Genomic DNA, 57,032 nt, shown 5'->3' on the forward strand with positions numbered 1-57,032 from the left:
CTCGCCGAAAAGTTCGGCGTCACCAAAATGACCATCCGTCGCGATCTCTCTTTCTTTGAAAAACAAGGCATTGTAAAAACAACCTACGGTGGAGCCTACTTAACCCACGGCGCCAGCGTCGAGCCCGGCTTTCAGCTGCAATCGATACAAATGGCCAATGATAAGCACCTGATTGGCCAGAAAGCCGCCGAGCAGGTTGAAGATGGCGACACGATTATTATCGACTGCGGCACCACGCCGCTGGCGCTCGCTAATTTTGTTTTCGATAAGAAAATCATGGTGATAACCAACTCTATTCCGGTGGTTAATCTCCTGAAAGGAAGAAAAAATATCAAGTTGATCGTCGCGCCCGGTGAATATGAAGACGCCAGCCAGGGAATGGTCTCTTTCAGTACCGCCGACTTCTTTCGTCACATCCACGCCGACAAAGTCTTCATCAGCACTCAGGGCGTCAACGATCTTGGAGAGCTGACGGTTCCTGAAATGACCGATGCCCACGTCAAACAAGCGCTGATGCGCGCCGGGCGGCAAAAAATCCTGCTGGCGGACAGCAGTAAATTTGGTCAAACGTTCCTTGCAGGCCATGCCCGCCTGGCAGACCTTGACCTCGTTATCAGCCAGACCGGCCTCTCCCCCGATATCCTCTCTCTGATGCAAACGCAAAACGTACCGCTGCTGCTGGCGGATAGTCACCTCTGATGGCGCAGGCGCCCCGTTTTACCGCCCGTAAAGATGTATTAAGGAAATAACCAGAACAAGCGGCGCCGAAGCTGCTTTGACGCCGCAGAGAGAAGAGAAGGACGGGGAAATCTGAAGCCTGCTTACGCCGGGCGCACGCCTAAAGTGTGGCAAATCGCGTAGCTCATTTCCGCGCGGTTCAGGGTATAGAAATGGAAATCCTTCACCCCTTCACGGCTCAAAATCTTCACCATATCCATGGCGATATTCGCCCCCACCAGCTGGCGGGTTTCGGCGTCATTGTCCAGACCTTCGAACATTTTCGCCATCCACGTCGGGATACGCACGTTGGTCATATCGGCAAATTTTTTCGCCTGCCTGAAGTTAGAGACCGGCAGAATGCCCGGAATAATTTCGACATCGATACCCGCCGAGACGCAGCGGTCGCGAAAACGCAGGTAGCTTTCAACATCAAAGAAAAACTGGGTAATCGCGCGATTTGCTCCGGCTTCGACCTTACGTTTCAGGTTAAGCAGATCGGCCTGCGCGCTTTTGGCTTCCGGATGGACTTCCGGATAAGCCGCAACGGAAATATCAAAGTCCCCGACCTCTTTCAGCAGAGTCACCAGGTCGGCCGCGTACATATCCGGCTTACCGCTGCCAGGCGGCAGGTCGCCACGCAGCGCAACGATATGGCGAATCCCGCTATCCCAGTAATCTTTAGCAATGGTACACAGCTCATCGCGGCTGGCATCGATACAGGTCAGATGCGGGGCGGCTTCCAGACCGGTACGCTCTTTAATACCTTTGATAATGCTATGGGTGCGGTCACGTTCACCGGAGTTGGCGCCGTAGGTCACGGAGACAAACTTCGGCTTCAGGCTGCTCAGGCGATCGATGGATTTCCAGAGGGTTTGCTCCATTTCACTGGTGCGCGGCGGAAAGAATTCAAAGGAGACGTTAATCTGGCCCTGCACTTCCGCCAGGCTCTGATTCAGGGCTTCCCGCTGATTGGCGTGAAAAAAGCTCATACCTTACCTCATCAATCGCATTTTATTGTTTGTTGTGTCGCGAACTTCTATACGTTTAGACGTCCAGATGTAAAAATGACGGAAAAGGGCATCCGCGTCAATAGAAAAATCAGCGTAAACAGTGAGGAATATTCAGCCAGGATGAAATTAATTCATCTCTTTTTCGCTAAAGCAATGATTTTTCAACGACTGCTGTTACCCTTTCCCGGACCCTCTCATTTGCGGGCAGCGTCACCATTCCCAGCCTAAGCGGAAGCTGCTGGCTGGCATCCTGCAAAGGACAAAAGACCACCCCCTGTCGCTGAATCGCGGAAAAAGAGGCCGGCAGGAGGATCAGGCCTTCTCCGCGCGCAATGCGCGCCAGCAGAACATCATGCTCGGCAGGCTCCTCCACGTAGGTGGGCACATAGCCTGCCCGGTCAAAAATACGCCGAGTATAGTCAAAAAAATCGGGATTACGCTCGCGTTTAAACCAGAACAGCGGCCGATGATTGAGCGCGCTTAACGTCAGCTCCGCCCTGGCGGCCTCCGGCCAGGATGCGGGTAGCGCCGCGATAAGCGGCTCGCCATACGGCAACGGATGCAGGTGAAGCCCCTCGGTATTCAGCGGCAGCGCCACCAGCGCCGCATCGAGCTTGCCCTTTCGCACCAGTTGGGCCAACGCCGGTGATGACTGACGAGTGATGTGCAACGCGCCGGTGTACTCACCCAGAGCGGATTCCGCGGCGGCGAAAATGCCTTGCTCAAAGGCGGTGGTCAATCCCAGACGCAGAGGCTGCTGCGCGGGCGCAGAGAGCTGGCTCAACGCCGTCAGGGTGCGATCCTGAAGTGCCAGCAGAGGCCGAATGATATCCAGCACCCGTCTTCCCTCGTCGGTAAGGATCAGACCTTTGGTATGCCGCAAGAATAGCGTTACCCCCAGCTGCGTTTCCAGATGGCGAATATGACGGCTCAGCGGCGGCTGCGAAATAAATAGCCGCTGCGCGGCCCGGCTGATGTTATTTTCCTCCGCCACCACCGCAAAGTAGCGCAGCAGGCGAATATCCAGAGTGTGTAAACGTGAATTTGTCATACTGAAAAGGTATCACGAAAAGGGTATTACTCAAGTCAGGAAAACTTCCCTAACCTTCCTCATTACGCATCATCACACTGAGGAAAAGCCATGACCAGCGAACGTTATACCATCGGACGAGAAATGCTACAGCGCGTGGACGGCAAAGGCGGCGACGCCGTCGTCAACAGCCTGAAGGATATCGCCCCCGATTTTGCCCGCTATCTGATTGAGTTCCCCTTCGGCGATATTTACGCCAGGCCAGGGCTCGATTTACGCAGCCGTGAAATTGCCACTATCGCCGCGCTCACGGCGCTCGGCAACGCCGCGCCGCAGCTAAAAGTGCATATTGCCGCCGGGTTAAATGTCGGGCTGACGCAGGAAGAGATTACGGAAGTTATCATGCAGATGGCGGTCTATGCCGGATTCCCGGCGGCCCTGAATGGCCTGTTTGCCGCCAAAGAAGTCTTCGCGGCGCACTAAGGTGAAAAGACCAGGCGTTGCCTGGTCTTTGATTTATGGCTACAGCAGCTGCGCCAGACGGTTGATATCCGACTGAATCGCCCCGGCGGTCACATCACGACCGGCGCCCGGACCGCGGATCACCAGCGGGTTATCGCGATACCAGCGGCTCTCGATAGCAAAGACGTTATCACACGGCAGCAGCGCCGCCAGCGGATGCTCTTCGCGCACCGCTTCAACGCCGACGCGGGCTTTACCGTTAGCGTCAAATCGCGCGACGTAGCGCAGCACCAGGCCCATTTCGCGCGCCGCTTCCAGACGCTGCAGCATCTGCTCGTTCAGCGCTTCGCCGTTCTCAAAGAAGTGATCGACAGACCCCTCTTCGCAGTGGGCGGGCACCAGCGACTCAACGCGCACCTGATCCGGCTCGATGTTGTAACCCGCCTCACGGGCCAGGATCACCAGCTTGCGCATGACGTCTTTCCCGGAGAGATCGACGCGCGGGTCCGGTTCCGTCAGCCCCTGCTGCCAGGCCTGATCGACGAGGTCTGTAAACGGCACGGTGCCGTCAAACTGCAGGAACAGCCATGAGAGGGTGCCGGAGAAAATACCGCTCAGCGCCAGAATGGTATCGCCGCTATCAATCAAATCGCGCACCGTATGGTTGACCGGTAAACCGGCGCCGACGGTGGCGTTGTACAGCCAGTGGCGCCCGGTCTTCTCGAACGCGTCGTGGATCTGGCGATACTTACTGCTGCTGCTGGCGCCAGCCAGCTTATTCGCGCTGATAACGTGGAAACCATGGCTGGCGAAATCGAGGTACTGGTCGGCCAGCTGCGCGCTGGCGGTTACGTCCAGCACCACTAAATCATCGTACGGATGCGCGCGCATCCACAGGAATAGCGACTCTTCATCCTGCTCAACCGCCTCATCATTAAAGAAAGCCAGCGCGCGACTGGCGTCAAGGCCTTCGTAATTAAGCAGGCTACGGCGACTATCCACAACCCCGGCAAGGATGAATTCAAACCCGGTGCGGGCGGAAAGCGTGGTCTGCTCGCGAGCGAACAGCTCCAGCCAGCGGGACCCGATATTACCTTTGCCAAACAGCACCAGGCCAATGCGTTTTTCCGCGCGGAACAACGACTGATGCAGCCCCTGAATAAGGCTTTCCGTCGGCCCGGCGCGCAGCACCGCGACCAGGCTAATGCCCTCCTCTGATTGCCAGGTAAACTCTACCGGCTGACCTTTCAGCTGTTGCCAGAAACGGTGGCAGTGCAGCGGATTGCGGGTCACGCCAGCGCCAACCATCGCCACCAGCGCAAGCTTCTGACGCAGGCGCAGCTCGCCCGGCAGCCCCGCTTCGTCCAGCAGCTTCAGCGCGCTGTCGGCCACTTCAGAGGTGTAACAGAACTGCAGCAGCTTACGGTCGGCGTGTACGCCAACCGCCAGCGGACGCAGCTGGGCGCGTTTTAAAATAGCGTCCAGCTCCTTATGCGCCAGTTTGAAATCCTGGCCGCCGGGTACCTGGAACTCAATCAGGCAGACATCATCATGGCTGGTCACGATACGCGCCCCGGTACCGGAAGCCAGCACGCGTTCGATGCGCGTTGAGCCCTGATCCGGGGTGTAGCTACAGCGTAATTGTAAATCGATATCGCTGCCGGAGACCGGCTGCAGCGTACGGGCATGCAGCACCGGCGCCGCCAGGCGGGCCAGTTCGCTGGCTTCATCCAGGCGCAGCAGCGGCAGCAGGCAGGCGTCTTTCACTTTACGCGGATCGGCGCTGTAGACCCCGGCCACGTCGCTCCAGATAGTGACGCGAGACGCCCCGGCCAGGGCGCCGATTTGGGTGGCGGAATAGTCGGAACCGTTACGCCCCAGCAGGACGGTTTCCCCGGCGTTGTTACGCGAAATAAAGCCGGTCACCACCAGACGCTTGTTCGGGTGCTGCGCTATCAGCTGCTGCAAAAGCGGATAGGATAAGCCTTCATCCACCTGCGGCTGCGCGGAGCGCTCGGCGCGCAGGAAGCTACGCGCATCCAGCCAGGCGGCTTCTACGCCAAGATGGTTCAGCACCGCCGCCATCAGGCGGGCCGACCAGACTTCGCCGTGACCGACGACTTCGGCGTATACCGCGTCGGTGATGCTGCCGTCAAGCAGCCCGGCAAGGCGCTCAAGATCCTGAATAAAGATAGCAATCAGCGTGTCGGCAGCGTCTGGTGACAGCAGTCCGGAGATGAGCTCCATCTGATAACGACGGAGCGATTGTTGCACCTGATGCGCAGAAAGGCGATCGGTCTGGCTGAGCTTCAGCCAGCTGATCAACTGGTTGGTGGTACTGCCGGCGGCAGAGACGACCATCATATCGCCCGCCTGCGAATACTCCGTCATGATACCCGCGACGCGCAGGTAACATTTCGCATCCGCTAAACTACTCCCACCAAATTTGTGCAGCTGACGACCCTTCGCCCCTGCCTGCGCAATCACACTCATGTTTATTCCTCGTTTGCTGCCCGGAAGCCATTTTCCAGGTCGGCAATTAAATCTTCACCATCTTCAATACCGGTCGAAATCCGCAGAAGCGTTTCTGAGATCCCGGCGGCCGCACGCGCTTCAGGCGCCATACCCGCATGGGTCATCGTCGCGGCGTGGGAAATCAGACTTTCCACGCCGCCCAGCGATTCCGCCAGCGTAAACAGCGATAGCCCGCTCAGGAAACGACGCAGCGTCTGCTCATCGCCATCCAGTTCGAAGCTTAACATCGCCCCAAAACCTTTTTGCTGACGCGCCGCAATCTCATGGCCCTGGTTTTCCGGCAGGGACGGATGGTACAGTTTTTTCACTAGCGGCTGGGTTTTCAGATAGTCGACAATCGCCAGCGCGTTGCGCTGCGCCACTTCCATACGCGGAGAGAGCGTACGTAAGCCGCGCAGCAGCAGATAGCTATCAAACGCTCCGCCGGTGACGCCGATATTATTCGCCCACCATGCCAGTTCGGTGACGGTCGCCGGATCTTTAGCGATCACCACCCCGGCCACCACGTCAGAGTGGCCGTTCAAATATTTAGTGCACGAATGCAACACCAGATCGGCGCCCAGCGCCAGCGGATTCTGCAAAGCCGGGCTCAGGAAGGTGTTATCCACCACGCTGACCGCTCCGGCCTCACGCGCCAGACCGCAGATTTTCGCAATATCCACAACTCTCAGCAATGGATTACTTGGGCTTTCGACCAGAACCAGCTTCGGTTTTTCCCCCAGCGCGGCGCTCAACGCCTGCTCGTCGTTTTGATCGACAAACAGCACGCGATAGCAGCCGCGCTTCGCCAGGCTGTCAAACAGGCGGTAGCTGCCGCCGTAGCAGTCGTGCGGTGCCACCAGCAGATCGCCCGGTTTCAGAAATACGGTGGTGACCAGCAAAATGGCCGACATGCCGGTATTGGTCAGAACCGCCCCCGCGCCGCCCTCCAGCTCCGCCAGCGCACGCTGCACCACATCCCGGGTCGGGTTACCGCGACGAGAGTAGTCGTGGGCGCGAGGTTCGTTAAATCCGGTGAAGTTATAGGTGCTGGAGAGATGAATGGGCGGGACAACGCAACCGTACTGCTCGTCGTCATTTAAACCGCTACGCACTGCGATGGTGGCCTGTTTACGCGTCATGTTGGGGAGTTCCTGGGCTGAGTCGGTGAAAAGTCAGGCTCCAGAGTAATCATTGTTATAATAGACGTCAATACATCTGGACATCTAAACTTCTTTGCGTATAGATTGAGCAAACTGGAAATAGCCGTTAAAATTATATGCATTAGCGCACATCCGTAGCGGCTTGTTTGGTGTCAGACGCGCCCCTCTACGGTAAACTACGCGCAATTATGGCCAGGACTCGCGTTCAGGCCCTTAACTAATGAATAGAGGATTAAAGGTAACTCATGGCTGAATGGAGCGGCGAATATATCAGCCCATACGCTGAGCACGGTAAGAAGAGTGAGCAAGTAAAAAAAATTACGGTTTCCATTCCTCTGAAGGTGTTAAAAATCCTCACCGATGAACGCACGCGTCGTCAGGTGAATAACCTGCGGCACGCGACTAACAGCGAACTGCTGTGCGAAGCGTTCCTGCATGCCTTTACTGGTCAACCGTTGCCTAACGATGAAGACCTGCGTAAAGAGCGCAGCGATGAAATCCCGGAAGCGGCGAAAGAGATTATGCGCGAACTGGGCATCGACCCGGATACGTGGGAATACTAAAACCATAAAAAAGGGCAGAAGAAATCTTCTGCCCTTTTTTCTCGCGTTTAGCGCAAGAGAAACAAAAAAGCCGCCCTGAGGCGGCTTCTTCAGCAAATTACTTGCTGGTACCCGGTACGCTGAAGCGCTTGTTGAAGCGGTCAACACGGCCACCGGTAGCAACATCACGCTGTTTGCCAGTGTAGAACGGGTGGCATTTACCGCACACGTCGAGGTTCAGGTCGTGACCTACGGTAGAACGGATTTTCATGACGTTACCGCAAGAGCAGGAAGCAGTAACTTCTTCGTATTTCGGATGAATATCTTTTTTCATGGGAGAACCTCAGTTAAGGCCGCGTCGCTCTTCCAGCCCTAACGCCAGACACCACGCGATGTTAATAATTTCCCGGTGCGATTGCGCGAAGCGAAATTCCCGGGTAATAGATTTTGATGGCGCACAAAGCGCATCAAAGGCGGCGAATCATACAGAATTTGACCAGCATATGCAAACTGATCCGCGAGCCCTTATCACAATGTGTATACTAACCCGCCAGATTTCAAGTCAGGAAGATTAAATGCCCGTCGCTCACGTTGCCCTGCCCGTTCCGCTGCCCCGCACTTTTGACTATTTGCTGCCTGACGGTATGCCGGTCAAAGCGGGCTGTCGCGTACGCGTCCCGTTCGGCAAGCAGGAGCGGATAGGTATCGTAACGGCGGTCAGTGAGCGCAGCGAACTGCCGCTCGACGAACTCAAGCCGGTGGCCGAAGCCCTCGACGCCCAGCCGGTCTTCTCCGCTTCGGTCTGGCGGCTGCTGCTGTGGGCGGCGGACTACTACCATCATCCCATCGGCGATGTGCTGTTTCACGCGCTACCGATCGTGCTGCGCCAGGGGAAGCCCGCCAGCGCGACGCCAATGTGGTACTGGTTTGCCACCGAACAGGGGCAAGCGGTTGATATCAACAGCCTTAAGCGCTCACCGAAACAGCAGCAGGCGCTGGCGGCGCTGCGTCAGGGCAAGATCTGGCGCCATCAGGTTGCCGAACTCGAATTTAACGACGCCGCCCTGCAGGCGCTGCGGGGTAAAGGCCTGGCCGAACTCGCCAGCGAAGCGCCCGCTATCGCCGACTGGCGCACGGGCTTCTCGGTACCCGGCGAGCGCCTGCGGCTCAATACCGAACAGGCCACCGCCGTGGGCGCGATTCACAGCGCCTCGGACAGCTTTTCCGCCTGGCTACTGGCCGGGATCACCGGCTCGGGCAAAACGGAAGTGTATCTGAGCGTCCTTGAAAACGTGCTGGCGCAGGGGCGCCAGGCGCTGGTGATGGTACCGGAAATCGGCCTGACGCCGCAGACTATCGCCCGTTTCCGCCACCGCTTTAGCGCCCCGGTGGAAGTGCTGCACTCCGGACTGAACGACAGCGAACGCCTCTCCGCGTGGCTAAAAGCCAAAAACGGCGAAGCGGCGATTGTGATCGGTACCCGCTCGTCGCTATTTACCCCTTTTAAAGACCTCGGGGTCATCGTCATCGATGAAGAGCACGACAGCTCTTACAAACAGCAGGAAGGCTGGCGCTATCACGCCCGCGATCTGGCGGTCTGGCGCGCCCACAGCGAACAGATTCCGATTATCCTCGGCTCAGCGACCCCGGCGCTGGAGACGCTTCATAACGTCCGCCAGGGCAAGTATCGCCAGCTGAAACTCACCAAACGAGCGGGCAATGCGCGCCCGGCTCAGCAGCACGTTCTGGATTTAAAGGGCCAGCAGCTGCAGGCCGGACTGTCTCCGGCGCTCATTGGCCGCATGCGCCAGCATCTGCAGGCCGATAACCAGGTGATTCTGTTTTTGAACCGCCGCGGTTTCGCGCCGGCGCTGCTGTGCCACGACTGCGGCTGGATAGCGGAGTGTCCGCGCTGCGACAGCTACTACACGCTGCACCAGGCTCAGCATCATCTGCGCTGCCACCACTGCGACAGCCAGCGCCCGATCCCGCGCCAGTGCCCCTCTTGCGGCTCTACGCATCTGGTGCCGGTAGGTTTGGGGACCGAACAGCTTGAGCAGGCGCTGGGACCGCTGTTCCCCGATATCCCGATTTCCCGTATTGACCGCGATACCACCAGCCGCAAAGGCGCGCTTGAGCAATATCTTGCCGACGTTAATCGCGGCGGCGCGCGCATTCTTATCGGCACCCAAATGCTGGCGAAGGGTCACCACTTCCCGGATGTCACCCTGGTTTCCCTGCTGGACGTTGACGGCGCGCTGTTTTCCGCCGATTTCCGCTCGGCGGAGCGCTTCGCTCAGCTCTACACGCAGGTTTCAGGCCGCGCAGGCCGGGCGGGCAAACAGGGCGAGGTGATCCTGCAGACCCACCACCCGGAGCACCCGCTGCTGCAAACGCTGCTTTATAAAGGATACGACGCGTTTGCCGAGCAGGCGCTGGCGGAACGGCAAAGCATGCAGCTGCCGCCGTGGACCAGCCACGTGCTGATTCGCGCCGAAGATCATAACAACCAGCAGGCGCCGCTTTTTTTACAACAGCTACGCAACCTGCTGCAGGCCAGCCCGCTGGCCGATAAGAAACTGTGGGTGCTCGGGCCGGTTCCGGCGCTGGCGCCAAAGCGTGGCGGCCGCTGGCGCTGGCAAATTCTCCTCCAGCATCCGTCGCGCGTTCAGCTACAGCATATCGTCAGCGGAACGCTGGCGTTGATTAACACGCTGCCGGAAGCGCGAAAAGTGAAATGGGTTCTGGATGTCGATCCTATTGAAGGTTAAGGCTTCTCTTGCGAGGCGGATCGAAAAATTCAACCATCGTCACGTTTTTCATGAAAATTCTGTAACTCTCTGGATGTACTATCTGTTAAAAATGTTGCTGATGTCAGAACGCCAGGGATGTGTCTGCGCCAGTCAGCGAGGAGAAATCAGGTGAAGCCCAAAAAACAGGTCGTTGCCGCCACTATGAAAGACGTTGCCCAAAAGGCAAACGTTTCCACGGCAACCGTATCCCGAGCGTTAATGAATCCCGATAAGGTTTCGCAGAGCACCCGTAACCGGGTCGAGCAGGCCGCGCTGGAAGTCGGCTATTTACCGCAATCGCTCGGGCGCAATATGAAGCGCAACGAGTCACGCACCATTCTGGTGATTGTGCCGGATATCTGCGACCCCTTTTTCAGCGAGATCATTCGCGGTATTGAAGTCACCGCGGCGGAACAAGAGTACCTGGTGCTGATTGGCGATTGCGCCCACCAAAACCGTCAGGAAAAGACCTTTATCGACCTGATCATTACCAAGCAGATCGACGGGATGCTGCTGCTTGGCTCCCGTTTGCCCTTCGATGCGGGCGTAGAGGAGCAGCGCAATCTGCCGCCGATGGTCATGGCCAATGAATTCGCTCCCGAGCTTGAGCTGCCGACGGTGCATATCGATAACCTCACCGCCGCCTTTAACGCCGTTAACTATCTGCATGAACTGGGGCATCGCCGCATCGGCTGTATCGCCGGCCCGGAAGAGATGCCGCTGTGCCATTATCGCCTGCAGGGCTATGTCCAGGCGCTGCGTCGTAGCGGGATAACCGTCGATCCGCACTATATCGCCCGCGGCAATTTTACCTATGAAGCCGGCGCCAACGCCCTGGAACAGCTGCTGGCGCTGCCGGTACCGCCGACGGCTGTTTTCTGCCATAGCGATATTATGGCGCTGGGGGCATTATCGCTGGCGAAACGTCGCGGCCTGAAAGTTCCTGAAGATCTGTCTATTATTGGTTTCGATAACATCTCTTTGTCTGAATTTTGCGATCCGCCATTGACGACCGTCGCGCAACCACGTTTTGATATTGGCCGCGAAGCAATGCTGCTTTTATTGGATCAACTGCACGGTCACAGCGTCAGCAGCGGTTCACGATTACTCGACTGCGAGCTTATCGTTCGCGGCAGTACGCGAAAAATCCGAACATAACCTTCAGGCTTTCGGGCCTGCCCTTCTGGTCAAAGGCCCGCCGCTTAAGTAACATGGCGGGCTGAAAAACGAATAAGACAGCGAAACGATAGTGGCACAACGAGATTATGTACGCCGCAGCCAACCGGCTTCTTCGCGGCGCAAAAAGAGCAACTCCCGAAGCTCAAGGAACAAGCAAGGCGGCCTTTCGGCGGTTTCACCGACTATGGTGGCGATCGCTGCGGCAGTGCTGGTGGCCTTTATCGGTGGACTGTACTTCATCACGCACCACAAGAAAGAAGAGGCTGAAGCGCTGCAAAACCGCCAGGCCGCTGGCAACGGTCTCCCGCCGAAACCGGAAGAGCGTTGGCGCTATATTAAAGAGCTGGAGAGCCGTCAGCCCGGCGTACGTGCGCCTACGGAACCCACGGCAGGCGGCGAAGTCATGAAGCCGGAGCAGCTGACGGACGAGCAGCGCCAGCTGTTGGCGCAGATGCAGGCCGATATGCGTCAGCAGCCTACGCAGCTGACCGAAGTGCCGTGGAATGAACAAACCCCGGCGCAGCGCCAGCAGACCCTGCAGCGTCAGCGTTTAGTTCAGCAGCAGCAGCTCGCACAGGTGCAGCAGCAGACACAGACGCAAGTACAGCAACCACGAACCCAGCCGCGGGTCGTCGAGCAGCCAAAGCCGGTACAGCAGCCGCCGAAGCAAACGGCGTCGAATCAGCAGCCGTATCAGGATCTGCTGCAAACGCCGGCGCATACCAGTACCGCGCAGCCTAAAGCCCAGGCCGCCGCGCCGGTAACCCGCGTAGAAGAAGCGCCGAAAACCGCCGCGACGGAGAAAAAAGACGATCGCAGCTGGATGATCCAGTGCGGGTCCTTTAAAGGCGCTGAGCAGGCGGAAACCGTGCGCGCGCAGCTGGCGTTTGAAGGCTTCGCCTCGCACATCACCACCAATAACGGCTGGAACCGCGTGGTGATTGGGCCGCTGAAAGGCAAAGAAAACGCCAGCAATATGATTGAACGGCTGAAAATGGCCGGACACGCAAACTGTATTCGTCTCGCCGCCAGGGGTTGAAACCCTCAAAATCCCCCCCATCTATAATTGCATTCTGCCCCGCGTAACCGCGGGGCCCCTATTCCGCTTTTGCAACCAAGGGGTCTGCTCGTGACTACAATTGTAAGTGTTCGCCGTAACGGCCATGTCGTTATTGCCGGTGATGGCCAGGCCACGCTGGGCAACACCGTAATGAAAGGCAACGTCAAAAAAGTGCGCCGCCTGTACAACGACAAAGTGATCGCCGGCTTTGCGGGCGGCACCGCTGACGCCTTCACGCTGTTCGAACTGTTTGAACGTAAGCTGGAAATGCATCAGGGCCACCTGGTGAAGGCCGCCGTTGAGCTGGCGAAAGACTGGCGTACCGACCGCATGCTGCGCAAGCTGGAAGCGCTGCTGGCCGTGGCTGACGAAAACGCATCGCTTATCATCACCGGTAACGGTGACGTGGTGCAGCCAGAAAACGATTTGATTGCTATCGGCTCCGGCGGTCCTTACGCCCAGGCCGCGGCTCGCGCCCTGCTGGAAAATACCGATATGGGCGCACGCGATATCGCAGAGAAAGCGTTGAATATTGCAGGTGATATCTGCATTTATACCAACCACTTCCATACCATCGAAGAATTACCGTCTAAAGCGTAAGGATCTCCCATGTCTGAAATGACCCCACGCGAAATTGTCAGCGAACTGGACAAACACATTATCGGCCAGGACGCAGCCAAGCGCTCCGTCGCCATCGCTCTGCGTAACCGCTGGCGTCGTATGCAGCTTAATGAAGAGCTGCGTCATGAAGTCACGCCGAAAAACATTCTGATGATCGGCCCGACCGGCGTCGGTAAAACGGAAATCGCCCGTCGTCTGGCAAAGCTTGCCAACGCGCCGTTCATCAAAGTTGAAGCGACGAAATTCACCGAAGTAGGCTATGTTGGTAAAGAAGTGGACTCCATCATCCGCGATCTGACCGATGCGGCGATCAAAATGGTGCGCATGCAGTCCATCGACAAAAACCGCTATCGTGCGGAAGAGCTGGCGGAAGAGCGCATCCTTGACGTGCTGATCCCGCCGGCGAAAAACAACTGGGGCCAGGCTGAACAGCCTCAGGAACCGTCCGCCGCGCGTCAGTCTTTCCGTAAAAAACTGCGCGAAGGGCAGCTTGATGATAAAGAGATTGAGATCGATCTCGCTGCTGCGCCGATGGGCGTTGAAATCATGTCCCCTCCGGGCATGGAAGAGATGACCAGCCAGCTACAGTCCATGTTCCAGAACCTGGGCGGCCAGAAGCAAAAACCGCGTAAGCTGAAAATTAAAGACGCGATGAAGCTGCTGATTGAAGAAGAAGCGGCGAAGCTGGTCAACCCGGAAGAGCTGAAGCAGGATGCCATCGACGCCGTTGAGCAGCACGGTATCGTGTTTATCGACGAAATCGACAAAATCTGTAAGCGCGGCGGCAACTCCTCCGGCCCGGACGTATCCCGTGAAGGCGTACAGCGCGATCTGCTGCCGCTGGTTGAAGGCTGCACCGTCTCCACCAAGCACGGCATGGTGAAAACCGATCATATTCTGTTTATCGCTTCCGGCGCGTTCCAGGTGGCCAGCCCGTCTGACTTAATTCCGGAGCTGCAGGGTCGTCTGCCGATTCGCGTTGAGCTGAAAGCGCTGACCACCCATGACTTCGAGCGCATCCTGACCGAGCCGAACGCGTCCATCACCGTGCAGTATAAAGCGCTGATGGCCACCGAAGGCGTCAATATCGAATTCACGGAAGATGGCATCAAGCGTATCGCTCAGGCCGCGTGGCAGGTCAACGAAACCACCGAGAATATCGGTGCGCGCCGTCTGCATACCGTACTGGAGCGTCTGATCGAAGATATCTCCTACGATGCCAGCGAAATGAATGGCCAAACCGTCACCATCGATGCGGAATATGTCGGTAAGCATCTGGATGTTCTGGTGGCAGATGAAGATCTGAGCCGTTTTATCTTATAATCCGGTTCAATATATTTTCATCACTATAGATGGGGCTATAGATACCCTAAATAATTCGAGTTGTGGGAAGGCAGCCGTTGGCTGATAGCCCTCATTTATCCCGGCAGAGCCTGGGGTGAATGCGCGTCGCCAACGCATCTGCAGCTTGAAGTATGAAGGGTAGAGCCCCATTTTTTATTGGCCGGGACTTATGACCGAACACGCTATCACTCGCACCCAGGCCTGGCTGGAAAGCCTGCGCCCCAAAACGTTACCTCTGGCCTTTGCCGCCATTATTGTCGGCTCCGCGCTTGCCTGGCATCAGGGCAGCTTCGATCCCTGGGTTGCCCTGCTGGCCATCATCACCGCCGGTTTATTACAAATCCTCTCCAATCTGGCCAACGATTATGGCGACGCGGTAAAAGGCAGCGATAAACCTGACCGTATCGGCCCCCTGCGCGGGATGCAGAAAGGGGCAATCACCCAGGCGCAGATGAAACGCGCGTTGATTCTCACCGTGGGGCTGATTTGTCTCTCTGGCCTGTCGCTGCTGTTCCTGGCCTGGCAAACCATGGCCGATTTTATCGGTTTTATGGTGTTTGGCGGGCTATCGATCGTGGCCGCCATTACCTACACCGTCGGCACTCGTCCTTACGGCTACATCGGCCTTGGCGATATCTCAGTGCTGGTGTTCTTCGGCTGGCTTAGCGTCGTCGGGAGCTGGTACCTCCAGGCGCACAGCGTTGAAGCGGCCATTTTCTTACCCGCCACCGCCTGCGGCCTGCTGGCAACGGCGGTGCTGAACATTAACAATCTGCGTGATATCGACAGCGATCGTGAAAACGGTAAAAACACCCTCGCCGTACGCCTGGGGCCGGTTAACGCTCGCCGCTACCACGCCTGCCTGCTGTTTGGCGCGCCGCTGTGCCTGGCGCTGTTTAACCTTCTCTCGCTGCATAATCCGTGGGGTTGGCTGTTCCTGCTGGCAACGCCGCTGCTGGTCAAACAGGCGCGTTATGTGATGCGCGAACGCGACCCTGTCGCCATACGTCCAATGCTCGAAAGAACGGTTAAAGGGGCGCTGCTGACCAACCTGCTGTTTGTTATCGGAATTATTTGCAGCCGGCTTGTGGGTTAACTGACAAATATCAATTAACAATTGATGATTTTGCCAACAGTACGATTCACGCGATATACTGAAAATTCTCGCAGCAACTGAACGTTAAGCCTATGAAATACGATACTTCCGAGCTTTGTGACATCTACCAGGAGGATGTCAACGTCGTGGAACCTCTGTTCTCCAACTTTGGGGGACGCTCGTCGTTTGGTGGACAAATCATCACGGTAAAATGTTTCGAGGATAACGGGTTGCTCTACGATATGCTCGAACAGAACGGCCGTGGCCATGTCCTGTTGGTTGACGGCGGTGGTTCCGTTCGACGCGCATTGATTGACGCTGACCTGGCGCGTCTGGCCGTACAAAACGAGTGGGAAGGACTGGTCGTCTATGGCGCGGTGCGTCAGGTTGACGATCTGGAAGAGCTGGATATCGGCATCCAGGCGCTGGCGGCCATCCCCGTCGGGGCCGCAGGTGAAGGTATCGGCGAAAGCGACGTGCGCGTCAACTTCGGCGGCGTCACCTTCTTTTCCGGCGACCATCTCTACGCCGATAATACCGGGATTATCCTTTCCGAGGATGCCCTGGATATCGAGTAGCATCCCGCCCATAAAAAAGGCCTTCTCTCTGAGAAGGCCTTTTTATTTCCGCCGGAGGCTTAGTACAGCTTCTTAGCGCAATCCAGCCAGTCGCTTTTGAACGGACGCTTCATGTTTTCGATAGCGTCGATAATGTCGTGGTGAACCAGCTTCTCGTTCTGAATACCGACGCAGCGGCCGCCGAAGCCCTGCAGCAGCAGGTCAATCGCGTACGCGCCCATGCGGGATGCCAGAATACGGTCATAAGGAACCGGAGAGCCGCCGCGCTGAATGTGGCCCAGTACGGTGGCACGAGTTTCACGGCCGGTCTCTTTCTCGATGTAGTGAGCCAGCTCGTCGACGTCGCACATATGCTCGGTGATCGCCACAATCGCGTGTTTTTTGCCTTTCGCGATACCCGCCTTAATTTCTGAAACCAGGTCGTCGCGCGTGTATTCAACCTCAGGCACCATGATGAACTCACAGCCGCCGGAGATAGCTGCCGCCAGGGTCAGATCGCCGCAGTAGCGACCCATCACTTCAACAACGGAAATACGCTGGTGGGAGGAAGAGGTGTCACGCAGGCGGTCAATGGCCTCTACCACGGTGCTCAATGCGGTAAAGAAGCCGATGGTATAGTCGGTGCCTTTAATATCGTTGTCGATGGTGCCCGGCAGACCGATGCAGGGGAAGCCCATCTCAGTCAGACGCACGGCACCCATGTAGGAACCGTCACCACCGATAACCACCAGCGCATCCAGGCCGCGCTTTCTCATATTTTCAATCGCGACGGCGCGAATATGTTCTTCGCGGAATTCTGGAAAACGCGCCGACCCCAGGAAGGTGCCGCCGCGGTTGATCATGTCGGAAACGCTGTAGCGGTCGAGCTGAACCATACGATCTTCATACAGGCCGAGGTAACCGTCATAGATTCCAAAAACTTCCAGACCTTCCGTTAATGCCGCACGCACAACGCCACGAATAGCTGCGTTCATGCCCGGGGCATCACCGCCACTTGTCAACACACCGATTTTCTTAATCATGACTACCTCTGAACTTAGGAAGCAAAAAATAATCCTGTTGCCTGAAGCGCCCCTCACCAGGAGTGCACAACGATAATTGCAATAGTATATCAAACGCTTCTGGCTGAATTGATTCAGGTCAGACCAAATGGCGGTAATTTATACAAAAAATGCCGATCCGCCCCACACTTTTACATCGAGTTTACAGACTATAACCTAAAGATCATAAAACACCCTGCTGCCCTAACGGCACCACAGAGCAGGGGTCCTGGTGGATAATGACATCGGACCCGGGAAAACGGAGCAACAGCGCCTGCTCCACCTGGTCGGCAATCACGTGTGCCTGAACCAGCGGGAGGTTATCTTCCATTTCCAAATGAATCTGAATAAAGCGAGTCGGCCCTGACTGCCGCGTTCGTAGATCGTGCGCCCCGCTGACGCCTGGCCACGCGGTCACGATATTGATAATTTCCTGGCGTTCCTCATCAGGAAGCGCGCGGTCTAACAACGACTGAACGGCGTCATAAGCCATGCGCAGCGCGCTATATAAAATATAGACGCCTATACCTAATGCAAACAGCGCATCAGCACGGTGCCAGCCGTACCAGGAGAGGGCCAGCGCCACCAGAATTGCGCCGTTCATCATAACATCAGACTGATAATGAAGCATATCCGCCCGTACCGCCTGACTTTGTGTTTTTCTTACGACCCAGCGCTGGAACGTGACCAGCAGCAGCGTGCTGACCAGCGCAATCAGCGTCACCACCATCCCTACGCCCGCCGCATTCATCGGCTCAGGACGAACGAGATGATCAATACCGGTCAAGAACAGAAACAGCGCCGAGCCGGAGACAAACATACTTTGCGCCAGCGCGGCCAGCGATTCCGCTTTACCATGGCCAAAGGTATGTTCTTCATCGGCAGGCTGCAGCGAATAACGCACCACCAGCAGGTTGGTCAACGAGGCAGCGATATCCACCAGTGAATCAACCAGCGCCGCCAGAATACTCACAGACCCGGTATACCACCATGCAAAAATCTTGATCAAAAGTAACGCAGAGGCCATCACCGTCGCCGCAATCGCCGCGCGGCTCACCAGCTGCCCATAAGATTGATTCATAAACGCTCCTTACTTCGCGATGCGCTTAGTATAACCCGATCTTTTACCGGGACGGGGAGCCAGGAGGGCGCTGAATAACGGGCAAAAAAAACCCCCACATCATGTGGGGGAAGACAGGGATGGTGTCTATGGCAAGGAAAACAGGGTTGTTACTGGGGTTGCAGGGTATTGCTACTACTCGAAAGCATCATCGCTGAGCCTTTTTGCATCCGTGCAACCTCACGCAACTGATCCATTCGTTGCTGGTGCTTAGCGTTTAAAACCGCTTGCTGCTCTGGCGTTAGCAGGTGATACATCTGGTTGCGAACTTTTGCCATTTCAACCTGGCGGGCAACCTGTTCCTGCGCCATCTTATCTGCCTGAGCGCGTACAGCGTTTTCATCAAAATTTTCTGCGGTGACAAGGCGATGCATTGTCTCCATTTCGCTAACATTAACGGGTGGCCTGTCGTGGCGTGCCCGCTGCATAAGATCTCGTAACTGTTGCCGTTGGTGTTCAGTTAAACTTATGCCGTCAAACATATGGCTCTGGCTGCTGCGCTGGACCCCTTCGTCTCCGGGAAGCCAGTTAACGCTGGTGACGACTTCAGCGGCTTGGCTATATGCACTTAGCGCCAGCGTTGAGGCCATGACGGCAGCGATAACATTGCGCATCACATACTCCCAAAACGTTTGTGTCGCGATTCAACGAGAGAGAGTTTACGATGCAGGCTGCAAACATGCGTCAGGGGGTGTAAAACAACGTAAAGTCATGGATTAGCGAGCCTTGATGACGTAATTTCTGCCTCGGAGGTATTTAAACAATGAATAAAATCCTGTTAGTAGATGATGACCGGGAGCTCACCTCCCTGTTAAAAGAGCTGCTCGATATGGAAGGTTTTAATGTGCTCGTCGCCCATGATGGGGAACAGGCGCTGGCCCTTCTGGACGACAGCATCGATTTACTTTTGCTTGATGTGATGATGCCGAAGAAAAACGGTATCGACACGCTCAAAGAGTTGCGTCAGACACACCAGACCCCGGTTATCATGCTAACGGCCCGCGGGAGCGAGCTGGATCGCGTTCTCGGCCTCGAGCTGGGCGCGGACGATTATTTGCCTAAGCCGTTCAACGATCGTGAGCTGGTGGCGCGTATACGCGCGATTCTGCGCCGGTCGCACTGGAGCGAGCAGCAGCAGACAACCGAAGCCGGTTCACCGACGCTGGAAGTGGATGCGCTAAGCCTTAACCCCGGTCGCCAGGAAGCCAGCTTCGATGGTCTGACCCTGGAACTGACCGGCACCGAGTTCACCCTGCTCTATCTTCTGGCGCAGCATCTTGGCCAGGTGGTATCGCGTGAGCATCTTAGCCAGGAGGTGCTGGGTAAACGCCTGACGCCGTTCGATCGCGCGATCGATATGCACATCTCCAACCTGCGGCGCAAGCTGCCGGAGCGCAAAGACGGCCATCCGTGGTTTAAAACCCTGCGCGGACGCGGCTATCTGATGGTATCGGCTTCATGATTGGAAGTTTAACCGCACGCATCTTCGCTATTTTCTGGCTCACGCTGGCGCTGGTGTTGATGCTGGTTCTGATGCTGCCTAAGCTGGACTCGCGCCAGATGACCGAGCTGCTGGAGAGCGAGCAACGTCAGGGCATCATGATTGAACAGCACGTCGAGGCCGAACTGGCGAACGATCCGCCAAACGACCTGATGTGGTGGCGTCGTCTGTTTCGCGCCATCGATAAGTGGGCTCCGCCGGGCCAGCGTTTGCTGCTGGTCACCAGCGAAGGTCGCGTTATCGGTGCCGAACGCAACGAAATGCAGATTATCCGCAACTTTATCGGCCAGGCGGATAACGCCGACCATCCGCAGAAAAAGCGCTATGGTCGTCTGGAAATGGTCGGACCTTTTTCCGTCAGGGATGGAGAAGATAACTACCAGCTCTATCTGATTCGTCCTGCCAATACGTCACAATCAGACTTCATCAATCTGCTGTTCGACCGGCCGCTACTGCTGCTGATCGTCACGATGTTAGTCAGCGCCCCGCTGCTGCTATGGCTGGCGTGGAGCCTGGCGAAACCCGCACGTAAGCTGAAAAATGCCGCCGATGAAGTCGCCCAGGGCAACCTGCGTCAGCATCCGGAGCTGGAAGCCGGTCCGCAGGAGTTTTTAGCCGCCGGGACCAGTTTTAACCAGATGGTGACCGCGCTGGAGCGCATGATGTCCAGCCAGCATCGTCTGCTGTCCGATATCTCGCACGAACTGCGCACGCCGCTGACCCGCCTGCAGTTAGGCACCGCATTGCTGCGCCGCCGCAGCGGGGAAAGCAAAGAGCTGGAGCGTATTGAGATGGAAGCGCACCGGCTGGATAGCATGATCAACGACCTGCTGGTGATGTCGCGCAATCAGGCGAAAACCGCGCTGGTCAGCGAAACGGTGAAAGCCAACCAGCTGTGGGGCGAGGTGCTGGATAACGCCGCCTTTGAAGCCGAACAGATGGGGAAATCGTTCACCGTCGAGTATCCGCCGGGGCCGTGGCCGCTGTATGGTAACCCCAATGCGCTGGAAAGCGCGCTGGAGAATATCGTGCGTAACGCGCTGCGCTACTCGCATACTAAAATTTCGGTAAGCTTCTCAGTGGATAAAGACGGCATCACGGTGAACGTCGATGATGACGGCCCGGGCGTGAGTCCGGAGGATCGCGAGCAGATTTTCCGTCCGTTCTACCGTACCGATGAGGCGCGCGACCGCGAGTCTGGCGGTACCGGGCTGGGGCTGGCGATTGTCGAGGCGGCGATTCAACAGCATCGCGGTTGGGTGAAGGCCGACGACAGCCCGCTGGGCGGTCTGCGCTTAACCCTCTGGCTGCCGCTGTACAAGCGTACCTGATCCCCCCGGCCTGGCTTCACCGGGCCGGGTTCGAAACGGGTAGCCCGAATAAGGCGCAACGCGCCGCCATCCGGGAACGCGCACGGAAGCGCTATTTCCCCCACAATCTCCGCGAATTATTTTCGATCTTCCCGCTCAGGCGCCGTTTCTGCATGGTACGGCTCCAGCTTACCGACAGCCCCGCCGCGGAGAGCAGACGGTGGTACTGGTCATCATCAAACGGCATCTGCCAGGCGATGGCGCCCGCTTCGTGAACGCTCACGTCGCTGAGCCGGGAAACCAGCGTGAGCGGCGCATCGCTGGAGACCCGCCCGCCCGCCACCACCCGATACAGCCAGCCGGTTTTGCCGCTGTTTTGCATAAGCTGCGCCATATCGCTGACGGCAAAGTGATAGTTGAGTTTGAAGCACGGCGATCGCGGCTGCGTGACCTGAATCAGCGCTTCTCCCCAGCGGAAGATATCGCCAATGTAGACGTTTTTTTCGGTCAGCCCTTCGGTCGAGAGATTTTCGCCAAACGCCGGGGCGCAGAAAAGATCTGCCTGCTGCGGAAGCTCACGGGCCCAGTGGGCGTAGTGTTCACGGGGATAGTGGCACAGCGCGCGGTCCGGCCCGCCGTGAATTTTCTTCTCCGCCTGCTCATCGCCCTCCAGCCCCAAATCGCCGAGGGTCAGTTCACCATCGACCTGAATTTTACCGATGGCGCTTGGACGGCTGCCGTCATAATCCCTTACCTTGCCCACAAAGACATTCACCGGATAGTGCATCGCTGCTCCTTTGCTGCGGATATAAAAAAAGCGAGTCATCAGACTCGCTTCTCGCTCAGCACAATGCAACCTTATTTTTTGGCGGCAAAACGCGCTGCGGCTTCGTCCCAGTTCACCACGTCCCAGAACGCTTTGATGTAGTCCGGGCGGCGGTTCTGGAATTTCAGGTAGTAAGCGTGTTCCCACACGTCCAGGCCGATAATCGGGAAGCCGGAAGCGCCGGAGATCGCTTCACCCATCAGCGGGGAGTCCTGGTTAGCGGTAGAAACCACCGCCAGCTTGTCGCCTTTCAGCACCAGCCACGCCCAGCCGGAGCCGAAACGGGTCGCCGCCGCTTTTTCAAATTCCGCTTTGAAGTTGTCAACGGAATCGAAATCACGCTCGATAGCCGCTTTCAGGTCGCCCTGCAGGGTGGTACCGGTTTTCAGGCCTTTCCAGAACAGGCTGTGGTTAGCGTGGCCGCCTGCGTTGTTACGCAGCACGGTTTTTTTGTCTGCCGGCAGCTGATCCAGTTTGGTAATCAGCTCTTCTGCAGACAGGCTCGCGAATTCAGGCAGGCTTTCCAGCGCTGCGTTAGCGTTATTTACGTAGGTCTGGTGGTGTTTAGTGTGATGGATTTCCATCGTCTGCTTGTCAAAATGCGGTTCCAGGGCGTCATAAGCGTACGGCAGGGCAGGCAGTGTATAACTCATAATCATCTCCATTATTGTCGAGCGGCGGAAAGTGTTAATGCCGCGTAAGCAGTTGGTTCATTATAGTTAATTAAATGATATTGAAAACGCTTATCAATGCCGTATTTTTAATAAGGTTATAACAACGGGTAATAGATGTCGTTTTGTGATACAGAACAACTAATTAAGTTTTTGGTTGCCAGGTTCAGGCTTCGGGTGGCAACAGCTTAAAGGCGGAAAAACTGACCGATTTTTACACTCATCGGGTCGGAAGAAGATTTATCCGATAAAAAATAGATGAGGATAAAATCAATGAATCACGCGATTACGATGGGTATTTTTTGGCATTTGATAGGTGCGGCCAGTGCAGCCTGTTTCTATGCCCCGTTCAAGAAAGTTAAACATTGGTCCTGGGAAACCATGTGGTCTATCGGCGGTATTGTCTCCTGGCTGATCCTCCCGTGGGCCATCAGCGCCATGCTGCTGCCCGATTTCTGGGCCTATTACGGTTCTTTTAACGCCTCCACTCTGCTGCCCGTTTTCCTGTTCGGCGCCATGTGGGGTATCGGTAATATCAACTACGGCCTGACAATGCGTTACCTGGGGATGTCGATGGGGATCGGCATCGCCATTGGTATCACGCTGATTGTCGGCACGTTAATGACGCCGATTCTTAACGGTCAGTTTGATGTTCTCATTAACACTAAAGGCGGCCAGATGACGCTGCTCGGCGTGCTGGTCGCGGTGATTGGCGTGGGTATCGTCACCCGCGCAGGCCAGCTGAAAGAGCGCAAAATGGGCATCAAAGCCGAAGACTTCAACCTGAAAAAGGGGCTGCTGCTGGCGGTGATGTGTGGCATCTTCTCGGCCGGTATGTCATTCGCCATGAACGCCGCCAAGCCGATGCATGAAGCCGCCGCCGCGCTCGGCGTTGATCCGCTCTACACCGCGCTGCCAAGCTATGTGGTGATCATGGGCGGCGGCGCGCTGGTCAACCTCGGCTTCTGCTTTATCCGTCTGGCAAAAGTAAAAAACCTGTCGATAAAAGCCGACTTCTCGCTGGCAAAACCGCTTATCATCAGCAATATCCTGCTTTCGGCGTTAGGCGGCCTGATGTGGTATCTGCAGTTCTTTTTCTACGCCTGGGGCCACGCCAGCATTCCGCCGCAGTACGACTACATGAGCTGGATGCTGCATATGAGCTTCTACGTGCTGTGCGGCGGCCTGGTGGGTCTGATACTGAAAGAGTGGAACAACGCCGGTCGTCGTCCGGTGGGCGTCCTCAGCCTCGGCTGCGTGGTGATTATTATCGCCGCCAATATCGTTGGTCTGGGAATGGCGAACTAGCGTCGTCAGGCGGCGGTGCGACTGCGCTGCCGCCACTGCCCCGGCGTCATGCCTATCTCGCGGTTAAACACCACCGAAAAGTAGTTGCTGTCTTCAAATCCGCACTGCATCGCCACTTCGCCAATCAGCCGTTCGGTATGCTGCAGCAGATACTGCGCGTGACAGATGCGCAGCTGGCGCAGGTAGTGGTTGATGGTCATCCCCGTCTGCTGACGAAACTGCTGGCGCAGCGCGCGTTCGCTGCACCCTTCGCGCTCGCAAAAACGGTCAAGAAAGAAGGGACGATTGAGGCTGCCCGCCAGCTCGGTGAGTAGCTTATCGAGCAGCGCTTCGCTTTGGGTTGCCGCCAGATTATCGGTGGCGTAGCGATAGCGCTGAAGAATAAGCGCCAGCTGAGCAAACAGCAGCTCGGCCATATTATTGGCCTGCGCGTCGCTGCGGCTGCTTTCATGCTCCAGTTGGGTAATCACCTGCCTGACCTGGGCCATGCCGCTGCTGCCAATCCGCCAGTGCGGAACCCACGGTGTACCGAACAGGCCGGGAATGTGCGCCGCCCAGTCAAAGTTAAGCCGCAGCCGGTCCGGGCAGTAAATGACGTTTTGCAGGACGAGATCGTTCACCGAGGCGTAGGAGTGTTTGTCTTCCGCGCGGATATAGAACAGATCGCCGCGGGTAATCCGCCACGGGCGATCGTTCAGGACGTGCAGGCCGTTACCCCGCCACACCAGCACCAGTTCGCAGAACTCATGGGTGTGCTCGGCGAAAACGTTTTGCGGATAGCGATCCGCCACCGCCACCGCCTGAGCGGGAGAGGCAAAAAATTCATCTTTGCGAAGAATCAGCTGACCTGCCACGACATCAACTCCGGACGTAAATAACGTTTCATTATTCGCGTTTATGTCTGTCAAAACGTTGACTGCTCTCCCGTTACTGAAGAATGGCGTCGCGCCCCTGACGAATATCGCGCGGAGACCAGTCAAACTCACGGCGGAAAAGCGTCGAAAAGTGGTTACTGTCGCCGAATCCGCAGCGATAGGCGATATCGGTCACGCTGTCATCGCTATGGCGCAGTAAATGGCGCGCTTTCATCAACCGCACCCGATTCAGATAGCGCTGCGGCGTCAGCCCGGTTTGCTGTTTTAACTGACGGTGCAGGGTTCGCAAGGAGAGCGAAAAGCGCGCCGCCACCTCTTCCCAGCAGATATCTTCGGCAAAATGGTCTTCCAGCCAGGCCATCAAATGGTTGAGCCGCGCGTCGTTGTTGGCGGCCCCTTCGGCGAGGCTGCTTTTACGCAGGTGCACCAGCAGCTGCATAAATAAAATCTCGCGGCTGGCGATGGCGTGCATATCCGCATCCGCGCCAACGTTCTCCATCTGCTCCACAATCTGGCGCACCTGCTGCAACGCATTCTGATTCACCCGCCAGTGCGAGAGGTAGTTCCCCTCCTGCTCCTGCGGCAACAGCGCGTTCAGGCCGGACAAAAAGCGAAACGCATCCGGCGCGCGATAGAGCACATTAGTCAGGCATAAATTATCCGTGTGCTCGTAGAGATGGCGATCGTGATCGCGGATAAAGCAGACCGAGCCGCCGCTGATGGTGTAGGGCTGGCCGTTGAAAACGTGAATCCCGGTGCCGTGCTCCACAATAACAATCTCATGAAAATCATGGTGATGCTCAGGAAAAGCGGATTGCGGGAGCCGCGGCTCAATGGCGACAGCTGAAACGCCGGACTTAAAGAAATCCACACTGTGCAACATAGTCATAGCCGCTCCTCGAGATGAGAAAAGTTATCAATCAGTGGAGCAAATAGTAATTAAGGGCCGACGATCCGGCCTTCAATTTTTGACCGCAAAATTCGTAAAGCCTGCCGCTTTTTCAAGAAATGACGGGAAAGATCGGGAACTGCGGACAACATCACATCCCTCACCCCAGCGCGGAGAAAACGAAACTGTGACCTCCCTCACGGTCACCTTTGCTTTCTTGCCAGCGGCCAATTTTCCCTGTCAGTAACAAGAAGGTGAGCCCGACGCGACTTTTTTAGACTGCATGCAATGATTTTCACAAGGATCTTCCCATGAATTTTCGTCATTGTGTCGCCGTCGATTTAGGCGCCTCCAGCGGGCGGGTGATGCTCGCCGGTTATCAGCCCGGTCAGCAAACGCTGGCGCTGCGTGAAATTCACCGTTTTACCAATAACCTGCAAAAGGTGGATGGCTTCGACTGCTGGGATCTCGATAGCCTGGAAGGGGAAATTCGCCGCGGTCTGGAGAAGGTCTGCGAACAGGGCATCCTGATCGACAGCATCGGCATCGATACCTGGGGCGTGGATTATGTCCTGCTGGATAAAGCGGGTCAGCGCGTCGGCCTGCCGGTTTCCTATCGCGACTCCCGCACCCAGGGCCTGATGCGCCATGCCGAAGAGCAGCTGGGCCGGGCGGAGATCTACCGCCGCAGCGGTATTCAGTTTCTGCCGTTTAATACCCTTTATCAGCTGCGCGCGCTGGTTGAACAGCAGCCGGAGCTGGTCAGCAAGGCCGCACACGCGCTGCTCATCCCGGACTACTTTAGCTTCCGCCTGACCGGCAACATGAACTGGGAATACACCAACGCCACCACCACGCAACTGGTTAACATCAACAGCGATAGCTGGGATGAAGATCTGCTGAACTGGAGCGGCGCACCGCGCGAATGGTTCGGTACGCCGACTCATCCCGGCAACGTTATTGGCCACTGGATTTGCCCGCAGGGCAATAACATCCCGGTGGTCGCCGTCGCCAGCCACGATACCGCCAGCGCGGTTATCGCCTCGCCGCTGGCCAGCAAAAACGCCGCGTATCTCTCTTCCGGCACCTGGTCGCTGATGGGCTTTGAAAGCAAAACCCCCTGCACCAGCGATGCGGCGCTAAGGGCCAATATCACCAACGAAGGCGGTGCCGAAGGCCGCTATCGGGTGCTGAAAAATATTATGGGCCTGTGGCTGCTTCAGCGGGTGCTCAAGGAGCAAAACGTCGGCGACCTGCCGGCGCTGATCGCGCGTACCGCTGCGCTTCCGGCCTGCCGCTTCGTCATCGACTGCAACGATGACCGCTTTATCAACCCGGACAACATGAGCGCGGAAATCCAGGCCGCCTGTCGCGAAGCCGGGCAGCCGGTTCCCGATACCGACGCCGAGCTGGCGCGCTGTATTTTTGACAGCCTGGCGCTGCTCTACGCCCGGGTGCTCAACGAGCTGGCGGCGCTGCGCGGTCAGCCGTTCAGCCAGCTGCATATTGTCGGCGGCGGCTGCCAGAACGAACTGCTCAACCAGCTGTGTGCCGACGCCTGCGGCATCACCGTGATCGCCGGCCCGATTGAGGCCTCCACCCTGGGCAATATCGGCATTCAGCTGATGACCCTGGACGAGCTGCACAACGTCGATGAATTCCGTCAGGTGGTGCGGCAAAACTACGCCCTCACCACCTTTACCCCCAATCCTGATAGTGAAATTGCCCGCTTCGTCGCGCAGTTTCAGCCACAACAGACCAAGGAGCTTTGCGCATGACCACTCAACTTGAACAAGCCTGGGAAATTGCCAAACAGCGCTACGCCAGCGTCGGCGTGGACGTCGAGGAGGCCTTGCGCCAGCTGGATCGCCTGCCCGTTTCCATGCACTGCTGGCAGGGCGATGACGTCGTCGGTTTCGAAAACCCGGAAGGAAGCCTGACCGGCGGCATTCAGGCTACCGGCAACTACCCGGGTAAAGCGCGTAACGCCAGCGAGCTGCGCGCCGACCTTGAGCAGGCGCTGAGCCTGATCCCCGGGCCAAAACGCCTGAACCTGCACGCGCTCTATCTCGAATCCGACACGCCGGTGCCGCGCAATGAAATTAAGCCGGAGCACTTTAAAAACTGGGTTGAGTGGGCGAAAGCCAACAAGCTGGGGCTCGATTTTAACCCCTCCTGCTTCTCGCATCCGCTAAGCGCCGACGGCTTTACGCTGTCGCACGCCAACGATGAAATCCGCCAGTTCTGGATCGATCACTGCAAGGCCAGCCGCCGTATTTCCGCTTACTTCGGCGAGCAGCTGGGCACGCCGTCGGTAATGAATATCTGGATCCCGGACGGCATGAAGGATATTACCGTTGACCGCTTCGCGCCGCGCCAGCGCCTGCTGAACGCGCTCGATGAAGTGATCAGCGAGAAGCTGGACCCGGCGCACCACATTGATGCCGTCGAGAGCAAACTGTTCGGTATCGGCGCGGAAAGCTACACCGTCGGCTCCAATGAGTTCTATATGGGCTACGCCACCAGCCGCCAGACCGCCCTGTGCCTGGATGCCGGCCACTTCCACCCGACGGAGGTCATCTCCGACAAAATCTCCGCCGCCATGCTCTATATCCCGCGCCTGCTGCTGCACGTCAGCCGTCCGGTACGCTGGGACAGCGACCACGTGGTGCTGCTGGATGACGAAACCCAGGCCATCGCCAGCGAAATCATCCGTCACGATCTGTTCGACCGCGTGCATATCGGTCTCGATTTCTTCGATGCTTCGATTAACCGCATCGCGGCGTGGGTGATTGGTACCCGCAATATGAAAAAAGCCCTGCTGCGCGCCCTGCTGGAACCGACCGGGCAGCTGCGTCAGCTGGAGCTCGATGGCGATTACACCGCCCGCCTGGCGCTGCTGGAAGAGCAGAAGTGCCTGCCGTGGCAGGCCATCTGGGAGATGTACTGTCAGCGTCACGATACGCCGGCAGGTAGCCAGTGGCTGGATAACGTACGTGCTTATGAAAATGCGGTTCTGAGCCAGCGCGGGTAAAGCCTGACGTTCCCCGGGTCGCGGCCGGGCTACAAACCGGTAGCCCGGATAAGCCGTTTACGGCGCAATCCGGGGGCTCGCACATATTCAGGGCGAGGGGCCAACCCCGCGCCGAATCAACAGGAAAGACAAGACTATGCAGACCATTATCGACGCCTGGTTCGTCCAGGGCATGATTAAAGCCACTTCTGACGCCTGGCTGAAAGGCTGGGACGAGCGCAACGGCGGCAACCTGACGCTGCGCCTCGACGAAGCGGATATCGAACCCTACGCGGCGGATTTCCACACCAAACCGCGCTATATCGCCCTGAGCCAGCCGATGCCGACGCTGGCTAACCAGCCGTTTATCGTCACCGGTTCCGGTAAATTCTTCCGTAACGTCCAGCTCGACCCGGCGGCGAACCTCGGGGTGGTGAAAGTCGACAGCGACGGCGCGGGATACCATATTCTTTGGGGCCTGACCAACGATGCGGTGCCAACATCCGAGCTGCCGGCGCACTTCCTGTCGCACAGCGAGCGCATCCGGCTGACCAACGGTAAAGACCGGGTGATCATGCACTGCCACGCCACCAATCTGATCGCCCTGACCTACGTGCTGGAGAACAACAGCGATCTGTTTACCCGCAAGCTGTGGGAAGGGAGTACCGAATGCCTGGTGGTCTTCCCGGACGGCGTCGGCATCCTGCCGTGGATGGTGCCGGGTACCGACGAAATCGGCCAGGCCACCGCCGAGGCGATGCAGAAACATTCGCTGGTGCTGTGGCCGTTCCACGGCGTTTTCGGCAGCGGCCCCAATCTGGACGAAACCTTCGGCCTGATCGATACCGCCGAGAAATCCGCCGAGGTGCTGGTGAAAGTTTACTCAATGGGCGGGATGAAACAAACCATCACCCGCGAAGAGCTGGTCGCCCTTGGCAAACGCTTCAACGTTCAACCCCTGCAGTCCGCGTTAGACCTTTATTCATAACAACATCGCGCCCCGCTCACCGAGACGGGGCGAAAAAAACACCTGCAAACCCTACAAACTAACTCGATTATGTGGAGTAAAAGCAATGAAAACAAACACAAGCTTGATCCTCACCGTTGCCATCCTGGCGTTGTCCGGTTCCGCTTTAGCCGAAGTCAAAATCGCCCTCGTGGCGAAATCATTGGGAAATGGATTCTTCGAAGCAGCGAACGTCGGCGCGCAGGAAGCGGCCAAAGAGTTAGGCGATGTCAAAGTGATCTATACCGGCCCGACCACCACCACCGCCGAAGCGCAGATCGAAGTGCTGAATGGTTTGATCGCCCAGGGGGTGGATGCGATCGCCATTTCCGCTAACGATCCCGACGCCGTGGTGCCGGTGCTGAAAAAAGCGATGCAGCGCGGCATTAAGGTGGTCTCCTGGGACTCCGGCGTCGCGCCGGCGGGCCGCCAGATCCATCTTAACCCGTCCAATAACGCGCTGATTGGCGAAACCAACGTTAAGCTCGCCGCCGATGCGCTGAAGGCGCTGAACGTGGAAAAAGGCGATGTGGCGATTTTAAGCGCCACCCCAACCTCCACCAACCAGAACATCTGGATTGAGGAGATGAAAAAGGTGCTGCCGCAGTATCCGTCCGTCAATCTGGTGACCGTGGCCTACGGGGACGATCTGTCGGATAAAAGCTACCGCGAAGCGGTGGGCCTGCTGAAGTCATATCCTGACCTGAAAGTGATCGTTTCGCCTTCGTCGGTGGGGATCGTGGCCGCCGCCCAGGCGGTGAAAGATCAGGGCAAAATCGGCAAGGTCTACGTCACCGGGCTGGGGCTGCCGTCGGAAATGGCCGGGGCGATTAAGTCCGGCGCCAGCAAAAGCTTCGCCATCTGGAACCCGATTGACCTCGGCTACGCCGCCACGTATCTGGCCGACGATTTAGTCAAAGGCACGGCGACCAAAACCGAAGCCAATATGGGCAAGCTGGGCAAAGTGAAGCTGGACGCCGACGGTAGCGGCGCGATGGCCGAACCGTTCGTCTACGATGCGAGCAACATCGATAAGTTCTCGAAAATTTTCTAACCCTGTTTCCTCACTCCGGCCCTCTTCCAAAAAGAGAGGGAGAAAGTCAGGCCCTCTGCGCACTGCTGCCAGCGAGCACTGAACGGTTCCCTCGCCCCTTTGGGGAGAGGGTTAGGGTGAGGGGTGATTTTACGGAGAACTATCATGTCAGCATCCACCCCACTGCTGTCGCTGAAGGGCATCACCAAGGTTTTTCCCGGTGTCCGCGCTCTTGAAAACGTACAGCTCGATCTCTGGCCCGGCAAAGTGACCGCTTTAATCGGCGAAAACGGCGCGGGGAAATCGACGCTGGTCAAAGTGATGACCGGCATTTATCAGCCCGAAGAGGGCGAGATTCTCTATAAAGCGATTCCTATCCAACTGCCGAACCCGGAGTCGGCGCACAAGGTCGGGATCACCGCGATTCATCAGGAAACCGTGCTGTTCGACGAACTCTCGGTCACCGAAAATATCTTCGTCGGCCAGTATCTGCATCGCGGCCTGCTGAAGAAGCTCGACTGGCCCGCCATGCACCGCAAAGCCAGCGAAATACTCACCCGCCTCGAGGTACAGATTGACCCGCGCGCGACGCTGAAAACCCTCAGCATCGCCCAACGCCATATGGTAGCCATCGCCCGGGCGCTCTCCTTTGAAGCCCAGGTGGTGATCCTCGATGAGCCGACGGCGGCGCTCTCGCAGCATGAAATTCTGGAGTTTTATCAAATCGTTGAGCGCCTGAAGCAGGACGGCAAAGCGATTCTGTTTATCTCGCATAAGTTCGATGAGATTTTCGAGCTGGCGGACTACTACACCATTCTGCGCGACGGCGTGTACGTCAGCTCCGGCGCGATTAACGACATCACCGAAGAGCGGATGGTGGCGATGATGGTGGGCCGCGCGATTACCCAAACCTACCCGAAAGTCGACTGTATTCCGGGAGAAACGGTGCTGGAGGTGAAAGACCTCTGCCACCCCACCGAGTTCGCCCATATCAGCTTCCGCCTGCGCAAAGGGGAGATTCTGGGCTTTTACGGGCTGGTGGGCGCCGGGCGCACCGAGCTGATGCAGGCGCTCTCCGGAGTCTCGCATCCCTCTTCCGGCGATATCGTGCTGAAGGGGAAACCGATGCGCTTTCGCCAGCCAGCCGACGCCATCAGCGCCGGTATCGTCTGCGTGCCGGAAGAGCGGCAGAAGCAGGGAGCGATTATCGCCCTGCCGATTGCCCAGAACATCAGCCTGCCGCAGCTCAGCAAACTGAACCCCCGCGGCGTGCTTAACGACGCCCGCGAATGGCGGCTGGCGGACGAGTACGCCTCGCGCCTGCAGGTTAAGGCCTTTAGCTGGCGACAGGCGGTGGAAACCCTTTCCGGCGGCAATCAGCAAAAAGTGGTGATCGGCAAATGGCTGGCAACCCATCCCGAGGTGATTATCCTCGACGAACCGACCAAAGGTATCGATATCGGCTCCAAGGCGGCGGTGCACCAGTTTATGTCCGAGCTGGTCAGCCAGGGGCTGGCGGTCATTATGGTCTCTTCGGAGCTGCCGGAAGTGATGGGTATGGCCGACCGGATTATCGTGATGCACGAAGGGCTGATGGTGGCCGAGTATCGCGCCGGTGAAGCGACGGCGGAAACCATCGTCAGCGCCGCCAGCGGCGCCGGTCGGGAGGCAGCGTAATGGGCCGACAACTGCTTAAACACCGCGAAGCGCTGCTGGCGGCGGTCGTCATTTTGATGATCGGCGCTATCGGCAGCCGGGCGCCGTCGTTCGTCTCGCCGGGCAATCTGGTGGAGATGTTTAACGACACCGCCATTCTGATCATCCTCGCCCTCGGCCAGATGATGGTGCTGCTCACCAAAGGCATCGATCTGTCGATGGCCGCCAATCTGGCGCTGACCGGGATGATCGTCGCGCTGCTCAACGCCCACTATCCGGGTATCCCGGTGGCGGCCCTGCTGGCGCTGGCGACCCTGCTTGGCCTGCTGATGGGGATGATTAACGGCCTGCTGGTCTGGCGGCTCGGCATTCCGGCCATCGTGGTCACGCTGGGCACCATGAGTATTTATCGCGGGATTATCTTCCTGCTTTCCGACGGCGGCTGGGTGAACTCGCACCAGATGAGCGCCGATTTTCTCGGCCTGCCGCGCGCCTCGCTGCTGGGGCTGCCGCTGCTGAGCTGGTGCGCCATCGCCGCGCTGCTGCTGGTGGGCTATTTCCTCCGCTACAGCCGCACCGGCCGGGCCTTGTACACCGCGGGCGGCAACGCGACGGCGGCGTACTACACCGGGATTAACGCCGGGAAAATGCAGTTTGTCAGCTTCTGCCTCTCCGGCGCGCTGGCCGGGTTCTGCGGCTATCTGTGGATCTCGCGCTTCGCCGTCGCCTATGTCGATGTCGCCAACGGTTTTGAACTACAGGTGGTCGCCGCCTGCGTCATCGGCGGCATCAGCACCATGGGCGGAACCGGTCGCGTGCTCGGCTGCCTGTGCGGCGCGCTGTTCCTCGGCGTTATCAATAACGCCCTGCCGGTGATTGGCATTTCGCCGTTCTGGCAAATGGCCATTTCCGGCGCGGTGATCGTCATTGCGGTGCTGCTTAACGAACGCGGTAATAAAGGTAGCGGGCGGTTAATCCTGCGCAACGCGGCGCTGGCGCGGCAGAAACAGGCGGTGAAATCATGAGCAAAATAATGATGTCTGAAGAGATGAAAAGCGCCCCGGCCGCGCCGTCGCCGCTGCGCCGCTTGCTGTGCTGGGAAGGGTTTCTGCTGGCGGTAACCCTGGCGGTATTCGTGGTGAACGCCCTGGCGTCACCCTACTTCCTTAATATCTGGAACCTGTCTGACGCCACGTTTAACTTTACCGAAAAAGCGATCATCGTGCTGCCGATGGCGATGCTGATTATCGCCAGAGAGATCGACCTTTCGGTAGCCTCGACGATGGCGCTGAGCTCAACGGCGATGGGCTTCTGCGCGGCGGCGGGTATGGATACGCCGCTGCTGGTGGCCGTCGGGCTGGGCGTGGGGCTGCTGTGCGGCCTGTTCAACGGTATCCTGGTGACGCGCTTTAACCTGTCGTCGATTGTGATCACCATCGGCACCATGAGCCTGTATCGCGGAATAACCTACATTCTGCTGGGCGACAAGGCGCTCAATCACTACCCGGACAGCTTCGCCTGGTTCGGCCAGGGCTACGTGTGGGGGGCGCTCTCTTTTGAGTTCGCGCTGTTTATCCTCCTCGCCGCCGCCTTTACCTTCCTGCTGCATAAAACCAACTTTGGCCGCCGGACCTACGCCATCGGCAATAACCCGACCGGGGCCTGGTTCTCCGGGATCAACGTCAAGCGCCACAATCTGGTGCTGTTCGCGCTGGTCGGGCTGATGGCCGGGCTGGCGGCGGTCCTGCTGACCTCGAGGCTCGGCAGCACCCGCCCGACGCTGGCGATGGGCTGGGAGCTGGCGGTCGTCACGATGGCGGTGCTCGGCGGCGTCAATATTCTCGGCGGCTCCGGCAGCATGGTGGGGGTGATTATCGCCGCCTTCCTGATGGGGCTGGTGACGTTTGGCCTGAGCCTGCTCAACGTGCCGGGGATCGTGATGTCGATCATCATCGGCGCGATGCTGATCGTGGTGATCTCGCTGCCGATTATTACCCGGCGGATGATGCAGCGAAGACGAATTTAATTTCCCCTTCACCCTAATCTGACCGGTACGTGTAGCCCGGGTAAGGCGCCAGCCGCGACCCGGGGGCGGGTGAAGGGAAACGGATTACCCAAATCAACATTAAGGAGAATTATCATGAGTTTTATGTTGGCACTGCCCAAAATCAGCCTCCACGGCGCGGGCGCAATCGGCGATATGGTCAAGCTGGTGGCGGGTAAACGCTGGGGCAAAGCGCTGATCGTCACCGACGGCCAGCTGGTGAAGCTGGGGCTGCTCGACAGCCTGTTTACCGCCCTGGATGAACAGCAGATGTCTTACCATCTGTTTGACGAAGTGTTCCCTAACCCAACGGAAGCGCTGGTGCAAAAAGGCTACGCGGCGTATCGGGAGGCCGGGTGTGATTACCTTATCGCCTTCGGCGGCGGCAGCCCGATTGATACCGCCAAAGCGATAAAAATCCTCACCGCCAACCCGGGGCCATCGACCGCCTACTCCGGCGTCGGCAAAGTGAAAAACGCCGGCGTGCCGCTGGTGGCCATCAACACGACCGCCGGCACCGCGGCGGAGATGACCAGCAACGCGGTTATTATCGACGCCGAGCGCCAGGTAAAAGAGGTGATTATCGACCCCAATATCATTCCCGATATCGCCGTCGATGACGCCAGCGTGATGCTGGACATCCCGCCGTCCATTACCGCCGCCACCGGCATGGACGCGCTGACCCACGCCATTGAAGCCTTCGTGTCCGTTGGCGCGCATCCGTTGACCGACGCCAACGCTCTGGAAGCGATTCGCCTGATAAACCTGTGGCTACCGCAAGCCGTGGACGATGGACACCATCTTGAAGCCCGCGAGCAGATGGCGTTTGGCCAGTATCTGGCGGGCATGGCGTTTAACAGCGCCGGTCTCGGCCTGGTGCACGCGCTGGCCCATCAGCCGGGCGCTACCCACAACCTGCCGCACGGCGTGTGCAACGCCATCCTGCTGCCGATCATCGAAAACTTTAACCGGCCGCACGCGGTTGCCCGCTTCGCGCGCGTGGCGCAGGCGATGGGCGTCGATACCCGCGGTATGAGCGATGAAGCGGCCAGCATGGAGGCCATCAACGCCATCCGCGCGCTGAGCAAACGCGTCGGCATTCCGCAAGGCTTCAGCCAGCTTGGCGTCAGCAAAGCTGATATTGAAGGCTGGCTGGATAAAGCGCTGGCCGACCCGTGCGCGCCGTGCAATCCGCGCACCGCCAGCCGCGATGAAGTCCGCGAACTCTATCTGGAGGCATTATGATCCGTAAAGCTTTCGTGATGCAGGTAAACCCGGACGCGCATGAAGAGTATCAGCGCCGTCATAACCCCATCTGGCCGGAGCTGGAAGCGGTGCTGAAAGCCCACGGCGCGCACCACTACGCGATTTATCTCGATAAAGAGCGCCATCTGCTGTTCGCCACGGTGGAGATTGAATCCGAAGCGCGCTGGGACGCCGTCGCCGGGACCGAGGTGTGCCAGCGCTGGTGGCAGCATATGCGCGATGTGATGCCTGCCAATCCGGACAACAGTCCGGTAAGCGCGGAGCTTAAAGAGGTGTTTTATCTCGATTAAATTCATGACGGCCCCGCTGCGTTTAGCGGGGCCACCGCTTCAGATCGAAGAGCGTTACATCGTTCCGGGAACGGGCGTGGCCCTGAAGGCGTTTACCGCCCTGTCCATCAGCACCCGATCGTCGCTTCCGCTATCCAGTATCGTGTTTTGCGCGGATTCTTTTTCTACCTGCACGGCGACCGCATCGAGCTCTTTTAACCTGGCCGTCGTCAGCAAAGCGCTGACCTGCGCCGCAAAGCAGGCATCCTCTTCGGAGGGCTGCACCTGCGCCGCTGACGTCTCCGTGGTCGCCACGATATGATTATTCGCAATATAATTCCCTTTGCCGGAAACAAGCCGGATGATGACCGGTTTTATTCCCAGCGGCTTGAGATACTGAACATCAATCGTTTCGGAAATATGATTGGCAATAACCGAATTATTACTGCCGTTTATATGCAGCAAGCCATAGGCATCATCCAGGCCGTTGTCATAGTCCTGCATCGGTGGCCAGGGTTCACGATCGCGCAAGAAATGGTTTGCCGAGATCAGATTCTCCGCACAGTTATTCTCGAGAACAAGCATTCCCGGATAAAATGAATGGAATCGATTGCTGGTGATGCCAGAGCGGACAACGCCCGATAAGTGCACGCTGCTTGCGCCACGGGGGAAAATATTGTTGGTAGAAATCAATAATCCCCCGAAGTTTTGCGCATAAATAGAATAGCCTTTGTAGCCTGCGCCAATCAGGTTATCGGTTATTTTTGAAGCCTGCCCGGCGCCACGCAGCTCAATACAGTTACCGCATTCAGCGATAAAGTTATTATGGATCGCCATTGCATCGCTATTGTACGCGGTGAGGCCATGCTCCAGATAGATAAATCCCATCCCGGTAATGCGGAAAGCGTCCTGCGCGCTGGCGATATAAATGCCGGTTTTGCCGTTCGTATAGCTATTTTCCGGGTCGTTGTTTCCCAGCCCATCATCAACAAAGTGCAGACCATCAATACAGAAGTTTTCGAACGCCACCGAACTGATACGCGGCGCCCCGCTGCGTTTCACGTAAAATGCAGCGCCAGCGTGTTCTTCATCGCCGGGCTGCGGGCAGAGATCGACCAGGATTCGGCTCCCGCCCGGCCATATATCGTGCAAATTCGCCCACTCGTCCGCCGGCGTATTAAAGCGAATGCTCGAGGAGACAAAACCATGCCCGGAACCCATAATTTTTAAATAACTGATATCAATTAAGACCTGCGTCTTCAGATGATAATCGCCGGGCGGAATATAAATCGCGGCGCCCGGTTTACCCCCGTCGTTTATATCGGTTTCGGTTTGTCGCGATTTAATATCGGCGAGAATACTGTTAATCACTTCGCCAATATCCTGATAGGGATTACCAACCGGCCATCGCGTGACGTCATAATAATTCTCAGGAACCATAAACACATCCTTTAATATTAAATGGAAATCAATAAGCAATATTTAAACCATAGCTATGTGATTGTTGAATAAAACCGATATTCAGCATTACTGGTCATTTACCGCGACCTTTTTCCAGCTCACGTTTTGCAAGATCCGTTTTGATTTTCTCAAGGAACGCGTTATTCAGCTTGAAGTAGCGCACCAGATACGCGCTGATGAAATAACTCACCATCGGCAGTAGTGAGAACATCATGATAATACCTTGAATGGTCTGCGAATTTTGCTGCGGCTCATTTGCGACATAGCCGGTAAACGCCAGAATCCAGGCGACGATCGCACCGGCGACCGCCAGCCCCATTTTGAGCATAAACAGGTTTCCCGCAAAGGAGATGCCGGTCAGGCGTTTACCAAATTTCCAGTCGCCGTAGTCATCGACGTCGGACATCATCGCCCACAGAATAGGGCCAGACTGTATTAAATGTAGAACGTTAATAATGATGAACAGCGTCATCAGCGGGGTCAGGGATTGCGGATCAATAAACCACAGCGCAAACGAGAGAATGCCGAGAATAATATTAATAATGCGGAACAGCGCCAGCTTATCAAAACGATCGGTAAGCGGTTTGGCAAGCACGCTGCCCAGCATATTACAGGCCACGCCCAGCGCCATAAAGAAGGTAATAAATCCGACGGACGCTTTCATGACATAGGTAGCATAATAGATGGTTACGCCGCCGCGAATAAACGCCGGGAAAACGTTCAGGAAGGTAATAGAGATCATCAATAGCCACTGATCGTTTTTGATGATATCGCGCAGGTCTTTCTTTAACGACTCGTTTTGCTTCACCGACACCACCCGCTCTTTAATACTGGAGAAGCAGAACAGGAACATCAGGGTTGCCGCGCCGCCCATAATGATCATGGTCAGCTGGAAACCGGAGGCGCGATCGCCGTTACCCAGCCAGTCCGTTAACGGCAGAATAGAGGAGGAGATAATTAATGTTGCCAGGCCATTAAGGAAAAAGCGCCATGACAGGCAGCCCATGCGCTCTTTCTGATTGAGGGTAATGACGCCGCCGACCGAGCAGTAGGGAATATTAATCGCGGTATAAATCAGCGACATGAGCAGATAGGTAACCCAGGCATAGATAATCTTGCCGTTCATGCTGAGATCGGGGGTAGTAAACATCAGTACCGCGCCCAGGCCAAACGGAAACGCCATCCATAACAACCATGGGCGGAATTTACCCCAACGCGAGACGGTACGGTCGCAGATTGCTCCCATTAGCGGATCGCTAAAAGCATCAAAGATACGGATAACCAAGAATAATGTGCCCACCACCCCGGCATTCAGGCCATAAACATCGGTATAAAACCACGTCAGATAGAGAGCCAGTACGCTCCATATCATTCCTGAACCAGCGTCACCCATGCCGTAGCCGATCTTCTCCCTCAGCCCCAGCTTTTCATAAACGCCTGGCTTTTCAATTGCAGTAGCAGACATAAATACACCTATTTTTTGTTAAAAGGAGCCCATGGCGCAAACGTTGCGCCATTACTAAATACCTATCCCTTACAGGGAAGTAATATTAATCTTTACGCTGCTCTCGCGGATAATTAACCGGGAGACAATTTCATGCATTTCAATACTGTCCGGCTGCTGTTGATGTGTCACCATCTGAAACGCGAAGTGAGCTATTTCATTTACCGGCTGTGCAACGCTGGTGATTTTTTTAGTTTGCGCCAGCAGGGTATTATCAAAGCTGGCGATCGCAATATCTTCAGGAACGGAGATGCCTTTTTCTTTTAGCCCATCGATAAGATAGTTTGCTGCAATATCGTTATACACTAACAGACATGTGCAGGTTCGCGTCGGCTCGCTGAGTTTCTCGATAATGTCATCAAGAATACTAATATGGCCTGATATCTTTTCGCCCTCGCCTTTGGCTATCCAGAACGAATTATCTTTCGCAAGCTTTAAACCGTGACTCGCTATTTTTTTGCTGTACGACGAGACCTTGCGGCTATCCACCCCTTCCTGGGCAATAAAGCCAAATGAAAGATGGCCTGTATGAATAAAATGTTCGGCAATACTTTCTGCCCCCCGGTCCTGGTTAATCGATACGGAATTGAAGAACCGGGACACCTGGGTGACAACGGCGACCGGAATCCGGGTAATGCTTAACCATTCTGAAAGTTCGGCTTCTGCTTCTGTCGGCACCCATAGCAGGCTGTCAATGCCCATCCCCACTAAGGTCTGAATAATATGTTTATCCTGCTGCGGCTGGTTCTGATGCGTTTTAACGATCACCGATTTGCCGATATACCGGGCCTCTTCTTCCACCGTCGCCAACAGTTCACAGAAGTGAGGATTCACCAGATTAGGCAAAACCACACCAATCAGCCCTGAACATTTCCCGCTAAGCTGAAACGAACTCTTGCTGGGGACATAGCAGAGATAATCCATCGCATCACGCACCGCCTGGCGCGTTTCTGGCACGACGCTGGGATGATTGTTAAGCACTCGCGACACGGTCGCCGTCGAGACCCCAGCTCTTTTCGCTACGTCTTTAATGGATGCCATGATGATTGAATACGCCCCCTAACACTGGCGCTCACTATAAATGGCGAGCGCGGTTGAAAATGTAAGCCAGTTCACATGTTGCTTTGTTACATGGAATCACGTTGAGCCTTCGCAATTTCATTGCCCTATTATGGATTTTTATTAAAACCTGACGAGAATATATTACGAACACCGTCAACAGGAAAGCAGAATACAGGGAGGGAGAATAAGAGATTATACTATTGCTGCGGGATGGCGTTGGCTGGCGAGATAAATGCGCAGCATGAGGGAATCCGCGGATAGCCGTATGTACGCCCGGTCACGGCAGCCTGCGGCGCGCGACCATTAGCGTTTAAATTGGAGAATTAAAGATGACATGCTGGGCGCGCCGAGTTTTTTCAGCGCTTTAATTTTATGCGTACTCACGGTTTTAATCGTAATACCCAGTGATTTACCTATGTGATGATACTGCTGTCCGCAGCACAGCATCCTGATAACTTGATACTCTTTATGGGTCAGCAGCGTCTCCCAGCGGGAGATATAATTATTTCGCTGATAGCCTCTCAGTATTAATTTAAAATATTCCCATATTTCATCTTCAGTTGAGGAAACATGATAGCGCGCATAATGCGGCAAATCAGAAAGATTGCTCCAGAATGAGCGAAAAACAAACACGGCGATGTCCCTGGCCTGCTTTTTTAGATAATCGCCAAAAACAAACGCATCGTAGATGTTTTCTCCTTCACCAAACGTCTCCATTAGCACGCCGGAGAGCGTAGCGCTCTCCATTAATGCTTTTAAAGACTTCAGGTCGTGACAAAAGTGCAGCTGAATAGCGGGCATCGCCTTTTGTTCATGCAGGCTATTCAGACCCAGACAGAAATAACGATTTGGTGACATTACGGCCACATGTAAAATAGAACTCATAATGAATAAACACCATCTTATAATATATATTTATTTTTTGGAGTGAATTAACCAAGGGCCGTGGAAATAATCAACCGGCAGCATCAGCGTATCACCAATAAACGACAGCGGCGTATCCAGGGTCCATAATGTTCCCTGAAGATAATTATAATCATACTCGCTGTCACCGCGGATCACCGCGATATCCGTTTTAACCCCTGGATACCACGTTTCGCCCTCCGCCAGAGTGGTTCTTCCCATGACGCTGCCGCAGCCCGTCAGCAGGAAACAGACAGCCATACAACCCATCGCTTTCGGATTCATATCATCTCAGCCATCAGGATAACGTCGGTACCGTGCCGGCCACGCGAATATCCATCTGCGGATAAGGAATCGCAATATGATGTTCGTCCAGCGCTTCTTTAATATTCTCCAGCAGATCGTAATAGGTATCCCAGTAATGGGCGTTTTTCACCCACACGCGCACGGTAAAATTAAGTGACGAGGCGCCAAGTTCGGCCAGACGAACGGTGGTGTCACGCTGCCGATCGATACGTTTGTCAGCATCGATGACCGCCATAATAACGCGCTTCACTTCCGCAATCCGGCTATCGTAGCCAACGCTAATCATCAAATCGATACGCCGGAAGGGATGGCGCGAATAGTTAACGATGCTGTCGGCGATAATTTTGCCGTTCGGGATCACCACGTCTTTATTATCCGCGGTGAGTAAGGTGGTAGAAAATATATGTACGGTTTCCACCACTCCGGTAATGGCGCCGATCTGCACCAGGTTTCCAGCCCGGAAAGGACGTAGCGTCACTAACAGTACGCCAGCGGCAAAATTTGATAGCGATCCCTGCAGCGCAAGCCCCACCGCCAGCCCCGCCGCGCCGATGACCGCAATAATTGAGGACGTTTCTATGCCTAAACGGCCGAGAGCGGCGATGGCCGCAAACGCCAGCGTGATATAGCGCACCAGGGCGGCAAAGAAATGGATAACGGTAATATCTACCCTGCGCCGAAGAAGTATTTTCTCGATACCTTTAGATAATAAGGTTGAGACGACCCGGCCGATAAAAAAGAGAATACAAGCGGCAATCACGTTCCAGCCATACTGAAGAATCGTGTCACCATGCCCTTTTAACCACTCCAGCGACGAAGCGATCTGCGGAAATAAAACCACCTTAGCCATATATTATTTCTTTTCTGCGTAAAACATATGAGGAATAGTATAGAGGAATATGTGGTGATTCAATAAATTCGCAGCGATAAAGTGGTCGTAGATTGTAAGAATAATAAAATTATGTAATTTCTTGCTAACATCTTAATTTTCTGACGAAGATAAATATCTTCAACCCGATGAGCTGAAGATATTTAAATGTCATTAAACTTAATAGTAATTAATCGTTAACTGTTCCAGCTGCTTTTGTTTATCAAGAAATGTTTTTTGCACCACGGCATTACTGACATCCAGCGAAACGCTGCTGACGTGCGCCGCGGAATAATGGGAAACCGACTTATCGCGATAACAGAAGAGTTCATTTTGGCCGGGCTTGTTCCAGCATCCCGACTCCACAACCGTACCAATGAAGCGGACTTTTCCGGTATGGCCGGCGTAGCAAAAAGAAGAAGTGCAGGCGAGAAATAAAGCCGCTGCGGCAGTGCATTTACGTGCGTCCATGGGGTAACACTCCTGTGTTGGGCATGTTGAAGTCAATTTCAAACCACAGGAGATAATTACACCGCTAATTATATTCAATCAATACTTTTTTCGCGCCGACCGGCAATATACGTAAAAAGGCTCAGTGTCTTTTACGACGCTGAGCCCTGGTCATGAACGGGTGCGGCTACGATGAGAATCGCCGGTCCTCAGGATAGAGCCGCCGGGCCTCCTCGCGCAAAGCCCGGGCATTTTTCTGTTGCCCAAGATAGAGCTCGACGTTAATAAGATTGTTGTACATATCGGCGTCGTTCCACACCGCAATCCAGCGCCTGCCGAGCTGGTTGAACGTCTCCAGGTCCTCCACGTTAGCGCTCGACTGGTAGCGGATGATATAGCTGAGCGCCCGATCTTTACGCAGCCTTTCGCTGCCGATGCCGATATCATGCAGCCGCAGTACGCGGCTGGCAAAACGCTGCGGCGACTGCTGAAAAGCGGTCAGATAGTGCCCCTGCCAGAAGGCGCAGCCGGTGAGCAGCGCGCCGTAGCAGGCCAGGATCATCAGCGCGCAGGGCATCGGTCGCGTTGAGGGCGCGGTCAATGCGGGCAGCGGCGCCTGTTCGCCGGACGGACAGCGATCGGCCAGGTTGACCAGGATAAGAACGAGTAACCAGTGCACCGGCGATTGATACAGCGGATACTCCAGCTGCGTGTGCAGCAAAATGGGCATCAGGCAGGCCAGCAGCGCAAGCTGCCGTACGCCGGGGCGGCGCAGCAGTAGCCAGAATCCGCTAACGCCCAGCACCAGCAGCCCGAGCAGGGCGACCGCTCCGCCCTCGACCCACCAGAACAGAAGGTCATTATGCGGATAGGTTAACCCCGGGACCCGGCGGGACAACGGCGGGACGCTATCGGCCACGAAATGGGCAAAGGACCATGCGTATCCCCCGTAGCCCCAGCCGACGATGGGATGCTGCAGTATCATTTTCCAGGTCTGCTGCAGAATAAAAACCCGCTCAAGGTTCGAACCGTCGTGTTCATGCAGGGCGTTGAGTAACGAGACCGAGAGCAAGGCAAACCCCAGCAGCACGCCGGCCACCGGCGCCAGTACGACACGCCAGCGAGCCCCGCGCGCGGCGGAGCGGCGTAACGGCGAGAAACAAAACATCGACACCATCATCAGCCAACAGACGGTGCCGCCCAGCCATCCGGTACGGGACTTCAGCAGCGTCAGTGTGGCGTAGAGCAGCCCGAGCCCTAGCGCGCTTCCCCACTGACGATACTTTTCCATCGTTAAGCTGCGGCAGGTAAAGCGGCCGTCGGCCGTCAGCCACAGCAGCACCGCGGCGCCGGTGGCAAGAAAGGAGCCGGTGACATTGCGTTGCAGAAAAACGCCTATCGCAAACTGACCGGCCTGGCGCTGCGCCGCCTGCGCCGGCAGCGGCAGCCACGCCGGGTAGCCAATGCCCACCAGCGCATAAACCGCCTGAATCAGCGTGGCGGCAACGATCAGCCACAGAACGATCTGCTGCTGACGCGGCGTCAGCCGACAGTTCAGCAGCAGATAATAAAACGCCACGCCCGCCCACAGGCCCGCCAGGCGCGGGAAGGCATCCAGTCGCCAGTCGACGGAAGGGCTCCAGAGCAGAGGCAGCGTCAGGAGAATCGCCGCCAGCGCCATGCCGCGCAGAAACGGGCTGCTGCGCAGCGTCTGATAACGCAAAATCCAGGCGCAGCCGACCATAGCGACCAGCAGGACGCACCAGACCAGCAGCGGTTCCGGTAAATCAGCGCCGCTGCCGCCGGTGCTGGGCAGGACAATATGCATAACGCCAAGCAGGATCAGCGCCAGCATCATAAGGAGCCAGCGGGAGGCTGCCGTTTCTGCAGCCCTCCTGATTTCTATGTGCATGTTATTGCCCCTTCCGGGCCTGGGTATCAGGCGAAATATGCATGGCCGGCATAGCCCGACCATAGTCGTTAAGGGTCTGCCACTGCAGCGCGCAACCGCCCTGCGCCGGACACCACGCCGCCGTGCGGCTGGAAAAGGGGGCAACCATTCCGGCCCCGGCGATACTCTGGCCGTTGGCCTGCATATTGAGCAGCGTGACGTAAAACGGCGTCGGGTTCTGCACCGTTACCGTTTTACCCTGGCGCTGCCAGCGCAGCTGGCGATAAGCCTGTTGTGAATCCCCCTGAACGCCTTTCGGGCGATAGAACAGCTTCATGCGGCTGCGCACCGCGATCTGCAGGGTATTCTGCTGCTGACTGTCGGCCTGAGGAATATTCGCCACCGTGACCCAAAACAGACTTTCGCGGTCTGCCGGCAGCTGACCGCTGGTGTACATCACGCGAATTTCATTTTCTTTATGGCCATTCAGCACAAAGACCGGGGGGGTCGCCACAAAGGGGACGGCCGCGTGGGGATCGCCATCGGCAAGTATCTTGCTGGTGATGAGGTACCGTGAGGGGGATTGATTGATCACCCGGAACGAGATTGACGGCTTACCCTCATTATAAATAAAGCGTGTCCCTCCGATGACCACGCCCGCCAGCGCCTGAAGGGATAGGGCGCTGAGCGCCAGCAGTACCGCGATTTTTCTCAACATGGCCAGGTTACTGATAGGTCAGGCTAAAGGTCGTCGTGGCGTCAACGCTGCCGGCGGTAACCGGGCTGCTCGTCGCCACCATCTCACCATAAAAGGTGAGGTTCTGGGTGGTTTGCTGCGGGTCGAGCGTATATTGCCGGCTGGCGCTGTTTAGCGGTAACAGCGTGCGCTGGCTGTCTAAGATCGCCACGCCAACGCCGGCGGCGCTGCCCGCCTGGCTGGTTAACGCCAGCAGGGAGCTGTTGGTCGTATCCGCCTCGCCGGTAAAGGTTAATGAGACCGCCGAGGCGGCGCTGCCGCAGTTTTCCAGTCCGATGGTGAACGCCACCGGCTGGGAGGCGCTGCCGGCCGCGGTAAACTGTTTCGCCGCAATATCGCCCAGGGTCACCTGCTGGTTCGCGGTATCGGTGGTCACGGTACAGGTATTTCCCTGGATAGTGCCGGTGATGTTTACGGTGCCGTCATGGGCCAGCGCTGAGCAGGACAAGCCAGATAGCAATAACAGCAGGATCGTCTTTTTCATTATTGATAGCTCACATCAAAATAGAGTACCGAAGAGGCGTTGCCGGGCGTAACCGGCACCGCGGTGGCTTTATAGCGCAGGCGAAACGTCAGGTCGTTATTTCCCTGGGTAATCGGGTACGCGTTATCGGTACTGTTAATCGCAATGGTGTTCATATTGTTGTCCAGCAGCTCAATCGCTACGCCACTGGCCATATTGCCGCCGCCGGAGGTATCGGAGAGCGCTAACAGCGATGGGTCGGTGCCGTCCGCCGTGCCGCTAAACGCCACCGTCGACTGGCTGATGGCCGAGGTGCAGTTATTTAACTTGATATCGAACTGCTTCCATTCGGAGGTATCGCCGACGCCTTGAAATATCCCGGCGCTGAAATCGCCAATATGGATAGTCTGGTTCTGGCTGGCGGTGTCGATATCGCAGCTTTCCGCAACGATAATGCCGGTCATATCCAGCTCAACCTGGCCAGTATCAATATCGTCGGCGATAGCGCTATGAACGCCCGCGAGCGCCAGCAACAAGGGAACGAGTGTATTTGCCGCTTTCATCTTTTTTCCTCAGGCGAAGTCAACGCGAATATAGGCCGTCGCCGAAAAGGTCCCCTCTGCCGGGGCGTTTCCGGTGGTGCTAATCGGCGCGGCGTGGAAGGTCACCGTCGCCTGCAGATTGTCGTCCAGTTGGAAGGGAATCAGGCCGCTGTTCGGCTCTATTACCTTGCCGCTGTCATCGGTAATCTGTACTCCGACATCGCTGTTGCTGGTCTTAATCGCCGCCGGTTCATCCGCCGAGGCATCCGCCTGGAAGCGAACCGTCAAATTCGCATTGGCTTCTATCCCATTACACTTAATCGGCACGCTGATGGTTTTGGGCGTATAGCCGCTCGGCATCTGGCCCTTATTTTTAAATTCGCCCGACATAAATGTGCCAAAATCAACAGTAACCACCTGACCTGCATTAACTGAGCAAGTTTGTGGAACCGATATTTGACCATCAATATAAGCTGAAGCAACCGGTGAACCTTTCACAAAATCACTGTTAACGGTGTACCATAAATCATATATTTTTATGTGGGGGAAACTCACCTGCCCAACAAATTTCCGATCTATTCTGAAGGTGGCTCTAATATTATTACCAGTATGAAAGTCTGATGCTGACGTGTTGCAGCTCATGCCATAACCTGTTGGATTAACATGGTTAACCCAAGGAACAGGATAATATGCGCCATCAGCAGCATCTTTTATTTCCGTTGCTACCGATAAATACTCGTTAACTTTATAGAAGTTTAAATTCCCGGAAGAACCGGTAGAAACAAGATCCGTTGTTGTCCACTGATGTGTATAAATAGGACCTGAATCATCACAAGCACATGCGATTGTGAAGGCACCGCTACTACTTGAAACAATTGCCGGTAAAACCTCCCCAGCGGTATTTTGCGTTGGATCAGGCACTACATCACTGATATTGAAATCATACGTAGCTGCTGAATAACCGTCTGGAACGTAGCATGAGCCCGAAGGATAAGTCGTAGCGTATGCTGGAAGGTTAATTATTTTTATCAAGGCCATTAGCGCGATTGAGAGTGTGATAATACGTTTCATTACTGACACCTTTCACTAAATTTATTCACCGGCTGCTGCTTCGCGCTTTCCGGAAGTTGATATTTCACCACGCAGTGCTGTCCGGCACTCTCACCCCACTGCACATCCAGCATGCCGCTCAGCGGCAGCCCGGCGAGGTAGGCCTGGCCGTCGTCGCCGACGATGGTGCTGTTGCCCGCCTTCTGGCTGACCGTGGCGCCGAACGGGACCGGCTTACCGTTATGCATCAGGGTCATCAGCGCGCGCACCCCGACGTGGGCGTTAAATTCGGCGCGCACCAGCGCCCCCTGGGTTGGCACCACGTTGGTGACCGCGTCTTCAATATCGACGTTCTGCCCCATAGAGTTAGTATTCAGCGCCACGCGGTTCTGGCGATAGGTGGTGGCGTACGGGATCACCGCGTAGCCGCGCCAGTCGGTTTTCACCCCGGTGGCGTTTTCCAGTTCGACGCCGGCCGCCCCCGGCGCTTTCACCAGGATATTGGTGTCCCCCAGAGGCTGGCTGAGGGTAATACCGTCGCGGTGGACCACCACGCCGCCGCTTACGCCGTAGTTCACCTGGTGGTAGCCGTCGCTGTAGTTGTAACCGGCCTGCAGGTTACCGTAGGTGCCCTGATAGCTCATGTTAGCGTTGCCGCTATTGCTGGTGCCGTGGTTGCCGTCGCTCTCCTGCACGTTATAGCTCAGGTTGTTATCCGCCAGCAGCGTCCCGTTGATGCCGGTGGTCCCCGTGGTCTTACCGTGCTGATCGGTGGTGGTGCCAAAGCTCATATTGGTGGTGTTGGCCGAACGGTAGATATCCGCGCTATGGTTGCTGGAGAGCCACTGGCCAATCGGCAGCGAAATATTAAAGGCGTAGATCTGGTCCGCCTCGTCTTCCCCCGGCGACTTGTCATAGTTCCACGTCAGGCTATAGGAGATCCCGTTCCAGCTGCCGTTATAGCCCACCTGCAACATGCGATCTTTCTCATCGGTGTGCCAGTAGGTCTGCTCGGAGCCAGTGACGAAAATCGAGCCGATTGTGCCGACCTGCTGCGAGATATTGAGCTGCGCTTTCCCTTTTTTGGTGTAGTAGAGATCGTAGTAATCGGTCCACACCGGCTTATCCTGCTTGCCATCGTGATCCTCATCTTTCCACTCGTTGTCGCCGGTATAGCCGCTCATGTTTTTATACGTCGTCTCGTCGAGGGTGTAGAACCCCTCCGTCGAGTAACGGTAGCCCAGCAGCTGGAAGTTGGTGCCGAGATCGTTCAGCGCCTTGGCGTACAGGAAGCGCACCGACTGGCCGTCATGCTGGCTGCCGTCGGCGAGGGTGCTGTTGGCCTGGGTAATATCGGCGGAGATCGCGCCGAAATCCCCCATATTCAGCCCGGCGCCCAACGCAAAGGCGTGGTAGTCATTGCTGACCTGCGAGCCGCCGTAAAGGGTGAAGCCATGCGGCAAACCGTAGATCGCCGTCCCCTGGGCGAAGTTGACCTCATCCTGGTCATCGTTGGTGCTGCGGTATTTACCGGCGGTCAGGGCGTATTTAAGCCGCCCTTCGCGCTGCAGCAGCGGCACCGCGGAGTACGGCACGGTAAAGGTATTTTCGCTCCCGTCGCTCTCTTTTACCGTCACCTGCAGGTCGCCGCTCGACGAGGTCGGGTAGAGATCGTTAATGGCGAAGGCGCCCGGCGAGACGTAGGTCTGGTAGATAACGTAGCCGTTCTGCTTAATGGTGACCCTGGCGTTGCTCTTGGCGATACCGCGCACCGTCGGCGCAAAGCCTTTCAGGCTGTCCGGCAGCATGTTGTCGTCGGAAGCAATCTGGACGCCGCGAAAGCCGAGGCTGTCGAAAACATCAGACGGGGTGTAGCTCTCCCCGAGCGTAAGCTCCGCCTTCAGCGGCGCGATCGTGCGCTCGACGTAGGTGCTGATATGCTCCCACTTGTTCTCGGTATCGCCCTCACCGCTGGTGTAGTTCCAGGTCGAGTAGTCGCGCAGGCGCCAGGCGCCAAGGTTCAGACCGCTTTGCAGGTTAAGATAGTAGCTGTCCTCTTTCGTATCACCGCCGCTGTTGCCGCCGGTGAAGTCATAGTTCAGCAGCAGCGCGTTGACCCCCTGATCCCACTCTTCCGGGGGAATATACCCGCGTGCGCTCTGCTTTAGCGCCGCCTGCGGCACGCTGATGTTCAGCTGCTGATGCTCAAAGTCGAACTCGGTGGAGGATTCCGGTATGGCGGCAAAGGGCACGCACTGCTCCGGCGCCAGCTTCGCCAGGTCCGGGAAGGCTTTGGTATTAACACCCATCTGTTCCAGACGCGCGGTGGTGAAGCACGGCGCCAGCCCGGTATCATCCTGGCCGCCTTTTGCCGCTTTAAAGTTCACGTCTTCCGTGGAGACCAGCTGCTTATTCAGATAAATATCTACGTGATATTTACCCGGGGCCTGGTTATCGCCCTTTTCGAAATGGGAAAGATCGGCCACCGCGTTCGGGTCGTCCGATAAAAATGCCGGGTTAAAATAGTTGTCCGCCAGCGCGGATAACGGTAATGCCGATAAAGTTGCCGGCAAAATAATACGGTATACCCGACGGCGGGCAAATAGAACCTGCATCACCGCTTGGGCGATATATTTTATTTTTAACGTCATTATTTTGCCGACCTGTTTATTATTCTATTATGGCTTTCTGTTCGGGCGAGTTTGCCCCGTAGTCATTAATGGTCTGGAAGGTGATATTTCCCTGTCCATTTGCCGGAAGTTTAATATCAGCCTGCGACATCGGCGCCACCATGGTGGTAGGCAATGTTGCGGTCCCGGCGTGAATCTGTACCAGCGTCATATAATAGGGCGTTGGGTTTTTCACCGTCAGGGTATTGCCGCTTTCATGAAAGCGCAGCTTCGCCGGCGCATCAATCGAGGCCATCGGCAGATTTTTCGGGCGGACAAAAAGTTTAATCCGGCTCAGCACCGCGATCTGCAGAGTATTTTTCCCTTTGGTGTCTTTTGCCGCCGACGGAATCGCTTTAACGTTTACCCAGTAGAGGCTTTCGCGATCCGCCGGCAGATTATTCGGCCCAACGTACATAATGCGCAGCGTATTCTCTTTCTGCGGCTTCATCACAAACAGCGGTGGCGTCACAACAAAGTCGCTGCTTTTACTTTCGCTGGCGTTTTCCACCCATGACTGAATTAAAAAAGTGGCTTTCGGGTCGGTATTATTTACCGCCAGAGAAACCTGGTTGTTGCCCTGCGGATAGATGACGCGGGTGGAACCTAATGATACCCCGCCGTTCGCCGCGGCGTGCGCCTGGGTTTCGGTTTGCACCTGCGCCACGGGTACGGCCAGACCGGCACCGGCTAACGCCAGCGCAACCAGAGACAGGCGGGAAAAAGAAATAACGGACATAAAGTGCCTTTCACAGTAAAGATTTGCCGCGGACGGCATCAGGAAATTACAAATAGGTTAACGTGAACCAGGTTTGTGCGTTTGCATCCCCTGCCACGACGGTTCTCGAGGTCGCGCGATATTTGGCGACAAAATTGAGTACGGTCGTATTGTCCTGAATAGCGGTAAAACTCATCGGCTGCGTGTTCGGGATAATTTGATTTCCCTGATTGTCAAAAATACCTAACCCGACGCCCTGCGCGCTCTGCGCGCCGTCGGCTACCGCCAGTACCCCCGGATCTTTGCCATCCGTCAGGCCGCGAAAGGCCACGCTGACTTGCTGGCTCACCGTGGTGTCGCAATCCTTCAGCGTAATGGTAAACGCCTGCGGATCGGTCCAGCTTCCCAGCCCATGAAATTCATTGGAGCGCACCTGCCCCATCTCAACGGTCAAATCCTCGCTGCCGGCATCCACCGCGCAGGCGGCATTGACAACGGCGCCCTGAAACTCAACGTCGCCGCCCTTTACCGTCACCACGTGGTGGTTGCCTGCCTGTGCCAGAGCGGGAAATAAACACGCCCCCACAAGGGAAAGCGCCCTCAACCGTTGTGTAGTGAAATTCATATCTACTCCTTTCAATGACACAGCCGCCGTCCCTGGCACAGAGATCCTAAATGAAAATAACTGACGCGATATTACTGGTAAGTCACGTTGAAGGTGGCAGTGGTGTCCACGCTACCGGCCGTTGCGGTATCCGCAGTCTGGTAGTAGTCAGCAGAGAAGTTCAGGGTGTTGTCGCCGTCGATCAGCGTAACAGCCTGAGACGCGGTGCCCAGATCCAGCGCAGAGCCGTCTTTGTCATAAATCTGGATGCCGACGCCCGCCGCGTTGCCCGCGCCAGAAGTGTTGTCCAGCACGCCAGCTTCGCCCGCTGCCGCGTTGCCGTCGAAGGTGACGGAAGCCTGAGAAGCGATGGTGGTATCGCAGTCAGCCAGCTTGATAGTGAACGGGGTTTTCTGGTTAGCCACGGAGTCTTTACCGGTGAAAGCAGCCAGACGAACCTGACCCATGTTCACCACCTGGTTGGTGGTATCCGCGGTTACCGCACAGGCCGCATCAACAACAGAACCTTTAAACTCAACGGTGCCGCCATTAACGGTGGAAGAAGACCCGCTGGTCGCAGCCATTGCAGAAGAGATGCCGCCAGCCATAACCATTGCCAGAACAACGCTTTTTACCATAAATGCTTTTTTCATTTTTAATCCATACACATTAAATTGATTTTGTATTCCCTCATTCATTACCGCTTATTTTTTATAACCGAAGTAATTACCAGGGAACGTTCCCCTGTGGCGATAAAAAGCGGTTTAAATATAAGAAGACACTCCGTGTTGTCTTGGGAATAATTCTTACAGAAAGTTTTATGAATCTAAATCAATTTTTTCGTCCAAAACTGGACATTCAAAGATGATGCAAGTCAATAATGATAATTACGTATAAAAATCATGATGTTAATAATACAAAGAGCTGATACATCTAAAAAAACAGGCGCTATTGTTAATATATAGTTATGAATACATTTAAAAATCGATAGGAATTCGTTTATTAATACCCTTTAGTACGCCTCTGTGGACGCTGATGTAATCCCCCTTGCGTAGTTCAGACAGGACGTACAGTATTCCGCTGCGGGAAAGATTGGTGCGCCGCTGGATAAAATTGAGCACATTGATTTGCTCGCGATATTCCTCAGGATAGGAGCCCAGTTCCAGTATCAACGTCCGGATCATGATGAATGATTCCACGCCAATAAACTCTTTCTCGCGGATGGCCATTACCAATAAGCGATGGGCCAGAATCCGGGCGATATCATGCCAGAGATTTTGTTCATCTATAATTTTCACAAAACTATCAAGAGGAACTAATCGACCAGAACAATGTGTTTCTGCAGAAAAAAAGTGCTTCGGCCTGGCTTCAACATCATAGAAAGTACTATATCCATCAATCAGCCCGAGAACGGAGGGAGAAAACAACGTGGTTATCGCCATATTGTTTTCATCATGGCAAACCACCCCAGTTCCCTCGCGCAGGAGGAATATATGCGCGTTATTTTCAGTATCGCAAAATTCAAATCGCTCATCCGGCTGCAGCTCAAGCGGCGTGCTCACGGGCAGCAGCGCCTGAAAAATACGCTGGACCGCTAACGCGGGCTTGGTATTACGGCCAAACGAAAAGGAACGTAAGGAACCACGATCAAAATCATCATCGATAATAACCATTATTTATTCTCATATTCAGCCTACGACATTACTTAATTAAAATACTAGCACCAAAAATAGAGGAAATAAAAAAAAATAAAATATCATTATAAATCAACATATTAATTTCACATTGCGTTTTTTTACCTATCGAATCCCACTGATATATCCGCATAAAAATTCTCATTTTCTGCATACGTAAAATACCCTTCCCCAAGGAAAAAACCATTACTCCCCCCACTCATTAATGATAAATTTATTCACATAAAAACCACATAAAAATGCTATAAAAAATCACATCACCATAAAAATAATGGCTAAAACTATAATTAAAAGGCCGATGAAAAACCATATTACCGCCGGTTCTCTCCAGCAGAAAAAGACGGAAAAAATGAATAAAAAATCGAGAAAATAACGATGGAAACCGTTTTTCTGATTATGGCTTAAGGGGCTAATTTTCACGAAATATTAGCCTTCTGAGTAACGCGAGAAATGCCTGGGCAATGAATAGTCAGGCAAAAGCATCATGAGATTCAGCGGAAACACGTCCCTGTTCGCAAATTGACCGACATCTTCCCGCCCGGCGCCACGATAAGTTAAACAGTAAACAGCTGAAACTTCTCTTTGTCGCTGTCGGCAATCGCTCTTAATACCCGGCAGGGGACTCCAGCGGCAACCACGTTCGCCGGTATGGAACGGTTCACCACGCTGCCGGCACCAATGACCGAGTTTTTTCCGATGGTGACGCCTGGGTTGATAATCACCCCGGTGCCCAGCCAGACGCCATCTTCAATCACCACCGGCTGAGAAAACTGCTGCTGGGTGTGCCGCAGATCCGGATGAATAGGATGGCCGGCGGTGGAAATGGTCACGTTGGGTGCAAACATTACGTTATTGCCGATGATAATGTCGGCATCATCGACCAGCGTCAGGTTGAAGTTCGCGTAAAAATTATCGCCAATGGTGGTGTGGGTGCCGTAGGCCACATGAATCGGAGGCTCTATCCAGCAGTGCTCGCCTACGGCGGCGAACATCCGCTGAATAATGTCGTTTCTTAATTCCTGATTAAATGGGTGCGAGTGGTTGTATTCGTAAGCTCGCGCCTTGCCCATCAGCCGCTGCTGCGGTAACCCATATCCTGAATCAAGATAAAGCTCGCCGCTGTTCATTCTTTCCTTCATATCCATGGTCAATATTTCCTCATTTATCAATCACATCCTTGTGAATTATCGGACTGTTTTCTAAACCGTCATCGCGCTATCGCCCATCTTTTCCGAGGTGGCCTTGCCCGATAAGGTAAAGGCGGATATCAAGGTGACGGTCAGGGCAATGCCGCCAAGGATCATATAGGTATCCTGGAAGCCGATACGATCATACATATTCCCGGCAAAAGCGGAGAGAAAGATCGCCGCCACCTGTTTGGAAAACTGGAAACCAACCAGGTAAATCGTCGCCGACAGGCGAACGTCAAACACGCCGGTAATATATTTAAACGCGCCTACCAGCAGGAACGGGACTTCCAGCGCATGAAGCATTTTCAGCGCCACCACTTCAGCGGCCGTCGTGGCGAACGATGAACCGATCATCCTCGCCGCCATCACCATGCCGGCAATCAGCAGAGTATTCTTCGCCCCGATGCGGTTAATAATCCACGGCGAGCTGAACATAATAATCGCGTTGCATATTTCCCCGGCGGTGGTCGCAAAACCAAAGGCGCGGGTGCCCGATTCCGGGGTAGCAAAGAAGGATTTAAAGAAGGTGGCAAACTGCTGATCGAAAACGTCATAGACGCAGGCGACGCCGATGACGTACAGAATAAACATCCACATTTTACGCTGACGGAACATGCGTACGGCGGTTTTTAAATCCACCGATGAGCGGTTAGCCCCCAGCGAGTCCATCACCTGTGCGGTCTGGCTGGCCTGCGGTTTCGCGATGGCCACCAGCACGACCAGTACCAGCGCGGCGGCCGACCCCATCCAGAACACCCACTCGGGATTAACGCTGAACAGCATCCCCGCCGTGGTGGCGCACAGCGCCCAGCCGAGGCAGCCAAAAGTCCGCGCTTTGCCGTACTCAAACCCGCTGTTGCGGCTCACGCGTTCGATATAGGCTTCCATCGCCCCGGCGCCGGCGGAGAACACAAAGCCGATGTAGGCCCCGCCGCTCAGCGCGCCGAGCCAGATATTGGTTTTCAGCAGCGGCGCAAAAACGTAGAGAAAAAAGGGCGCGATCAGCACCAGCAGCACCGTCACGATCCACATCAGATGCTTTTTTAGCCCGAGCTTATCGGAGATCACGCCCAGTATCGGCTGAAAACAGATGGCAAACAGCGACAGGCTGGAGAAAACAATGCCGGTCTCGGTTTTATTCAGGCCAATGACGTCCGATAGCCAGATCGGCAAAAACGGAAAACAGGTGGCCATGATGAAAAAGTAGAGAAAGAAGAACAGCCCGAAAATCCAGAAATTGGGGTTGTTTTTATGGGTACAGACGGTCGGGTTCATGGTGTATTCCTCAAAAAGGGCCGACGCGCGGCCCGTGGTCATCACACGCGTTGCAGGCCAATCAAAATGGCGCTTTCAGGATCGAGGATTGGCAGCGCCAGCCCCGCCTGTTGCAACCACTCACCGCTGACGGTCTGCGGCGTCGTCATCCATTCCGGCAGCTTACGCATGGTATGGCCGCCCTCTCCCGTAATCTGAATATCGGGATGGTCGAGCAGCGTCACCTCGTAACGGGCACCCGCTTCCAGCCCCGCCACGCGCAGCGGCGCCATCAGGGTGTAGTCCGGCATCGCCAGCTGGCTGACGAGGAAAATCGCCCGATGTCGATCCTCGCTCACCACGCCGTGCGCGAGGGTTGTGGCGTCGGGCATATCGATACGCCACTGCACGCCGTGATGAATGACATCGCGCCACTGCTTATGCAGCGCCGCGTATTTGCGATAGCCCGCGCGCTCCTGCTCATCGGCGGTCACCGGGTCCAGCTCAAGCCCCATATGACCGAACAGCGCCGTCAGGCCGCGAAACGCAATGCTGTGCTGGCGGAAGGTGGCGTGGCAGCGGCGGTTGCCGATGTGCGCGCCCATCACTTCCGGCGGGAAGAAGTAGCTCATGCCGCGCTGGATGGTGTTGCGCTCAAGGGCATCGTTATTGTCGGAAGCCCAGAAGCGATGGCTGCGCTTCAGCACTTCATAATCGATACGCCCGCCGCCGGAGGAGCAGGATTCAAATTCAATATGCGGGAAGCGGGCCACCAGCGTATCCAGCAGGCGGTAGAACTGGCGAGTTTGCGCATCGGCGGCGGCTTTGCCGTTATGGGCAGGCTGCACCAGCTCGCGATTCATATCCCACTTCACATAGTCCACTGCGTGCTCGCCCAGCAGCCAGCTCATCCGTTCCAGCAGATAATCAAAGGCTTCAGGGATACTCAGGTTCAGGACAAACTGATGACGCCCGGGGATCGGTGTATAGCCCGGCAGCGCCAGCAGCCAGTCGGGATGGGCGCGGTAGAGATCGGAGTTCGGGTTAATCATCTCTGGCTCAACCCAGATGCCGAACTCCATCCCCAGCGACTTCACGTGGTCGATAACCGGGGTCAGGCCGTCAGGATATTTTTCCTCATCAAGATACCAGTCGCCGAGCGCCGCCCAGTCGTCGTTGCGCCCTTTAAACCAGCCGTCATCAATGATAAAGCGCTCCACGCCCAGCTCCGCCGCTTCATCCGCCATGCGCATGATGTACTGCGGGTCGTGGTCGAAATAGATCCCTTCCCAGGTGTTGAGATGCACCGGGCGCGGCTTGTTGTCCGGGAAGCGAATAATCTGTTCGCGCAGATAGCGGTGGAACTGCTGGCTCATGCCGTTCAGCCCCTGCGCCGAATAGCTGGCGTAGAGGTTCGGCGTCCACAGCGTTTCCCCTTCCGCCAGCGCCATTTCGCCCGCCAGATAGAGCGCTTCCGCCTGCAGGTAGCGGCGACCGTCGGTTTTCACTTCCGCCCGCAGGCGGTGGTTACCGCTCCAGCCCAGGTGCACGCCCCACACTTCGCCCTGCATCTCGCTAAAAGCGCGGCTGCCGGTAATCAGCGCCGGAAAATGTTCATGAGAAGTGCGTCCACGACGGTTTTCCAGCACAAAGCTGTCGTGTTCAAGGGTCAGACGATGGGGCTGGAATTCGCGGATCCAGCGGCCAT

54 protein-coding genes (1 of these 54 running past the window's edge) are annotated in these 57,032 nt (G+C 56.0%); 22 read left to right on the top strand and 32 right to left on the bottom strand.

Annotated elements, in window-relative coordinates:
* The coding region (locus HMPREF1144_RS18535) for a DeoR/GlpR family DNA-binding transcription regulator (RefSeq protein WP_009653665.1) at nt 1-699 on the top strand (699 nt) is incomplete at its 5' end.
* Nucleotides 700-821: 122 nt separating this feature from the next.
* On the opposite strand, the gene metF is transcribed toward HMPREF1144_RS18535, so the two are convergent.
* Nucleotides 822-1,709 (bottom strand): methylenetetrahydrofolate reductase, encoded by an 888-nt coding sequence (metF, locus tag HMPREF1144_RS18540; RefSeq protein ID WP_009653638.1) that lies wholly within the window; start codon nt 1,707-1,709, stop codon nt 822-824.
* 166 nt (nt 1,710-1,875) lie between these two features.
* Nucleotides 1,876-2,781, bottom strand: coding sequence for a LysR family transcriptional regulator (locus tag HMPREF1144_RS18545; RefSeq protein WP_004856017.1), 906 nt, complete (start codon nt 2,779-2,781; stop codon nt 1,876-1,878).
* Nucleotides 2,782-2,871: 90 nt separating this feature from the next.
* On the opposite strand from HMPREF1144_RS18545, the gene HMPREF1144_RS18550 reads away from it, so the two are divergent.
* Entirely contained in the window at nt 2,872-3,243 is a 372-nt protein-coding gene (locus HMPREF1144_RS18550) for a carboxymuconolactone decarboxylase family protein (protein WP_004856015.1), read from the top strand.
* A gap of 39 nt (nt 3,244-3,282) precedes the next feature.
* Here the strand turns inward: HMPREF1144_RS18550 and HMPREF1144_RS18555 are convergent, their stop codons facing one another.
* The gene (locus HMPREF1144_RS18555; protein WP_009653658.1) at nt 3,283-5,715 is read right to left on the bottom strand and encodes a bifunctional aspartate kinase/homoserine dehydrogenase II; all 2,433 of its coding nucleotides are present in this window, start codon (nt 5,713-5,715) and stop codon (nt 3,283-3,285) included.
* Between the two features lie 2 nt (nt 5,716-5,717).
* The gene (gene metB, locus HMPREF1144_RS18560; RefSeq protein ID WP_004856011.1) at nt 5,718-6,878 is read right to left on the bottom strand and encodes a cystathionine gamma-synthase; all 1,161 of its coding nucleotides are present in this window, start codon (nt 6,876-6,878) and stop codon (nt 5,718-5,720) included.
* Nucleotides 6,879-7,144: 266 nt separating this feature from the next.
* Between metB and metJ the strand changes: the two genes are divergently transcribed.
* The gene (gene metJ, locus HMPREF1144_RS18565; RefSeq protein ID WP_004107547.1) at nt 7,145-7,462 is read left to right on the top strand and encodes a met regulon transcriptional regulator MetJ; all 318 of its coding nucleotides are present in this window, start codon (nt 7,145-7,147) and stop codon (nt 7,460-7,462) included.
* Between the two features lie 97 nt (nt 7,463-7,559).
* On the opposite strand, the gene rpmE is transcribed toward metJ, so the two are convergent.
* On the bottom strand, nt 7,560-7,775 hold the full coding sequence (rpmE, locus tag HMPREF1144_RS18570) for a 50S ribosomal protein L31 (protein WP_004107543.1): 216 nt from the start codon (nt 7,773-7,775) through the stop codon (nt 7,560-7,562).
* 241 nt (nt 7,776-8,016) lie between these two features.
* Here rpmE and priA point away from each other — a divergent pair, with 241 nt between their 5' ends.
* From priA to rraA, 7 genes are all read left to right on the top strand, one after another.
* On the top strand, nt 8,017-10,212 hold the full coding sequence (gene priA, locus HMPREF1144_RS18575; protein WP_009653640.1) for a primosomal protein N': 2,196 nt from the start codon (nt 8,017-8,019) through the stop codon (nt 10,210-10,212).
* A gap of 150 nt (nt 10,213-10,362) precedes the next feature.
* A complete protein-coding gene (gene cytR, locus HMPREF1144_RS18580) occupies nt 10,363-11,391 on the top strand; it encodes a DNA-binding transcriptional regulator CytR (protein WP_004856005.1) in 1,029 nt (342 codons plus the stop codon).
* Nucleotides 11,392-11,482: 91 nt separating this feature from the next.
* Entirely contained in the window at nt 11,483-12,451 is a 969-nt protein-coding gene (gene ftsN / locus HMPREF1144_RS18585; RefSeq protein ID WP_071532290.1) for a cell division protein FtsN, read from the top strand.
* Between the two features lie 90 nt (nt 12,452-12,541).
* Nucleotides 12,542-13,072 carry an ATP-dependent protease subunit HslV gene (hslV, locus tag HMPREF1144_RS18590; RefSeq protein ID WP_004107530.1) on the top strand — a complete coding sequence of 177 codons (531 nt, stop codon included), beginning with the start codon at nt 12,542-12,544 and terminating at the stop codon, nt 13,070-13,072.
* Nucleotides 13,073-13,081: 9 nt separating this feature from the next.
* On the top strand, nt 13,082-14,416 hold the full coding sequence (hslU, locus tag HMPREF1144_RS18595) for an HslU--HslV peptidase ATPase subunit (RefSeq protein ID WP_004127247.1): 1,335 nt from the start codon (nt 13,082-13,084) through the stop codon (nt 14,414-14,416).
* A gap of 190 nt (nt 14,417-14,606) precedes the next feature.
* Nucleotides 14,607-15,533 (top strand): 1,4-dihydroxy-2-naphthoate polyprenyltransferase, encoded by a 927-nt coding sequence (menA, locus tag HMPREF1144_RS18600; RefSeq protein WP_009653650.1) that lies wholly within the window; start codon nt 14,607-14,609, stop codon nt 15,531-15,533.
* Nucleotides 15,534-15,625: 92 nt separating this feature from the next.
* Nucleotides 15,626-16,111, top strand: coding sequence for a ribonuclease E activity regulator RraA (gene rraA / locus HMPREF1144_RS18605; protein WP_004127241.1), 486 nt, complete (start codon nt 15,626-15,628; stop codon nt 16,109-16,111).
* A gap of 59 nt (nt 16,112-16,170) precedes the next feature.
* Here the strand turns inward: rraA and pfkA are convergent, their stop codons facing one another.
* The 3 genes from pfkA to cpxP form a co-directional block, all read right to left on the bottom strand.
* Nucleotides 16,171-17,133, bottom strand: a complete 963-nt coding sequence (pfkA, locus tag HMPREF1144_RS18610) for a 6-phosphofructokinase (RefSeq protein ID WP_004127238.1) — start codon at nt 17,131-17,133, stop codon at nt 16,171-16,173.
* Nucleotides 17,134-17,335: 202 nt separating this feature from the next.
* Complete coding sequence (gene fieF / locus HMPREF1144_RS18615; RefSeq protein ID WP_004855994.1) at nt 17,336-18,232, bottom strand: CDF family cation-efflux transporter FieF; 897 nt, start codon at nt 18,230-18,232, stop codon at nt 17,336-17,338.
* A gap of 149 nt (nt 18,233-18,381) precedes the next feature.
* The gene (gene cpxP, locus HMPREF1144_RS18620) at nt 18,382-18,885 is read right to left on the bottom strand and encodes a cell-envelope stress modulator CpxP (protein WP_004855993.1); all 504 of its coding nucleotides are present in this window, start codon (nt 18,883-18,885) and stop codon (nt 18,382-18,384) included.
* Between the two features lie 149 nt (nt 18,886-19,034).
* Here cpxP and cpxR point away from each other — a divergent pair, with 149 nt between their 5' ends.
* Nucleotides 19,035-19,733: an envelope stress response regulator transcription factor CpxR gene (gene cpxR, locus HMPREF1144_RS18625; RefSeq protein ID WP_004127228.1), complete on the top strand. Its 699-nt coding sequence runs from the start codon at nt 19,035-19,037 to the stop codon at nt 19,731-19,733.
* Nucleotides 19,730-21,103 carry an envelope stress sensor histidine kinase CpxA gene (gene cpxA, locus HMPREF1144_RS18630; RefSeq protein WP_004107505.1) on the top strand — a complete coding sequence of 458 codons (1,374 nt, stop codon included), beginning with the start codon at nt 19,730-19,732 and terminating at the stop codon, nt 21,101-21,103. The genes cpxR and cpxA overlap by 4 nt, the downstream gene beginning before the upstream one ends.
* Nucleotides 21,104-21,194: 91 nt before the next feature.
* Here the strand turns inward: cpxA and yiiM are convergent, their stop codons facing one another.
* Nucleotides 21,195-21,869, bottom strand: a complete 675-nt coding sequence (gene yiiM, locus HMPREF1144_RS18635) for a 6-hydroxyaminopurine reductase (protein WP_009653647.1) — start codon at nt 21,867-21,869, stop codon at nt 21,195-21,197.
* Between the two features lie 71 nt (nt 21,870-21,940).
* The gene (gene sodA, locus HMPREF1144_RS18640) at nt 21,941-22,561 is read right to left on the bottom strand and encodes a superoxide dismutase [Mn] (RefSeq protein ID WP_009653642.1); all 621 of its coding nucleotides are present in this window, start codon (nt 22,559-22,561) and stop codon (nt 21,941-21,943) included.
* 291 nt (nt 22,562-22,852) lie between these two features.
* Between sodA and rhaT the strand changes: the two genes are divergently transcribed.
* Nucleotides 22,853-23,887 carry an L-rhamnose/proton symporter RhaT gene (gene rhaT / locus HMPREF1144_RS18645; protein WP_042928023.1) on the top strand — a complete coding sequence of 345 codons (1,035 nt, stop codon included), beginning with the start codon at nt 22,853-22,855 and terminating at the stop codon, nt 23,885-23,887.
* 5 nt (nt 23,888-23,892) lie between these two features.
* Here rhaT and rhaR read toward each other — a convergent pair whose 3' ends face one another.
* Nucleotides 23,893-24,741: an HTH-type transcriptional activator RhaR gene (gene rhaR, locus HMPREF1144_RS18650; RefSeq protein WP_004127212.1), complete on the bottom strand. Its 849-nt coding sequence runs from the start codon at nt 24,739-24,741 to the stop codon at nt 23,893-23,895.
* Between the two features lie 73 nt (nt 24,742-24,814).
* Nucleotides 24,815-25,651 carry an HTH-type transcriptional activator RhaS gene (gene rhaS / locus HMPREF1144_RS18655; protein WP_014227422.1) on the bottom strand — a complete coding sequence of 279 codons (837 nt, stop codon included), beginning with the start codon at nt 25,649-25,651 and terminating at the stop codon, nt 24,815-24,817.
* Between the two features lie 311 nt (nt 25,652-25,962).
* Between rhaS (HMPREF1144_RS18655) and rhaB the strand changes: the two genes are divergently transcribed.
* The 9 genes from rhaB (at nt 25,963) to rhaM (ending at nt 35,959) form a co-directional block, all read left to right on the top strand.
* Nucleotides 25,963-27,429: a rhamnulokinase gene (gene rhaB, locus HMPREF1144_RS18660; RefSeq protein WP_009653636.1), complete on the top strand. Its 1,467-nt coding sequence runs from the start codon at nt 25,963-25,965 to the stop codon at nt 27,427-27,429.
* A complete protein-coding gene (gene rhaA / locus HMPREF1144_RS18665) occupies nt 27,426-28,685 on the top strand; it encodes an L-rhamnose isomerase (protein ID WP_009653648.1) in 1,260 nt (419 codons plus the stop codon). The genes rhaB and rhaA overlap by 4 nt, the downstream gene beginning before the upstream one ends.
* 136 nt (nt 28,686-28,821) lie before the next feature.
* Nucleotides 28,822-29,652, top strand: a complete 831-nt coding sequence (gene rhaD / locus HMPREF1144_RS18670) for a rhamnulose-1-phosphate aldolase (protein ID WP_009653625.1) — start codon at nt 28,822-28,824, stop codon at nt 29,650-29,652.
* A gap of 85 nt (nt 29,653-29,737) precedes the next feature.
* The gene (gene rhaS, locus HMPREF1144_RS18675) at nt 29,738-30,724 is read left to right on the top strand and encodes a rhamnose ABC transporter substrate-binding protein (protein WP_004127197.1); all 987 of its coding nucleotides are present in this window, start codon (nt 29,738-29,740) and stop codon (nt 30,722-30,724) included.
* A 144-nt stretch (nt 30,725-30,868) separates the two neighbouring features.
* The gene (locus tag HMPREF1144_RS18680; protein ID WP_004855972.1) at nt 30,869-32,380 is read left to right on the top strand and encodes a sugar ABC transporter ATP-binding protein; all 1,512 of its coding nucleotides are present in this window, start codon (nt 30,869-30,871) and stop codon (nt 32,378-32,380) included.
* Nucleotides 32,380-33,384 carry an ABC transporter permease gene (locus HMPREF1144_RS18685; protein WP_004855970.1) on the top strand — a complete coding sequence of 335 codons (1,005 nt, stop codon included), beginning with the start codon at nt 32,380-32,382 and terminating at the stop codon, nt 33,382-33,384. Before HMPREF1144_RS18680 ends, HMPREF1144_RS18685 begins: the two co-directional genes overlap by 1 nt.
* Nucleotides 33,381-34,385, top strand: coding sequence for an ABC transporter permease (locus HMPREF1144_RS18690; protein ID WP_004855968.1), 1,005 nt, complete (start codon nt 33,381-33,383; stop codon nt 34,383-34,385). Before HMPREF1144_RS18685 ends, HMPREF1144_RS18690 begins: the two co-directional genes overlap by 4 nt.
* Before the next feature lie 114 nt (nt 34,386-34,499).
* On the top strand, nt 34,500-35,648 hold the full coding sequence (gene fucO, locus HMPREF1144_RS18695) for a lactaldehyde reductase (protein ID WP_004855966.1): 1,149 nt from the start codon (nt 34,500-34,502) through the stop codon (nt 35,646-35,648).
* Nucleotides 35,645-35,959 carry an L-rhamnose mutarotase gene (gene rhaM / locus HMPREF1144_RS18700; protein ID WP_009653649.1) on the top strand — a complete coding sequence of 105 codons (315 nt, stop codon included), beginning with the start codon at nt 35,645-35,647 and terminating at the stop codon, nt 35,957-35,959. Before fucO ends, rhaM begins: the two co-directional genes overlap by 4 nt.
* A gap of 54 nt (nt 35,960-36,013) precedes the next feature.
* Here rhaM and HMPREF1144_RS18705 read toward each other — a convergent pair whose 3' ends face one another.
* The 20 genes from HMPREF1144_RS18705 to HMPREF1144_RS18805 all read right to left on the bottom strand — a co-directional run.
* Nucleotides 36,014-37,378 carry a NosD domain-containing protein gene (locus HMPREF1144_RS18705; protein ID WP_009653656.1) on the bottom strand — a complete coding sequence of 455 codons (1,365 nt, stop codon included), beginning with the start codon at nt 37,376-37,378 and terminating at the stop codon, nt 36,014-36,016.
* A gap of 94 nt (nt 37,379-37,472) precedes the next feature.
* A complete protein-coding gene (locus tag HMPREF1144_RS18710) occupies nt 37,473-38,864 on the bottom strand; it encodes a glycoside-pentoside-hexuronide (GPH):cation symporter (RefSeq protein ID WP_009653645.1) in 1,392 nt (463 codons plus the stop codon).
* Nucleotides 38,865-38,933: 69 nt separating this feature from the next.
* On the bottom strand, nt 38,934-39,944 hold the full coding sequence (locus HMPREF1144_RS18715) for a LacI family DNA-binding transcriptional regulator (RefSeq protein WP_009653659.1): 1,011 nt from the start codon (nt 39,942-39,944) through the stop codon (nt 38,934-38,936).
* A 324-nt stretch (nt 39,945-40,268) separates the two neighbouring features.
* The gene (locus tag HMPREF1144_RS18720; protein WP_004855956.1) at nt 40,269-40,850 is read right to left on the bottom strand and encodes a helix-turn-helix domain-containing protein; all 582 of its coding nucleotides are present in this window, start codon (nt 40,848-40,850) and stop codon (nt 40,269-40,271) included.
* A 30-nt stretch (nt 40,851-40,880) separates the two neighbouring features.
* Nucleotides 40,881-41,153, bottom strand: coding sequence for a YceK/YidQ family lipoprotein (locus HMPREF1144_RS18725; protein ID WP_009653634.1), 273 nt, complete (start codon nt 41,151-41,153; stop codon nt 40,881-40,883).
* A 13-nt stretch (nt 41,154-41,166) separates the two neighbouring features.
* Nucleotides 41,167-42,024: a small-conductance mechanosensitive channel MscS gene (mscS, locus tag HMPREF1144_RS18730; RefSeq protein ID WP_004855951.1), complete on the bottom strand. Its 858-nt coding sequence runs from the start codon at nt 42,022-42,024 to the stop codon at nt 41,167-41,169.
* A 198-nt stretch (nt 42,025-42,222) separates the two neighbouring features.
* On the bottom strand, nt 42,223-42,513 hold the full coding sequence (locus HMPREF1144_RS18735) for a hypothetical protein (protein WP_009653661.1): 291 nt from the start codon (nt 42,511-42,513) through the stop codon (nt 42,223-42,225).
* 166 nt (nt 42,514-42,679) lie between these two features.
* Entirely contained in the window at nt 42,680-44,404 is a 1,725-nt protein-coding gene (locus tag HMPREF1144_RS18740) for a PglL family O-oligosaccharyltransferase (protein WP_227500447.1), read from the bottom strand.
* 1 nt (nt 44,405) lies between these two features.
* Nucleotides 44,406-45,101 carry a molecular chaperone gene (locus HMPREF1144_RS18745; protein WP_004855943.1) on the bottom strand — a complete coding sequence of 232 codons (696 nt, stop codon included), beginning with the start codon at nt 45,099-45,101 and terminating at the stop codon, nt 44,406-44,408.
* A gap of 7 nt (nt 45,102-45,108) precedes the next feature.
* Nucleotides 45,109-45,624 (bottom strand): fimbrial protein, encoded by a 516-nt coding sequence (locus HMPREF1144_RS18750; protein ID WP_004855940.1) that lies wholly within the window; start codon nt 45,622-45,624, stop codon nt 45,109-45,111.
* On the bottom strand, nt 45,624-46,166 hold the full coding sequence (locus tag HMPREF1144_RS18755; RefSeq protein ID WP_004855938.1) for a fimbrial protein: 543 nt from the start codon (nt 46,164-46,166) through the stop codon (nt 45,624-45,626). Before HMPREF1144_RS18755 ends, HMPREF1144_RS18750 begins: the two co-directional genes overlap by 1 nt.
* 9 nt (nt 46,167-46,175) lie before the next feature.
* Complete coding sequence (locus tag HMPREF1144_RS33350; protein ID WP_198286850.1) at nt 46,176-47,216, bottom strand: fimbrial protein; 1,041 nt, start codon at nt 47,214-47,216, stop codon at nt 46,176-46,178.
* Entirely contained in the window at nt 47,216-49,846 is a 2,631-nt protein-coding gene (locus tag HMPREF1144_RS18765) for a fimbrial biogenesis usher protein (RefSeq protein ID WP_009653664.1), read from the bottom strand. The genes HMPREF1144_RS33350 and HMPREF1144_RS18765 overlap by 1 nt, the downstream gene beginning before the upstream one ends.
* 19 nt (nt 49,847-49,865) lie before the next feature.
* Nucleotides 49,866-50,603 carry a fimbria/pilus periplasmic chaperone gene (locus HMPREF1144_RS18770; RefSeq protein WP_009653641.1) on the bottom strand — a complete coding sequence of 246 codons (738 nt, stop codon included), beginning with the start codon at nt 50,601-50,603 and terminating at the stop codon, nt 49,866-49,868.
* Nucleotides 50,604-50,649: 46 nt separating this feature from the next.
* Nucleotides 50,650-51,207, bottom strand: a complete 558-nt coding sequence (locus HMPREF1144_RS18775; RefSeq protein ID WP_049074490.1) for a fimbrial protein — start codon at nt 51,205-51,207, stop codon at nt 50,650-50,652.
* 71 nt (nt 51,208-51,278) lie between these two features.
* Nucleotides 51,279-51,839, bottom strand: coding sequence for a fimbrial protein (locus tag HMPREF1144_RS18780; RefSeq protein WP_004855926.1), 561 nt, complete (start codon nt 51,837-51,839; stop codon nt 51,279-51,281).
* Between the two features lie 324 nt (nt 51,840-52,163).
* Nucleotides 52,164-52,859 carry a winged helix-turn-helix transcriptional regulator gene (locus HMPREF1144_RS18785; protein WP_004855924.1) on the bottom strand — a complete coding sequence of 232 codons (696 nt, stop codon included), beginning with the start codon at nt 52,857-52,859 and terminating at the stop codon, nt 52,164-52,166.
* Nucleotides 52,860-53,434: 575 nt separating this feature from the next.
* Complete coding sequence (locus HMPREF1144_RS18795) at nt 53,435-54,025, bottom strand: DapH/DapD/GlmU-related protein (protein WP_009653657.1); 591 nt, start codon at nt 54,023-54,025, stop codon at nt 53,435-53,437.
* A gap of 54 nt (nt 54,026-54,079) precedes the next feature.
* Entirely contained in the window at nt 54,080-55,345 is a 1,266-nt protein-coding gene (locus HMPREF1144_RS18800; protein ID WP_009653630.1) for an MFS transporter, read from the bottom strand.
* Nucleotides 55,346-55,386: 41 nt separating this feature from the next.
* A protein-coding gene (locus HMPREF1144_RS18805; protein WP_009653633.1) for an alpha-galactosidase crosses the window boundary here: on the bottom strand, nt 55,387-57,032 show its 3' portion. It continues 478 nt past the right edge of the window; 1,646 of the gene's 2,124 nt are visible here — the last part of the coding sequence; its start codon lies beyond the right edge, outside the window — the gene reads right to left on this strand; its stop codon occupies nt 55,387-55,389.

The sequence above is a fragment of the Klebsiella sp. OBRC7 genome (genome assembly GCF_000293135.1).
GTDB lineage: Bacteria > Pseudomonadota > Gammaproteobacteria > Enterobacterales > Enterobacteriaceae > Klebsiella > Klebsiella michiganensis.

What these genes read in the sequence shown, in the direction of transcription:
- HMPREF1144_RS18780 (WP_004855926.1), bottom strand. Translation starts at nt 51,839, where the DNA reads ATGAAAAAAGCATTTATGGTAAAAAGCGTTGTTCTGGCAATGGTTATG.
- HMPREF1144_RS33350 (WP_198286850.1), bottom strand. Translation starts at nt 47,216, where the DNA reads ATGAAACGTATTATCACACTCTCAATCGCGCTAATGGCCTTGATAAAA.
- metJ (WP_004107547.1), top strand. Translation starts at nt 7,145, where the DNA reads ATGGCTGAATGGAGCGGCGAATATATCAGCCCATACGCTGAGCACGGT.
- HMPREF1144_RS18550 (WP_004856015.1), top strand. Translation starts at nt 2,872, where the DNA reads ATGACCAGCGAACGTTATACCATCGGACGAGAAATGCTACAGCGCGTG.
- rhaS (WP_014227422.1), bottom strand. Translation starts at nt 25,651, where the DNA reads ATGACTATGTTGCACAGTGTGGATTTCTTTAAGTCCGGCGTTTCAGCT.
- HMPREF1144_RS18750 (WP_004855940.1), bottom strand. Translation starts at nt 45,624, where the DNA reads ATGAAAAAGACGATCCTGCTGTTATTGCTATCTGGCTTGTCCTGCTCA.
- HMPREF1144_RS18715 (WP_009653659.1), bottom strand. Translation starts at nt 39,944, where the DNA reads ATGGCATCCATTAAAGACGTAGCGAAAAGAGCTGGGGTCTCGACGGCG.
- HMPREF1144_RS18720 (WP_004855956.1), bottom strand. Translation starts at nt 40,850, where the DNA reads ATGAGTTCTATTTTACATGTGGCCGTAATGTCACCAAATCGTTATTTC.
- HMPREF1144_RS18710 (WP_009653645.1), bottom strand. Translation starts at nt 38,864, where the DNA reads ATGTCTGCTACTGCAATTGAAAAGCCAGGCGTTTATGAAAAGCTGGGG.
- HMPREF1144_RS18770 (WP_009653641.1), bottom strand. Translation starts at nt 50,603, where the DNA reads ATGTCCGTTATTTCTTTTTCCCGCCTGTCTCTGGTTGCGCTGGCGTTA.
- HMPREF1144_RS18800 (WP_009653630.1), bottom strand. Translation starts at nt 55,345, where the DNA reads ATGAACCCGACCGTCTGTACCCATAAAAACAACCCCAATTTCTGGATT.
- rhaA (WP_009653648.1), top strand. Translation starts at nt 27,426, where the DNA reads ATGACCACTCAACTTGAACAAGCCTGGGAAATTGCCAAACAGCGCTAC.
- HMPREF1144_RS18545 (WP_004856017.1), bottom strand. Translation starts at nt 2,781, where the DNA reads ATGACAAATTCACGTTTACACACTCTGGATATTCGCCTGCTGCGCTAC.
- mscS (WP_004855951.1), bottom strand. Translation starts at nt 42,024, where the DNA reads ATGGCTAAGGTGGTTTTATTTCCGCAGATCGCTTCGTCGCTGGAGTGG.
- HMPREF1144_RS18725 (WP_009653634.1), bottom strand. Translation starts at nt 41,153, where the DNA reads ATGAATCCGAAAGCGATGGGTTGTATGGCTGTCTGTTTCCTGCTGACG.
- yiiM (WP_009653647.1), bottom strand. Translation starts at nt 21,869, where the DNA reads ATGCACTATCCGGTGAATGTCTTTGTGGGCAAGGTAAGGGATTATGAC.
- priA (WP_009653640.1), top strand. Translation starts at nt 8,017, where the DNA reads ATGCCCGTCGCTCACGTTGCCCTGCCCGTTCCGCTGCCCCGCACTTTT.
- HMPREF1144_RS18555 (WP_009653658.1), bottom strand. Translation starts at nt 5,715, where the DNA reads ATGAGTGTGATTGCGCAGGCAGGGGCGAAGGGTCGTCAGCTGCACAAA.
- HMPREF1144_RS18680 (WP_004855972.1), top strand. Translation starts at nt 30,869, where the DNA reads ATGTCAGCATCCACCCCACTGCTGTCGCTGAAGGGCATCACCAAGGTT.
- pfkA (WP_004127238.1), bottom strand. Translation starts at nt 17,133, where the DNA reads ATGATTAAGAAAATCGGTGTGTTGACAAGTGGCGGTGATGCCCCGGGC.
- rhaD (WP_009653625.1), top strand. Translation starts at nt 28,822, where the DNA reads ATGCAGACCATTATCGACGCCTGGTTCGTCCAGGGCATGATTAAAGCC.
- rhaM (WP_009653649.1), top strand. Translation starts at nt 35,645, where the DNA reads ATGATCCGTAAAGCTTTCGTGATGCAGGTAAACCCGGACGCGCATGAA.
- hslU (WP_004127247.1), top strand. Translation starts at nt 13,082, where the DNA reads ATGTCTGAAATGACCCCACGCGAAATTGTCAGCGAACTGGACAAACAC.
- rhaB (WP_009653636.1), top strand. Translation starts at nt 25,963, where the DNA reads ATGAATTTTCGTCATTGTGTCGCCGTCGATTTAGGCGCCTCCAGCGGG.
- HMPREF1144_RS18705 (WP_009653656.1), bottom strand. Translation starts at nt 37,378, where the DNA reads ATGGTTCCTGAGAATTATTATGACGTCACGCGATGGCCGGTTGGTAAT.
- HMPREF1144_RS18735 (WP_009653661.1), bottom strand. Translation starts at nt 42,513, where the DNA reads ATGGACGCACGTAAATGCACTGCCGCAGCGGCTTTATTTCTCGCCTGC.
- fieF (WP_004855994.1), bottom strand. Translation starts at nt 18,232, where the DNA reads ATGAATCAATCTTATGGGCAGCTGGTGAGCCGCGCGGCGATTGCGGCG.
- rpmE (WP_004107543.1), bottom strand. Translation starts at nt 7,775, where the DNA reads ATGAAAAAAGATATTCATCCGAAATACGAAGAAGTTACTGCTTCCTGC.
- HMPREF1144_RS18755 (WP_004855938.1), bottom strand. Translation starts at nt 46,166, where the DNA reads ATGAAAGCGGCAAATACACTCGTTCCCTTGTTGCTGGCGCTCGCGGGC.
- cpxA (WP_004107505.1), top strand. Translation starts at nt 19,730, where the DNA reads ATGATTGGAAGTTTAACCGCACGCATCTTCGCTATTTTCTGGCTCACG.
- HMPREF1144_RS18785 (WP_004855924.1), bottom strand. Translation starts at nt 52,859, where the DNA reads ATGGTTATTATCGATGATGATTTTGATCGTGGTTCCTTACGTTCCTTT.
- HMPREF1144_RS18775 (WP_049074490.1), bottom strand. Translation starts at nt 51,207, where the DNA reads ATGAATTTCACTACACAACGGTTGAGGGCGCTTTCCCTTGTGGGGGCG.
- menA (WP_009653650.1), top strand. Translation starts at nt 14,607, where the DNA reads ATGACCGAACACGCTATCACTCGCACCCAGGCCTGGCTGGAAAGCCTG.
- HMPREF1144_RS18690 (WP_004855968.1), top strand. Translation starts at nt 33,381, where the DNA reads ATGAGCAAAATAATGATGTCTGAAGAGATGAAAAGCGCCCCGGCCGCG.
- rraA (WP_004127241.1), top strand. Translation starts at nt 15,626, where the DNA reads ATGAAATACGATACTTCCGAGCTTTGTGACATCTACCAGGAGGATGTC.
- HMPREF1144_RS18795 (WP_009653657.1), bottom strand. Translation starts at nt 54,025, where the DNA reads ATGGATATGAAGGAAAGAATGAACAGCGGCGAGCTTTATCTTGATTCA.
- HMPREF1144_RS18765 (WP_009653664.1), bottom strand. Translation starts at nt 49,846, where the DNA reads ATGACGTTAAAAATAAAATATATCGCCCAAGCGGTGATGCAGGTTCTA.
- metF (WP_009653638.1), bottom strand. Translation starts at nt 1,709, where the DNA reads ATGAGCTTTTTTCACGCCAATCAGCGGGAAGCCCTGAATCAGAGCCTG.
- sodA (WP_009653642.1), bottom strand. Translation starts at nt 22,561, where the DNA reads ATGAGTTATACACTGCCTGCCCTGCCGTACGCTTATGACGCCCTGGAA.
- metB (WP_004856011.1), bottom strand. Translation starts at nt 6,878, where the DNA reads ATGACGCGTAAACAGGCCACCATCGCAGTGCGTAGCGGTTTAAATGAC.
- cpxP (WP_004855993.1), bottom strand. Translation starts at nt 18,885, where the DNA reads ATGCGCAATGTTATCGCTGCCGTCATGGCCTCAACGCTGGCGCTAAGT.
- HMPREF1144_RS18745 (WP_004855943.1), bottom strand. Translation starts at nt 45,101, where the DNA reads ATGTTGAGAAAAATCGCGGTACTGCTGGCGCTCAGCGCCCTATCCCTT.
- HMPREF1144_RS18740 (WP_227500447.1), bottom strand. Translation starts at nt 44,404, where the DNA reads ATGCACATAGAAATCAGGAGGGCTGCAGAAACGGCAGCCTCCCGCTGG.
- rhaS (WP_004127197.1), top strand. Translation starts at nt 29,738, where the DNA reads ATGAAAACAAACACAAGCTTGATCCTCACCGTTGCCATCCTGGCGTTG.
- HMPREF1144_RS18685 (WP_004855970.1), top strand. Translation starts at nt 32,380, where the DNA reads ATGGGCCGACAACTGCTTAAACACCGCGAAGCGCTGCTGGCGGCGGTC.
- rhaT (WP_042928023.1), top strand. Translation starts at nt 22,853, where the DNA reads ATGAATCACGCGATTACGATGGGTATTTTTTGGCATTTGATAGGTGCG.
- cpxR (WP_004127228.1), top strand. Translation starts at nt 19,035, where the DNA reads ATGAATAAAATCCTGTTAGTAGATGATGACCGGGAGCTCACCTCCCTG.
- fucO (WP_004855966.1), top strand. Translation starts at nt 34,500, where the DNA reads ATGAGTTTTATGTTGGCACTGCCCAAAATCAGCCTCCACGGCGCGGGC.